This is a genomic window from Micromonospora sp. DT4 (genome assembly GCF_049841675.1).
In the GTDB taxonomy this organism is placed as follows: domain Bacteria; phylum Actinomycetota; class Actinomycetes; order Mycobacteriales; family Micromonosporaceae; genus Micromonospora.
Genome location: NZ_JBNCKT010000046.1, coordinates 1 through 41,460, shown reverse-complemented (window position 1 = coordinate 41,460; position 41,460 = coordinate 1). Strand labels below are relative to the sequence as shown.

General features: G+C 71.7%; 43 protein-coding genes, 1 tRNA gene, 1 pseudogene and 1 riboswitch. Of the genes and pseudogenes, 11 read left to right on the top strand and 34 right to left on the bottom strand.

The genetic code is table 11. The annotated features are described in order from the left end of the window. Positions 1-71: 71 nt before the first annotated feature. Entirely contained in the window at positions 72-305 is a 234-nt protein-coding gene (locus tag ACLQ24_RS15475) for an aldo/keto reductase (RefSeq protein ID WP_425892250.1), read from the bottom strand. 129 nt (positions 306-434) lie between these two features. Between ACLQ24_RS15475 and ACLQ24_RS15470 the strand changes: the two genes are divergently transcribed. Further along, positions 435-1,286, top strand: coding sequence for a helix-turn-helix transcriptional regulator (locus tag ACLQ24_RS15470; RefSeq protein WP_425892248.1), 852 nt, complete (start codon positions 435-437; stop codon positions 1,284-1,286). A gap of 105 nt (positions 1,287-1,391) precedes the next feature. On the opposite strand, the gene ACLQ24_RS15465 is transcribed toward ACLQ24_RS15470, so the two are convergent. Then, complete coding sequence (locus ACLQ24_RS15465; protein WP_425892247.1) at positions 1,392-2,228, bottom strand: hypothetical protein; 837 nt, start codon at positions 2,226-2,228, stop codon at positions 1,392-1,394. Positions 2,229-2,797: 569 nt separating this feature from the next. Here ACLQ24_RS15465 and ACLQ24_RS15460 point away from each other — a divergent pair. Continuing rightward, entirely contained in the window at positions 2,798-3,814 is a 1,017-nt protein-coding gene (locus ACLQ24_RS15460) for a tyrosine-type recombinase/integrase (RefSeq protein ID WP_425892246.1), read from the top strand. A 24-nt stretch (positions 3,815-3,838) separates the two neighbouring features. On the opposite strand, the gene ACLQ24_RS15455 is transcribed toward ACLQ24_RS15460, so the two are convergent. Then, the gene (locus ACLQ24_RS15455) at positions 3,839-4,609 is read right to left on the bottom strand and encodes an endonuclease/exonuclease/phosphatase family protein (RefSeq protein WP_425892244.1); all 771 of its coding nucleotides are present in this window, start codon (positions 4,607-4,609) and stop codon (positions 3,839-3,841) included. A 183-nt stretch (positions 4,610-4,792) separates the two neighbouring features. On the opposite strand from ACLQ24_RS15455, the gene ACLQ24_RS15450 reads away from it, so the two are divergent. After that, positions 4,793-5,566 (top strand): sulfite exporter TauE/SafE family protein, encoded by a 774-nt coding sequence (locus tag ACLQ24_RS15450; protein WP_425892243.1) that lies wholly within the window; start codon positions 4,793-4,795, stop codon positions 5,564-5,566. An 11-nt stretch (positions 5,567-5,577) separates the two neighbouring features. Here the strand turns inward: ACLQ24_RS15450 and def are convergent, their stop codons facing one another. Continuing rightward, a complete protein-coding gene (gene def / locus ACLQ24_RS15445; RefSeq protein WP_425892241.1) occupies positions 5,578-6,087 on the bottom strand; it encodes a peptide deformylase in 510 nt (169 codons plus the stop codon). Positions 6,088-6,117: 30 nt separating this feature from the next. Next, complete coding sequence (locus ACLQ24_RS15440; protein WP_425892255.1) at positions 6,118-7,338, bottom strand: chorismate-binding protein; 1,221 nt, start codon at positions 7,336-7,338, stop codon at positions 6,118-6,120. Positions 7,339-7,434: 96 nt separating this feature from the next. Here ACLQ24_RS15440 and ACLQ24_RS15435 point away from each other — a divergent pair, with 96 nt between their 5' ends. Continuing rightward, positions 7,435-7,635: a DUF5999 family protein gene (locus tag ACLQ24_RS15435; protein ID WP_234586185.1), complete on the top strand. Its 201-nt coding sequence runs from the start codon at positions 7,435-7,437 to the stop codon at positions 7,633-7,635. A 101-nt stretch (positions 7,636-7,736) separates the two neighbouring features. Here the strand turns inward: ACLQ24_RS15435 and gcvP are convergent, their stop codons facing one another. The 17 genes from gcvP to ACLQ24_RS15350 all read right to left on the bottom strand — a co-directional run bounded on the left by gcvP (position 7,737) and on the right by ACLQ24_RS15350 (position 23,510). Next, positions 7,737-10,559, bottom strand: coding sequence for an aminomethyl-transferring glycine dehydrogenase (gcvP, locus tag ACLQ24_RS15430; RefSeq protein WP_425892239.1), 2,823 nt, complete (start codon positions 10,557-10,559; stop codon positions 7,737-7,739). Between the two features lie 73 nt (positions 10,560-10,632). Further along, positions 10,633-10,731, bottom strand: a riboswitch (glycine riboswitch). Positions 10,732-10,793: 62 nt separating this feature from the next. Beyond that, entirely contained in the window at positions 10,794-11,639 is an 846-nt protein-coding gene (locus ACLQ24_RS15425; protein ID WP_425892237.1) for an NAD-dependent protein deacetylase, read from the bottom strand. A 159-nt stretch (positions 11,640-11,798) separates the two neighbouring features. Beyond that, positions 11,799-12,494 carry a DivIVA domain-containing protein gene (locus tag ACLQ24_RS15420; RefSeq protein WP_425892236.1) on the bottom strand — a complete coding sequence of 232 codons (696 nt, stop codon included), beginning with the start codon at positions 12,492-12,494 and terminating at the stop codon, positions 11,799-11,801. Positions 12,495-12,546: 52 nt separating this feature from the next. Further along, complete coding sequence (locus tag ACLQ24_RS15415; RefSeq protein WP_425892234.1) at positions 12,547-13,713, bottom strand: globin domain-containing protein; 1,167 nt, start codon at positions 13,711-13,713, stop codon at positions 12,547-12,549. A gap of 2 nt (positions 13,714-13,715) precedes the next feature. After that, the gene (locus ACLQ24_RS15410) at positions 13,716-14,114 is read right to left on the bottom strand and encodes a group I truncated hemoglobin (protein ID WP_425892233.1); all 399 of its coding nucleotides are present in this window, start codon (positions 14,112-14,114) and stop codon (positions 13,716-13,718) included. Positions 14,115-14,477: 363 nt separating this feature from the next. Further along, positions 14,478-15,074, bottom strand: a complete 597-nt coding sequence (locus tag ACLQ24_RS15405; RefSeq protein WP_425892231.1) for a MerR family transcriptional regulator — start codon at positions 15,072-15,074, stop codon at positions 14,478-14,480. Between the two features lie 190 nt (positions 15,075-15,264). After that, on the bottom strand, positions 15,265-15,729 hold the full coding sequence (locus tag ACLQ24_RS15400) for a bifunctional nuclease family protein (RefSeq protein ID WP_425892229.1): 465 nt from the start codon (positions 15,727-15,729) through the stop codon (positions 15,265-15,267). Positions 15,730-15,912: 183 nt separating this feature from the next. Beyond that, entirely contained in the window at positions 15,913-16,611 is a 699-nt protein-coding gene (locus tag ACLQ24_RS15395) for a MerR family transcriptional regulator (protein WP_425892253.1), read from the bottom strand. Positions 16,612-16,661: 50 nt separating this feature from the next. After that, complete coding sequence (gene odhI / locus ACLQ24_RS15390; protein ID WP_425892228.1) at positions 16,662-17,114, bottom strand: oxoglutarate dehydrogenase inhibitor Odhl; 453 nt, start codon at positions 17,112-17,114, stop codon at positions 16,662-16,664. A gap of 217 nt (positions 17,115-17,331) precedes the next feature. Further along, positions 17,332-17,712: a glycine cleavage system protein GcvH gene (gene gcvH / locus ACLQ24_RS15385; protein WP_425892227.1), complete on the bottom strand. Its 381-nt coding sequence runs from the start codon at positions 17,710-17,712 to the stop codon at positions 17,332-17,334. Positions 17,713-17,794: 82 nt separating this feature from the next. Next, on the bottom strand, positions 17,795-18,799 hold the full coding sequence (locus tag ACLQ24_RS15380) for a DUF881 domain-containing protein (RefSeq protein WP_425892225.1): 1,005 nt from the start codon (positions 18,797-18,799) through the stop codon (positions 17,795-17,797). An 11-nt stretch (positions 18,800-18,810) separates the two neighbouring features. Continuing rightward, complete coding sequence (locus tag ACLQ24_RS15375) at positions 18,811-19,143, bottom strand: small basic family protein (protein WP_007460356.1); 333 nt, start codon at positions 19,141-19,143, stop codon at positions 18,811-18,813. Continuing rightward, complete coding sequence (locus ACLQ24_RS15370) at positions 19,140-20,075, bottom strand: DUF881 domain-containing protein (protein WP_425892223.1); 936 nt, start codon at positions 20,073-20,075, stop codon at positions 19,140-19,142. The genes ACLQ24_RS15375 and ACLQ24_RS15370 overlap by 4 nt, the downstream gene beginning before the upstream one ends. Further along, a complete protein-coding gene (locus ACLQ24_RS15365; RefSeq protein WP_425892222.1) occupies positions 20,072-20,704 on the bottom strand; it encodes a CDP-alcohol phosphatidyltransferase family protein in 633 nt (210 codons plus the stop codon). The genes ACLQ24_RS15370 and ACLQ24_RS15365 overlap by 4 nt, the downstream gene beginning before the upstream one ends. Before the next feature lie 281 nt (positions 20,705-20,985). Then, positions 20,986-21,453: a MarR family winged helix-turn-helix transcriptional regulator gene (locus tag ACLQ24_RS15360; protein ID WP_425892220.1), complete on the bottom strand. Its 468-nt coding sequence runs from the start codon at positions 21,451-21,453 to the stop codon at positions 20,986-20,988. A gap of 56 nt (positions 21,454-21,509) precedes the next feature. Continuing rightward, positions 21,510-22,688 carry a PP2C family protein-serine/threonine phosphatase gene (locus tag ACLQ24_RS15355; RefSeq protein WP_425892218.1) on the bottom strand — a complete coding sequence of 393 codons (1,179 nt, stop codon included), beginning with the start codon at positions 22,686-22,688 and terminating at the stop codon, positions 21,510-21,512. Positions 22,689-22,763: 75 nt separating this feature from the next. Continuing rightward, on the bottom strand, positions 22,764-23,510 hold the full coding sequence (locus ACLQ24_RS15350) for an SAM-dependent methyltransferase (RefSeq protein WP_425892216.1): 747 nt from the start codon (positions 23,508-23,510) through the stop codon (positions 22,764-22,766). A gap of 114 nt (positions 23,511-23,624) precedes the next feature. Here ACLQ24_RS15350 and ACLQ24_RS15345 point away from each other — a divergent pair, with 114 nt between their 5' ends. The 3 genes from ACLQ24_RS15345 to ACLQ24_RS15335 all read left to right on the top strand — a co-directional run bounded on the left by ACLQ24_RS15345 (position 23,625) and on the right by ACLQ24_RS15335 (position 25,265). Further along, entirely contained in the window at positions 23,625-24,506 is an 882-nt protein-coding gene (locus tag ACLQ24_RS15345) for a universal stress protein (RefSeq protein WP_425892214.1), read from the top strand. 73 nt (positions 24,507-24,579) lie between these two features. Continuing rightward, complete coding sequence (locus ACLQ24_RS15340) at positions 24,580-24,792, top strand: phosphatidylethanolamine-binding protein (RefSeq protein ID WP_088948250.1); 213 nt, start codon at positions 24,580-24,582, stop codon at positions 24,790-24,792. Beyond that, a complete protein-coding gene (locus ACLQ24_RS15335; protein WP_425892212.1) occupies positions 24,789-25,265 on the top strand; it encodes a hypothetical protein in 477 nt (158 codons plus the stop codon). Before ACLQ24_RS15340 ends, ACLQ24_RS15335 begins: the two co-directional genes overlap by 4 nt. Here the strand turns inward: ACLQ24_RS15335 and ACLQ24_RS15330 are convergent. Next, positions 25,262-25,468, bottom strand: a complete 207-nt coding sequence (locus tag ACLQ24_RS15330; protein ID WP_425892210.1) for a hypothetical protein — start codon at positions 25,466-25,468, stop codon at positions 25,262-25,264. The genes ACLQ24_RS15335 and ACLQ24_RS15330 overlap by 4 nt on opposite strands. Before the next feature lie 135 nt (positions 25,469-25,603). On the opposite strand from ACLQ24_RS15330, the gene ACLQ24_RS15325 reads away from it, so the two are divergent. Then, positions 25,604-26,254, top strand: coding sequence for a hypothetical protein (locus ACLQ24_RS15325; RefSeq protein ID WP_425892208.1), 651 nt, complete (start codon positions 25,604-25,606; stop codon positions 26,252-26,254). A gap of 5 nt (positions 26,255-26,259) precedes the next feature. On the opposite strand, the gene ACLQ24_RS15320 is transcribed toward ACLQ24_RS15325, so the two are convergent. The 9 genes from ACLQ24_RS15320 to fdh all read right to left on the bottom strand — a co-directional run bounded on the left by ACLQ24_RS15320 (position 26,260) and on the right by fdh (position 36,749). Then, entirely contained in the window at positions 26,260-26,445 is a 186-nt protein-coding gene (locus ACLQ24_RS15320; RefSeq protein ID WP_355244916.1) for a hypothetical protein, read from the bottom strand. Between the two features lie 71 nt (positions 26,446-26,516). After that, on the bottom strand, positions 26,517-27,794 hold the full coding sequence (locus tag ACLQ24_RS15315; RefSeq protein ID WP_425892206.1) for a hemolysin family protein: 1,278 nt from the start codon (positions 27,792-27,794) through the stop codon (positions 26,517-26,519). A gap of 80 nt (positions 27,795-27,874) precedes the next feature. Continuing rightward, positions 27,875-28,072, bottom strand: a complete 198-nt coding sequence (locus ACLQ24_RS15310; protein WP_145781709.1) for a hypothetical protein — start codon at positions 28,070-28,072, stop codon at positions 27,875-27,877. Between the two features lie 48 nt (positions 28,073-28,120). Beyond that, the gene (gene selB, locus ACLQ24_RS15305; RefSeq protein WP_425892205.1) at positions 28,121-29,875 is read right to left on the bottom strand and encodes a selenocysteine-specific translation elongation factor; all 1,755 of its coding nucleotides are present in this window, start codon (positions 29,873-29,875) and stop codon (positions 28,121-28,123) included. 1 nt (position 29,876) lies between these two features. Then, a complete protein-coding gene (gene selA, locus ACLQ24_RS15300; RefSeq protein ID WP_425892203.1) occupies positions 29,877-31,181 on the bottom strand; it encodes an L-seryl-tRNA(Sec) selenium transferase in 1,305 nt (434 codons plus the stop codon). Positions 31,182-31,201: 20 nt separating this feature from the next. Then, positions 31,202-31,297, bottom strand: a tRNA-Sec gene (locus tag ACLQ24_RS15295). Between the two features lie 34 nt (positions 31,298-31,331). After that, complete coding sequence (gene nrfD, locus ACLQ24_RS15290; protein WP_425892201.1) at positions 31,332-32,516, bottom strand: NrfD/PsrC family molybdoenzyme membrane anchor subunit; 1,185 nt, start codon at positions 32,514-32,516, stop codon at positions 31,332-31,334. After that, complete coding sequence (locus ACLQ24_RS15285) at positions 32,513-33,484, bottom strand: 4Fe-4S dicluster domain-containing protein (RefSeq protein WP_425892252.1); 972 nt, start codon at positions 33,482-33,484, stop codon at positions 32,513-32,515. The genes nrfD and ACLQ24_RS15285 overlap by 4 nt, the downstream gene beginning before the upstream one ends. Beyond that, entirely contained in the window at positions 33,477-36,749 is a 3,273-nt protein-coding gene (gene fdh / locus ACLQ24_RS15280) for a formate dehydrogenase (RefSeq protein ID WP_425892200.1), read from the bottom strand. Before fdh ends, ACLQ24_RS15285 begins: the two co-directional genes overlap by 8 nt. A 404-nt stretch (positions 36,750-37,153) precedes the next feature. On the opposite strand from fdh, the gene ACLQ24_RS15275 reads away from it, so the two are divergent. Both ACLQ24_RS15275 and ACLQ24_RS15270 read left to right on the top strand, forming a co-directional pair. Continuing rightward, positions 37,154-37,495, top strand: a complete 342-nt coding sequence (locus ACLQ24_RS15275; protein ID WP_425892199.1) for a hypothetical protein — start codon at positions 37,154-37,156, stop codon at positions 37,493-37,495. After that, on the top strand, positions 37,492-38,151 hold the full coding sequence (locus ACLQ24_RS15270) for a nucleotidyl transferase AbiEii/AbiGii toxin family protein (RefSeq protein WP_425892197.1): 660 nt from the start codon (positions 37,492-37,494) through the stop codon (positions 38,149-38,151). Before ACLQ24_RS15275 ends, ACLQ24_RS15270 begins: the two co-directional genes overlap by 4 nt. 40 nt (positions 38,152-38,191) lie before the next feature. Here ACLQ24_RS15270 and ACLQ24_RS15265 read toward each other — a convergent pair whose 3' ends face one another. Then, positions 38,192-39,094, bottom strand: coding sequence for an SDR family oxidoreductase (locus ACLQ24_RS15265; RefSeq protein WP_425892195.1), 903 nt, complete (start codon positions 39,092-39,094; stop codon positions 38,192-38,194). 174 nt (positions 39,095-39,268) lie between these two features. On the opposite strand from ACLQ24_RS15265, the pseudogene ACLQ24_RS15260 reads away from it, so the two are divergent. Continuing rightward, positions 39,269-41,060: pseudogene (locus ACLQ24_RS15260) on the top strand (bifunctional metallophosphatase/5'-nucleotidase). Positions 41,061-41,115: 55 nt separating this feature from the next. Here ACLQ24_RS15260 and ACLQ24_RS15255 read toward each other — a convergent pair. Beyond that, complete coding sequence (locus ACLQ24_RS15255; RefSeq protein ID WP_425892194.1) at positions 41,116-41,289, bottom strand: hypothetical protein; 174 nt, start codon at positions 41,287-41,289, stop codon at positions 41,116-41,118. Positions 41,290-41,460: the final 171 nt, after the last annotated feature.

Here is a 41,460-nt window from a genome sequence, read left to right as displayed (position 1 = left end):
GAAAGCCGACGCGCGTCCCGCACCGTAACGCCCATACACCCCAAACGATCACAAACCATTTGGGTTACGGGTCAATAGCTGTCCCGCTCGCGTCCCCGCAACGCCTCCGACAGCAGCAGCTCGTTGTGCCCCATCCCATAGAAATCGCCGGTGTCGACAAGCGTGACCCCGGCGTCCAACGCGGCCCGTACGGTGGCGATGCTCTCCTCACGATCGGCCGGGCCGTACGCGCCCGACATGCTCATCGCCCCCAGCCCCACCGCCGAAACCGTGGGACCCATGTTGCCCAGAGTGCGTGTCTGCATCGAAACTCTCCCTCAACGGTCGATCTCGCCTCCACCCTGCGCCGCACCCCAGCCCGCCGGCAGCGGAGCGCTTATCGTGGGACCGCCACTCCCTGGCTCGGCGCCCAGCCCCCGAGGCAGCATGGAGGCATGCAGCGTGAGCAGCTCGCCGACTTCCTGCGGCGCCGGCGCGAGGCCATCCGCCCCGCCGAAGTCGGCATCGCCGGGGGCTCCCGCCGCCGCACCGCCGGCCTGCGCCGCGAGGAGGTCGCCATGCTCGCGGGCATGTCCGTCGACTACGTCGTCCGCATCGAGCAGGGCCGCAGCAGCCAGCCGTCGACCCAGCTGCTCGGCGCCCTGGCCCGCGCCCTGCGCCTGACCGACGACGAGCGAAACCACCTGTTCCACCTGGCCGGCCACCAGCCACCGCCCGCCGACGGCACCGCCCGCCTCGCCCGGACCGGCCTGGTCCGCATGCTCGACCTGGTGGGCGACACCCCCGCCATGGTCCTGTCCGACCTCGGCGAGATCCTGGCCCAGAACCGCATGTCGATCCTGCTCAGCGGCGACCAGACCACCGGGCTGACCGGCGATCGACGCTACGTCGCGTACCGCTACTTCACCGACCCGACCATTCGCGACCTCCACGGCCCCGACGAATGGCAGCGGCACGCCCGCCAGCAGGTCGCCGACCTGCGCGCCGTGGCCGGCCGGCGGGCCGGCGACCCCGTGGTGACAAGCCTGATCGAACGGTTGCGGGCGGCGAGCGACGACTTCCGCCGACTGTGGGCCGAGCACGAGGTGGCGGTGCGCCGGGCCGACCGCAAGACGTTCCGGCACCCGCGCGTCGGCCGCGTCACGATGGACTGTGAAACCCTCGTCACCCCCGACCTGGGCCAGCAACTGCTGGTGCTGACCCCGGCCGACGCAGAGGCCCGGGAGAAGCTTGAGCTGCTGCGCGTGCTGGGGGTCGAGGAGTTCCCAGCCGGCGTGCCGCACTGATACCCGATCAGGTCGACAAGCGGAGCTGGGGGAGAGGGCGGCGGAAACGACAATGCCCGGCCGCCGCGTCTCCGCGCTGGCCGGGCAGAGTCACACCGCCTGGAATCAGTTGTCGGTGCTCAGCCCCTGCAACATCTCGGCGAAGTCAGTGGTCTCCGCCGGCGGAGGCGTCTCGATGGTGACCGCCTTGCCGTAGTCGGTGTAGTCGACGACGATGTCGCCCAGCGCGCCCATGACCGTGGCCGCACGACGCGGCCGGTACTGCTCGTCGACCCAGAGGTCGACCTTGACCTCCTTGACGCCCGCGGCGGCGAACTGCTTCTCGACAGCGTCCCGCAGCTTGGCGTCGACCTGCGCCAGCTGCGTCGCCACCGGAGTGGTGACGGTGTAGTGGACCGTCTTCGCCCCGTTGACCGTCTCCTCGCCGACGACCGTCACGCCCTCGGACGCGAGCAGCGTCTTGACCTGCTTGGTCGGGTCGATGTCCTCGAACTGCTTGCTGAAGTCCATCCCGGCCTGCTGGCCGATGCTGCCCATGTCCATCTTCAGCCAGCGCTTACCGCCCATGGTGGCGCGGTTCTTCGCCGGCACCTCGACGTAGAACGCGGTCCCGATCAGCCGGACGATGGTCGGGCCGTCCTTCGGATCCGCCATCGTCATCTCGGCCTTGACCGGGTCGCCCAGGTCCAGGACACCCTGCATCGAGATCTTCTGGCCACCGGCGGTGCCCGTCATCGTCAGGGTCACCGAGTCGCTCTTGTCGGTGGTGTCCATCGTCTTCTGCAGCGACCCCTTGAGGTCGCTGGCGAGCAGTTCCAGGACGCTGGACTGCTTCGGTGCGTCGGACGAGCCCGACGAGCCGGTCGCCACGCCGCAGGCGGAGGCGGCGAGTGCGGTGAGCGCCGAGACCGCGACGACCGCGGTCTTCTTCCACAAAGACACGTAGTTGCTTCTTTCCCTACAAAGCTGCGGGGAATCTCCCCAGTGGATCGACGACACGCTAGCCCACCGGGTCAATCTCCGGGCCCCGGTCGACATTCGATAATGCACATTATGTAAAGTTGAGAAGGGCCCCCCGACCGGGGGCCGCCCCCGGCCCGTGTCAGGGACAAGAGCGAGATCTTGGTCAGTTTCCGTTAGCAGCTAACGGAAACTGACCAAGATCTCGCTGGCGCAGCGCGCGATGGCGGGCGGACGCGACGTGGGTGGCCAGTCCCGGCGACGCAGCCGCCGTCGTACCGCTGCGGTCGGCGCCGCCCGGCGGGCGTCGTTTCGGCTGCGGTCATCCGGACGCCAGCGTCGCGCTCGCCCCGCTGTCGGCGAGGCCCTGCCCGCCAGCCGGATGCCCGCACTGTCCGACCGGCGTGGTCGGATGTCTGTGGTCGCCCGCCGTGCGGCTGCGCGCGTGGCCCCGTCGGGTCGCCGGGAACCAGCGATGTCCCGGCCAGGCTGTTGCGCCTCCCCCTCCCCGGGCCTTTCCGGCAACGCGAAAATGCTGCATAATATCCCTTATGCATGACAAACGGGACGAATCGCTCAAGGTGCTGATCGAGGAGTTCCTGACCGCTCGGGCCACCCGTAAGCCCTCCCCCCACACCCTGGCGGCCTACCGACGTGATCTGCACGCCGTGGCCGCCCTGGTTGCCGAGGCTGACGCCACTCCCCTCCCCCTCGACGAGCTGAGAATCACCAACCTCTCCCCCCGTGTGCTGCGGGCGGCGTTCGCCCGCTTCGCCGCTCCCCGGGCCCCCGCGTCGGTGCACCGCGCCTGGTCCACCTGGAACAGCTTCTTCACCTTCCTGGTGACCGACGGAGTGGTGGCGGGCAACCCGATGCCGGCGGTCGACCGACCCCGGGCCGTCCTGCCCGAGCCGAAGCCGCTGCGCGGCGCGGACACTCCCGAGGTGCTGCTGGCGTCGGTGGCGCGTGACGACGGGCGGCAGCGAGACCCGTGGCCGGAGCGGGACGTGGCGGTGCTGGCGGTGGCGCTGTGCGCCGGGCTGCGCCTGTCAGAGCTGCTCGGGTTGCGGGTCGGGTCGCTGGGTGGGCGTCCGGGTGAGCGGCGTGTGGAGGTGGCGGGCAAGGGTGGGCGGCCCCGGGTGGTGCCGATCGAGGTGGATCTGGACCGGGTGCTGATGGACTATCTGGACAGTCGGGCGCGGCGTTTCGGGTCGCGGTCGGTACGCACCGACTCGCCGCTTTTGGTGGATCGGCGGGGTGAGCCGCTGCGCCGTGGTGGTCTGCAGTATCTGGTCGAGTCCTGTTACCGGCGGGCGGGTATCGGTGACCGGGTGCCCAAGGGTGCGCGGTTGCACGCGTTGCGGCACACGTTCGCGACCCGGTTGGCGGAGGACGGCGCGGGCGCGGCGGAGATCATGCGGCTGTTGGGGCACGCATCCCTGGCGTCGTCGCAGACGTACATCGAGGTGACGGCCGGGCAGCAGCGTGAGGCGATCCGCGCGAGTCGTACCCATCGGGTGTTGGCTGCTCTGGCGCCGGCCGAGGGTGACGCGGCGCGCCGAGGGTGACGCGGCGGGGTTGGGGTGTGTTGGTCAGCCGAGGTCGACCAGTAGGGGTCGGTGGTCGGAGATGGTGGACGCCGGCGCGGTGACGGCCCGTACGGGTGGGAGCTGCTCGAGGGCGTGCCGGTCGGCGAGGATGTGGTCGAGTTGGACGCGGGGTTGTCCGGCGGGGTAGGTGGGGCGTCGGCCCAGCGGCTGCCAGCGGGACACGAGTCGGGCCGGGCCGGCGGGGAGATTGAGGTCGCCGAGCAGGACGCGGGGGGCGGGTAGCGCGCGCAGGGCCTGGCGGAGTTGGCGGGCGTTCCAGCCGGGCACGAAGGACAGGTGGGTCGCGGCGACGGTGAGAGGGCCGTGGGGGGTGTCCAGGATGGCGGCGAGGACGACGCGGGGTTCGTCGTCCAGGAGGATGAGGCCGCCGCCGGGGCCGGGGACGTAGACCGGTGAGCGTACGGGTGCGGGTTTGAGTCGGGTGATGTGCCAGCTGCGGACGGGGTGGCGGCTGATCAGGCCGATGCCGTAGCAGGGTTCGCCGTGGCCGTCGTCGTCGTGGCGCAGGGGGCGGAACCGTTCGCCGGGGGTGCCAACGACGGCGGCGGCGAAGCGGTGGTGTGGCGCGTCGAGGGCGTGGGCGGCGATGGCGGTGAGGTCGAGGTTGCCGCTGCGGTGCTGGTCGCGGTCGACCTCCTGGAGGGCGAGGACGTCGGCGTCGAGGGCGCGTACGGCGGCGGTGAGTCGGTCGGGGTCGACGAGGCCGTCGGTGAGGGATCGTCCGTGCAGCAGGTTGAAGGTGGCCAGGCGCACTCCTGCACCTTACGTCCCCGTGGCAGGGCTGCCGGGTGGTGAAGGTGTTGCTGTGTTCGATGGTGGTGTTCGTGGCGGTCGGCGCGTTGGGGGTGTGGTTGCGGCGTGCGCGGAGTCGGTGACCGGTGAGTCTTGCCACTTCGGGGGCCGGTCGGGCGCGTCGGGTGGGGAGAATTGCCGGCCGTGGACGCCGTTTCGCTGAGTACTCTGCTGGCCGCCGCGGCGATGGCCGGGTGGGTGGATGCCGTGGTCGGTGGTGGTGGTTTGTTGCTGCTGCCGGCGTTGTTGGTGGCTGCTCCGGGGTTGCCGGTGGCTACCGCGCTGGGCACGAACAAGTTGGCGGCGATCTTCGGTACGACGACGGCGGCGGCGACGTACGGGCGGCGGACGAAGGTCGACTGGCGGGTGGCGGGGCCGGCGGCGGGTGTGGCGGTGCTCAGTGCGGGGGTGGGCGCGGCGTTGGCCGGGGCGGTGCCGGCGTCGGCGTACCGGCCGGTGGTGTTGGTGGTCCTGGTGGCGGTGGCGGTGTTCGTGTTGTTGCGTCCCCGGCTGGGGGTGGTGGCGGTGCCGGCGCGGCGGACGCCGGCGCGGGTCGCGGTGGCGATCGGTGTGGCCGGTGTGGGTATCGCCCTGTACGACGGGTTGATCGGGCCGGGTACGGGGACGTTCCTGGTGGTGGCGTTCACGGTGTTGGTCGGTGCGGACTTCGTGCACGGGTCGGCGATGGCGAAGGTCGTCAACGCGGGCACGAATCTGGGTGCGTTGGTGGTGTTCGGGCTGACCGGGCATGTGTGGTGGTTGCTGGGCGCGGCCATGGCGGTGTGCAACATCGTTGGCGCGGTGGTGGGTGCGCGGATGGCGTTGCGGCGCGGGGCGGGGTTCGTGCGGGTGGTGCTGCTGGTGGTGGTGGCGGCGTTGGTCGCGAAGTTGGGTCACGACCAGTGGGTGGTCGGGTGAGGTCGTGGGGTTCAGCCGCGGCGGCTGGGTGAGTCGAAGCGGCCGGCGCGGATCTCGCGCAGGGCTTTGCGGCGGGTGTCGCCGCGCAGGGTGTCGACGTAGAGGGTGCCGCGTAGGTGGTCGGTCTCGTGTTGCAGGGCGCGGGCGAGGAATCCGCTGCCGGTGATGGTCAACGGTTCGCCGTGCTGGTCGACGCCGTGGGCGGTGGCGTGCAGGGCCCGGACGGTCGGGAAGTACAGCCCGGGGATGGACAGGCAGCCCTCCTCGTCGTCCTGGAGTTCGTCGGACAGCTCGAGGGTGGGGTTGATCAGGTGGCCGCGGTGCCCGTCGGCGTCGTAGACGAAGACCTGGGCGCTGACGCCGATTTGCGGTGCGGCGACGCCGGCGCGGCCGGGCTTGCCGAGCAGGGTGTCCATGAGGTCGGTGACCAGGGCGCGTAGCTCGGCGTCGAAGGTGGTGACCGGCTCGCATTCGGTGCGCAGGACGGGGTCGCCGATGATCCGGATGGGCCGCATGGTCATATGGTCAGGGTATCGCCGACGGTGGTGGTGTCAGCGGCCGGTCAGGGTGGCGCGTACGGGGGCGGTCTTCGCGGCGGCTTCGGCGACCTCGGCGGCGGGGTCGCTGTCCCAGGTGATGCCGCCGCCGGCCCAGGTGTGCAGGGCTTCGCCGTCGGCGGCGGCGGTGCGGATGGTCAGGCCGAGGTCGACGCGGCCGGGCGCGACCCAGCCGAGGGCGCCCATGCTGGCGCCCCGGCCGACGGGTTCCGCGGCGGCGATGTGGGTGAGGGCGGCGAGTTTCGGCGCGCCGGTGACGGAGCCGCCGGGGCAGGTGGCGCGCAGCAGGTCGGCGAGGCCGAGGCTGTCGGCGGCGGTCGCGCGGATGGTGGACTCGGCCTGCCACAGGTTGCACCAGCGGCGTACGGCGAACAGTTCGTCGACGGTAACGGTGCCGGTGCGGGCGACGCGGGCGAGGTCGTTGCGTTCCAGGTCGACGATCATGATGTGTTCGGCGCGTTCCTTGGCGCTGGCGAGTAGTTCGGCGTGGCCGGTGGCGGTGGCGGGGCGGGTGCCTTTGATGGGTCGGGTGATGAGCTGCCCGTCGCGGACCTCGATGAGGGTTTCTGGGGAGGCGCAGCCGATGGCCCAGCCGTCGCCGGTGAGGACTCCGCCGTAGCGGGCGCCGGGTAGCGTGCCGAGGCGGCGCAGGGCGGGCAGGGGGTCGCCGGTGTAGGGGGCGGCGGCGTGGCCGACGAGGTTGGTCTGGTAGATGTCGCCGCGGCCGATGGCGGCGCGGACGGCGTCGATGGCGGCGGCGTGCTGCTCGGGTGTCCAGCTCTCGGTCCACGGGCCGAGCCACCAGGGTGTGGGCGTGTCGACGGGGGCGGTTCGGGTGGGCCCGTGGTCGTAGACGACGACGGCGAGGTCGGGCAGGGTGGGCGCGGGTTCGGGTGCGGTGGTGGGGGTGCCGGCCAGCAGCGCGCCGGCGGCGGCGGAGAGGTAGAGCGCTGCGCCGCAGGCGTCGCCGGGCGGGTGGGTGGGCGCGGGTCGGCTCAGGTCGCGCAGGTCGAGGCCGTGCGCGGTCAGGAACTCCTCGGCGAGTACGGCGGGGTCGCCGCCGTCGGTGCGATGCCACTGGAGGCGGGCGCGTTCGACGAGGGTGTCGCGGCATCGGGGTGGTGCGGCGGGTGCATCGACCGGCACCTGTGGGAGCGTTTCCACGCCGTATGGTCCGATCTTCCTCATCCGTTCAGTGGATTTCCCGTGCGCCAGGCCGGCACCTGCTCGATGTTGGACACTTTCGCTTGGTACTGTGCGTCACTGGTCATGTGAACCATGACACAGTGCCCCCACAGTCCGGAGAACCCGATGTGCCAGCACCAACCGACCTGCCCCTTAGCTGAAGCTACCGACCGGGAAGCCGCCCGGGTCCTCGCCTGCTTCCCTGAGCAGGGCTGGAGCCTGCTCTGCAACGGTGTCATCGTCTTTGAGGACACCGGCGAACTGCTGCCCGACGGCAGCAGCATCGCACCGCACCGCGGCCCCGCCCGCCACGCCCTCGTGGCCTGAACGACCACCCAGCGTCACCACACCGCCGCCGTCGACCAGGCTAGTGCAGGTCGCAGCGGTGGCCGGGGCGGCCCGGACCGCCCGCCCCGGCGCGCCCGTCGTCAGTCTTCGAACGCCTCTGGCGACGGGCACGAGCAGACCAGGTTCCGGTCGCCGTACGCGCCGTCGATGCGCCGCACCGGCGGCCAGTACTTCCCCGCCCGGTCCACCCCGGCCGGGTACGCGCCCACCGACCGCGGGTACGGGTGCGGCCACTCGTCGCCGCTGACCATCGCCGCGGTGTGCGGCGCGTTCGCCAGGGGGTTGTCCCCCGCCGGCCACTGGCCCGTGGCGACCTGCTCGATCTCCGCCCGGATGGCGATCATCGCGTCGCAGAACCGGTCCAGCTCGGCGAGGTCCTCGCTCTCGGTCGGCTCGACCATCAGCGTCCCGGCGACGGGGAACGACATCGTGGGCGCGTGGAAGCCGTAGTCGATGAGCCGCTTCGCCACGTCGTCGACGCTCACCCCGGTCGCCTTCGTCAACGGCCGCAGGTCGAGGATGCACTCGTGCGCCACCAGGCCCTTGTTGCCGGTGTACAGCACGCCGAAGTGCCCGCGCAGGCGCGCCGCCACGTAGTTCGCGGCGAGGACCGCCACGCCGGTGGCCCGGGTCAGCCCCTCGGCGCCCATCATCCGCAGGTACGCCCACGGGATTGGCAGGATGCCCGCGGACCCGTACTTCGCCGCCGAGATCGCCGGGGTGGCGTCGATGTGCGCGCCCAGCGGGTCACCGGGCAGGAACGGTGCCAGGTGCGCGCGCACCGCCACCGGGCCGACACCGGGGCCGCCGCCGCCGTGCGGGATGCAGAACGTCTTGTGCAGGTTCAGGTGCGACACGTCCGCGCCGAACTTGCCGGGCTTGGCGAACCCGACGAGGGCGTTGAGGTTCGCGCCGTCGACGTACACCTGACCGCCGACGTCGTGGACCTTCGCGCACAGCGACGCGATGCCCGTTTCGTACACGCCGTGCGTCGACGGGTACGTCACCATGATCGCGGCGAGGGCGTCCCGATGCTTGTCGATCTTCGCGTCGAGGTCGACGAGGTCGACGTTGCCGTTGTCGTCGCAGGCCACCACGACCACCCGCATGCCGGCCATGACCGCGCTGGCCGCGTTCGTGCCGTGCGCCGACGACGGGATCAGGCACACGTCGCGGTGCGTCTCACCCCGCGACGCGTGGTACGAGCGGATCGCCAGCAGCCCGGCCAGCTCACCCTGGGAGCCGGCGTTGGGTTGCACGCTGACCGCGTCGTAGCCGGTCACCTCGGCCAGCCACGACTCCAGTTGGCCGATCATCTCCCGGTACCCGGCGGTCTGTGAGTCCGGCGCGAACGGGTGGATGTGCGCGAACTCCGCCCAGCTCACCGGCTCCATCTCGGTGGTCGCGTTCAGCTTCATCGTGCACGACCCCAGCGGGATCATGCCCCGGTCCAGGGCGTAGTCGAAGTCCGACAGCCGCCGCAGGTAGCGCAGCATCGCCGTCTCCGAGTGGTGGCTGCGGAACACCGGGTGGGTCAGGAAGTCGGTGCCGCGCGTCAGGTCGGCGGGCATGGCCGCGTCCGCGTCGCCGTCGAACGCGGGCACACCGAACGCCGCCCACACCGCGCGCAGGTGCGCGTCGGTGGTCGTCTCGTCGCAGGACATCCCCACCCGGTCGGCGTCGACCAGCCGCAGGTTCACCCCACGCTCGGCCGCCGCCGCGACGACCCGCGCCGCGCCGCCCGGCACGCGCGCGGTGACGGTGTCGAAGAACGCGACGTCCGCGACGTCCACGCCGCCGGCGCGCAGTCCGGCCGCGAGCCGCACCGCCATGTCATGGGTACGCGCCGCGATGTCCCGCAGCCCGCCCGGGCCGTGGTAGACGGCGTACATGCCGGCCATCACCGCGAGGAGCACCTGCGCGGTGCAGATGTTGCTGGTCGCCTTCTCCCGCCGGATGTGCTGCTCACGGGTCTGCAACGCCAGCCGGTAGGCCGGGTTGCCGTCCGCGTCCCGGGACACCCCGACGAGGCGTCCGGGCAGCATCCGCTCCAGGCCCGCGCGCACCGCCAGGTAGCCGGCGTGCGGCCCACCGAAGCCCATGGGTACGCCGAAACGTTGGGTGGTGCCGGCGGCGATGTCCGCGCCGATCTCCCCCGGCGCCCGCAGCAGCGTCAACGCCAGCAGGTCCGCCGCGACCGTGACCAGGGCCCCCACGGCGTGTGCCGCCTCCACCAGACGCGCGTGGTCGCGCACCGCCCCGGACGCCCCCGGGTACTGCAGGTGCAGACCGAAGAACTCCGCCGGCAACTCGTCGCGTTCGACGTCGAGGACCCGCACGTCGATGCCGAGCGGCACCGCCCGGCTGGTGATCACCGCGATGGTCTGCGGCAGGGCGTCGGCGTCGATGACGTACACCCGGCTCTTGCTCTTGGACGCCCGCCGCGCGAGGGTCATCGCCTCCGCCGCGGCCGTGCCCTCGTCGAGCATCGAGGCGTTCGCGGTCGCCAGGCCGGTCAGGTCGGTGACCATCGTCTGGAAGTTCAGCAGCGCCTCCAGGCGGCCCTGGCTGATCTCCGGCTGGTACGGCGTGTACGCCGTGTACCAGGCCGGGTCCTCCAGGACGTTGCGGCGGATCACCGCCGGGGTGTGGGTGCCGTGGTAGCCCAGACCGATCATCGACACGGCGACGGTGTTGCGGGCCGCCAAAGCCCGCAGCTCGGCGATGGCCTCGGCCTCGGTGGCCGGATCGGGCAGGTCGAGGGTGCCGTGCCAGCGGATCACCTCGGGGATCGCGGCGTCCATCAGCTCGTCGATCGAGTCGTGTCCGACGGCTTCCAGCATGCGGCGCTCGTCGTCCGGTCCGGGACCGATGTGACGGGTGGCGAACTGCTCTACGGACATCAGGGGCGCTCCCGGGCGAGGTCGACGTGTCGGCCTCCCCCTCTGTCACACCCCGCAGGAGCGCTCCACAGTGCCTGCCCACGAGGTCCTTTTGCCTGAGAGGTTCCGGGGAGGATTTGCCCCTTCGGCGCCGCCCCTGCTGCTGTCGGGCGGTCTCTCCCACGTGGGTGCTACCGGCATGGTCAACGCTACCAGCGCCGGTGTTTCCGGCAGATGTCCTACCCCGGGGGGCCGTCACACCGGCACCGCCGACGCGCTGGTGACCCGCTCGGCGAGCGCCGGCAGCACCTCCCCCAGCGGCGCGTCGACGCGCACCGTGGCGTACCCGTCACCCCGGGTCGGCCCCTGGTTGACGATCGCCACCGCGATGCCCCGTTTCGCCGCCCGGATCACGAACCGCCGACCCGACATGACCGTCAACGACGACCCGAGCACCATCACCGCCCGCGCCTGCTCCACCAGCGTGAAACACCGCGCCACCCGCTGCGGCGGCACTGTCTCCCCGAAGAACACCACGTCCGGTTTCAGCATCCCCGTCCCACAGATCCCGCAGTCCACCGGCCGGAATCGCGCCACCTGCTCGTCAGGGAGATCAACATCACCGTCCGGGTGGACCGCGGCGACCCGGGCCACGAAGTCCGGGTTGGCCTCGCGCAGCCGCCGGTCCACTTCCTCGCGGGAGGTCAGGTTGCCGCAGTCCAGGCAGGTCACCTCGTCCAGGCGCCCGTGTAACTCGACCACCCGGTCGCTGCCCGCCGTGCCGTGTAGCCCGTCGACGTTCTGGGTGATCACCGCGTCGACCAGGCCGGCGTCCTGCAACCGCGCGACCGCCCGGTGCCCGTCGTTCGGCGTCGCCCGCGCGATCAACCGCCACCCCAGGTGGCTGCGCGCCCAGTACCGCCGCCGCGCCACCGCGTCCCGCGTGAACGCCTGGAAGGTCATCGGGGCGTGCCGGCGAGCCACCCCGGAGGGCCCCCGATAGTCCGGGATACCTGACTCGGTGGACAGGCCCGCCCCGCTGAGCACCACCACCTGACCACCGGCCACCAGCGAGGCCAGCTCCTCCACACTCTTCGTCACCCCTTCATGCTGCCTCAGCGACGAACCCCGCACCGCCGGGGCGACCCTGGGAGTCGTCGGCGGCCCCACACCCCTCGCCGACGCGGTCCGCGCCCACACCACCTGAGCGCCGGCCTCGGGTGCGGCCCCACACGGACGCGGGGCCGCACCCGAGGCCGGTCACCGCTGGTGGTGACGCGGCAACGCCGTCTGTCCCGCCACGCCACCCACGAAGGGCGCCCCCGGCGTCTCCTTCGCGATGCGGTCCATGGTGCGCGCCAACTGCTCACTGCCGTCGTCGAGATGCCGCGCCGCCGCCTGCATGTGCGACACCATCATCTCGCCGAAGATCCGCAACGCTTCCCGGGTCGCCACCGTGTCGTCGAAGCTCGCCCCGGCCGACTTGCGGTATTCCGCCACCGCCCGCTCGGCCTCCTGCTTCGCCTCCTCCGCCGCCGCCCGCATGTAACTCTCGTACTGCACCCGGGCGTACTCCGCGACCCGCCGCGCGTAGTCGTGTGCCTGCGCGATGATCTGCTCGGCCTCCCGCTGCGCCGCCGAGAGCAGGTTCACCTCCTTGGCCGCCGGCACATTCGCCGCCGCCGCCGTGCTCGGGATCACCCCGTGGCGGTGCAACTCCACCCGGTCGGTCAGCCGCTCGTTCTCCGCCCGCAGATGCGCGATCTGCGTCGCCAACAGATCCAACTCGTCGGCGATCTGCACCCGGAACCGATCCACGTCCGCGTGGTCGTAGCCGCGCCGCGCGAACGGCGCCGTACCGAACTCCCACCGGCGAACCCGGTCGGAGGTCATCCGCACCTGCACACCGCCGGACACCTGAATCCCGTCGTACCGGCTGATCGGGGTCGCGCTCACCGCTCACGCCTCTCGTTCCCGACTGCGGGGCTCGCAAGCTCACTCCTCGCGCTCACCGGTCACCCCCCTCACTCGACTGCTGGGCAGCCGTACGCCACGCCGGGCCGTACCACTGCTTGCCCAGACCCTCGTGATGCACCTGGCCCTCGTGGTAACCCGCCCGCGCCAACGTCTGCGCCGCGTGCGACACCACCTCGTCCGACCCGCACACGTACACGTGCCGAGAACGCCAGTCACCATCGGCCAACGCCCGGTCCACCGCGTGCACGAACTCACCCGGCCGGTTCATGTCCGCGCCCACCACGTACGTCACCGTGAACCACGGAAACGACGACGCCATCTTGTCGATCGCGTCGCTGTCGTAGAACTCGCTGCGTGAACGCGCACCCACATACAGGTCCACCCGACGACGGGAACCCTCCGCGGCGACCTGCTCCACCAACGCCTTCATCGGCGCCCAGCCCGTGCCCGACGTCAACAGCAGCAGGTCACTGGATCCCGCCGACCACAACGCCAACCGCTCTCCCACTGGCGCGGCCAGATTCACACGGTCACCCACCGCCGAGCCGTACACCAGTCGCGATGACACCGCGCCACCCGGAGCGGCCCGCACATGCAACTCCAACGTGCCGTCCGCGCGCGGCGCGTTCGCCGGCGAGTAGTACCGCCACGACCGCACCGACGGATGCGACACCCCGACCGACTGACCCGGAGTGAACGGCAACAGGTACTGCGGACGCACCGTCAACACCGCCACGTCGAACGCCCGCCGCTCATGGGCCACGATCTCCGCCGCCCACCACGGCGGGTTCACCGCCTCGGCGGCCTGCGCGGCCTCCATCATCACCTGCGCGACCAACCCGTACGCGGCTGCCCAGTCCTGGGCCAGCTCGTCGGTCCACTGCTCGGCCAGGAAATGCTGCAACGTCGCCAACAGCGCCTCACCGACCGCCGGGTAGTGCTCCGCGCGCACCGCGAACTTACGGTGATCCGCGCCGAGGTCCTGCAGGAAACCCACCAGCCGATCGACCTGGTCCACATGCGACACGATGTGCCCCAATGCGGTGACGAGACGATCGCGCTGTCCCGCCATGTTCGTCGGGAACATCTGCCGTGTCTCTGGATGCCCCAGGAACAACGTCGAATAGAAGTAGAGCGGAACCTCGTCGCCGTGCGCGGCGACGAGGTTCCAACTCTGCTTGAGTCGGGCCGCGTCCACGCTCAGACGCCCGGACGCTCTCCGGTGGACACCACCTGGTCCTGCACCTGCCCCAGCACTGTCCGCACGTCGTCCAGGATGTCGGCGGGCACGCCCAGCTCGGTCAGCGTCGCGATCAGGTGTGCGCCCACCATCGCGTAGTGCTGAGCCGTGATGCCCAGCGGCTGGTGCGCCTCGGCCAGTCCACGACCTGCGTACTCGTTCGGGCCGCCCAACACCACCGTCAACATCAGCGCCAGGTGCCGCCGCTGAGTCGGCATGTCCACGGTGGCGAAATAGCCCGCCAACTCGGGATCGGCGAGAACCTTGTCGTAGAACAGCTCGACGGCAGCCTTCACCGAACTCGCGCCGCCGATGCGGTCGTAGTGCGAGGCGGCAGCGGTCTCTTCCGTAACCGTCACGGTCGTTCCTTCCGGGGTGAAAGGTCGCGCGCGGTGACGCGCAGGGGCTACGGCCACCGACGCGACGCCCTCGTGCCACAGGCGCCACGGCGGGGACCGTGACGGACCATAGCGTGCCCGCGATCTCCGGTCATGGCCCCCCTATCCGGTTCCCGACAACTGGTGGGCAACTACCGTCATTGCCGTCAACCCGAAAGATCCACCCACAGTCCCCGAAGGGGCACCCAGCGTATCCACTGTGGATCCACCAGCCGGGGACCCGCCACCAGACGTCAACCGCCCTGACCCACAATCACCAAACGGCCGGGCCCAAAAAAGTCGCCCGCGCCAACGGACCGCGCACCGACAGACGCGCAGCGCTACTCAGCCCGCGCGCCGCCGCGCCCGCCGCGCCGCCAACTCGTCACCCACCGGCTCCGACGCGGACCCCACCACCGGCTCCGCCGGGCCGCTCGCCGCCGGCTCCGCCGGCAGATGCGACAACGAGCCCTGGATCTCCTTGAAAGCCCCACCGATAGCGATTCCGAACACGCCCTGCCCACCCTGCAACAGGTCGACCACCTCCTCCGGGGACCGGCACTCGTACACCGTCGTCCCGTCAGAGATCAGCGTGATCCCCGCCAAATCCTCCACACCACGCGACCGCAACGCCTCAATCGCCTTACGGATGTTCTGCAGGGACACCCCCGCATCCAACAACCGCTTCACGACCTTCAACACCACCAGATCGCGGAACGAGTACAACCGCTGCGTCCCCGAACCCGACGCGTCCCGGACGCTCGGCACGACCAACGTCGTCCGCGCCCAGTAATCCAACTGCCGATAGCTGATGCCCACCGCGTGGCACGCCGTCACACCTCGGTAGCCCACCGAGCCGTCACCCTCAGTCGCCACACCCGGCGACGCCGCACCCGGCTCGCGCAACTGTGTACCCGGATCGGGATCCTGCCGCTCGTGCATCCGGACAACCTCCCCGTCAGTGCGGTGACGCATCGTTTCCGGGACGCGCACCCCTCGACACGGCAACCCTAACGCCACCTTCAGGGGTTACCACGGAGGAACCGACGCGACACGCCGCGCAGCCACCGAGAAAGATCACCACCACGCGCCAGCGTCACCCAGCGTGACGCCAACGGGGAACCGGAACCGCTCAGCCCGCGAAGTCCTCCGGACGCACCTGCTCCAGGAACTCGCGGAACTTCTCCACCTCGTCCTCCTGCTCGTCGGGGATAACGATCCCCGCCTCGCTGAGGACCTGCTCCGCACAACGAATGGGCGCACCAACCCGCAACGCCAACGCGATCGAATCGCTCGGCCGCGCCGACACCCGCACGCCGTCACCGATCAACAGATCCGCGTAGAACACGTTCTCCTTGAGCTCGGTGATCTCCACCGCCTGCAACGGCGCCTGCAACGCCGCCAACACATCCCGCAGAAGATCATGCGTCAACGGACGGGCCGGCTTGACCCCCTGCTGCTCATAAGCGATGGCCGTGGCCTCGACCGCACCGATCCAGATCGGCAGATAGCGCTCGCCCTCGACCTCCCTGAGCAGGACGATCGGCTGGTTGCTGGGCAGCTCCACCCGAACTCCGACCACGCTCAGCTCGCGCACCGCCGCCTCCGTGTCGTCGTCAACCTACGCACCGTGCCCTTCCCTGCACGGTACACGGACCGCAACACGGCCGTCCCATGCGCTACAGCACCACGTCCGCGCCAGAAAGGGGTTACCCCGGCAAGCCTACGGCACGCTTCCCCGAAGAGATCTTTCCGCTCCGCCGCCACCTGCCGGGCACTCTCACCGACCCAACGTCGACCGCAGCCCCACCCGCACCAACGCCGCGTGCAACTGCTCCGACAACGCCACCAACTCCCGCGCCGTCTCCGCCGCCCGCGCCCGCGCCGCCGGATCACTCTGCCGCGCCAACGGCGCCACCAACTGCGCGAACAACCCGACCTCACGATCGGCCGCAGTCCGGTAACCCCGCAGATGCCGCGGCTCCAGCCCGTACGCCGCCAAACCCGCCACCGCAGACGCGATGATCAACGCGTCCGCGTCATACCACCCCGGCGGATCCGACACCAGCACACCGAGCCGCTCCAACTCCACCAGCGTCGACTCGTCGATCCCACTGCGGGCCACCAACTCAGCCCGGCCGAGCCGCACCTGCGACGACTCGGCCGGCTCCGACTCACGACCCGGCACCGCACCATCAGGCCCCACCGCCACCAACGCCGGCCGCGACCGCTCCGGCTGCTCACCGGACGAATCCCACTCGGCCAACTGCTCACGGATCACCCGCAACGGCAGGTACCTGTCCCGCTGCGCGGTCAACACAAACCGCAACCGCGCCACATCGTCCCAGCTGTACTTCCGGTAACCCGCCGCCGTCCGCTGCGGCTCAACCAGCCCCTCGGCCTCGAGGAACCGCAGCTTCGAAATGGTGGTGTCCGGGAAATCCACCCGCAACTGACCCAGCACCTCACCGATGCTCATCAGCGGCTGGGACCGGGCCGCCTCGGGTGGCGTGGAGGCCGCAGGCTCGTTCACCCCCGGCTGGCCTCATCCTCCGGGCGCGGACCGGCGATGAACACCACCCGGAACTTACCGATCTGAACCTCGTCACCATTGCTCAACGTGGCCGCCTCAACGCGCTCACGATTCACGTACGTGCCATTCAGGCTGCCCACATCCCGCACCGTGAACGTCCCACCGTCACGATGGAACTCCGCGTGCCGACGCGACACCGTCACGTCATCGAGGAAGATGTCACTGTCCGGATGCCGGCCACTGGTCGTCACATCGTGGTCCAACAGGAACCGGGCACCCGCATTCGGGCCGCGACGAACCACCAGCAGCGCCATACCCGGCGGCAACGAGCCGGACATCCGGCTCGGCACCACATCGGTGTCCGGCCCCTCCAGCACTTCGTCGAGCGAACCGAGATTGAGCGTCGAAGTGACGTCGAGCGGGGGGAACTCGTCGTCTGGGCGCGTCATGGGACCACCTCACGGATCTGTTCGGTCGGCGTCGGGTAATGGCGGGTCTGGCCGCCGGGCACTCCAACACCCGGCGGCTGGCTCCCCGTGCCCGGGAAGGCAATTCCGCAACGCACAACTAATGGGTTCTTCTCGGTCGACTGGGCGAGCCTAGCCAGCGCCGAAATGCAGGGCAACCGGACGCGCGTAGAGATCCCGCACGCCGGATCAAGCACACTCAGCCTTCGGTGATCTTCTGATACGCGCCCGCCGTGAGCAACCCGTCCGTCGCCGTCGGATCATTCGGCGTGATCTCCACCAACCAACCCGCACCGTACGGATCCGTGTTGATCAGCTGCGGAGTGTCACCCAGCGCCTCGTTCCGCGCCGCCACCGTACCCGCGACCGGCGCGTAGATCTCCGACACACTCTTGGTCGACTCGATCTCACCCAACGAGTCACCGGCCGCCACGACCGCACCCGCCTCCGGCAACTGCACGTACACGATGTCACCCAGCGCGTCCTGCGCGAAGTGCGTGATGCCGACCCGGATCGAACCGGTACCGTCACCCGCCACCCACTCATGCTCGGCGGTGTATCGCAGATCCTCGGGAATCACCAGACGCGTCCTCATCCATCGTGCCCCGAACCACCCGGGCCCGGCGCGGCCGCGCCGGTCAGGAGACCGGACGGGCGTGTTCCTACTTGGTCGGCGCGTGCAGTGCCGAAACCTCGGCAACCTCACGCTCCCCAAACGTCACGTTACCGCCGTCACCCCCGACCGACGCCACCACCCCACCAGGAATGTTCAACGCCGTACGCATCGTCGCCGGATCACCGATCACCGTGATCGTGTAAGGGCCCGTCAACCGACGCCCCTCCACCATCAACGACCCGTTCTCCCCATCCAGGAAGTACGTCGACGCGATCACCCGCACCGTCGCCCGGTCACCACCGGAGATCTGCATCGCCTCCGCGCCCGCGCCCCGCAACTCCTGCACCGCGTCCAACACCCGGTTCGCCGTGATCGGCTTGCCCCCACCACTGGAGAACTGCACCGTCAACCCCGGCCCCACCGCCGGCAACGTCCCCGCCAGGATCCCCAACTCATCGGCTCGACGCGTCGCCTCGTCCAACGCCGCCTGCCGGCCCTGCTCACCCGAGGCCAACTGCCGCTGACTGTCCTCCAACGCCCGGATGTCCTGCTGAAGACGACTCTCGCGCGCATCCAGATCCGACAGGATCCGCACCAGGTCCTCCTGGCGCGTCGCACCCAACGTCGGATCCGTCGACGTCGTCTTCAACTGCACGACCAGCGTGAACCCCAGCAACGCCAACAACACGGCGATCATCACCCCGGCCGCGCTCCACCGCGAGCGACCCGCGACCACCGGTGCGGGCGGCGTCACCGTCGCCTCGTCCACCGGCTCCCCCGGCGCCACCGGCTCCCCCGAACGCGACACCGTCCGCAGGTCCACCGTCGCCCCGTCATCGACCGGCGGCACGTCCGGCTCCGCGCCGTCAGGGTCCGGCTCCGCACCCCCGGGCTCCGGCTCCCGCGCCGGATCGTGCGGCGCCAACGGACTCAACTCGTCCGGATCGGGCGCGTCCGGCCGCGGATCCGGCTCACCCGCCGGCCCACCAGGCCGCCCCGGTGCCCCCGGCTGCGGCCAACCCGTCCCCGTCTCCGCCTGCTCGTCGCTCATCGCTGTCAAACCTACGCCCGGAACAGGTGCCGACGGATCGCCGCCACATTTCCGAAGATGCGCACACCCAGGACGACCACCACACCGGTGGACAACTGCCCGCCCACACCCAACTGGTCACCCAGATACACGATCAGACCAGCCACCAGCACGTTCGAGATGAACGACACCACGAACTGCTTGTCGTCGAAGATGCGGTCCAACTTCGCCCGCACCCCACCGAACACCGCGTCCAACGCGGCGACCACCGCGATCGGCAGGTACGGCTGCAACGCCGCCGGCACCGTGGGATCAAGCCACACCCCGAGCACCACACCGGCGAGCAACGCCAGCACCGCGATCATCCGCCACCTCCGGAAGGACTAGCGGCCCCCGGCGAACCCGACGACCCAGGACTGCCAGACCGGCCAACCGCCCCCGAAGGGCTCGGACTGACCGACGGCTTGGCGTAGCGTAGCTGCGGCTCCGGAGCCGCCGGCAGGGTGAGGTCCTCCGCCTCCCGCACACCGAACGACAAACCGGTCTTCTGCGCGACCTCCCGCATCAGCGCCGCGTTCCGGCTGTCCTCGAACTTGCGCCGCATCGACCCCGGACCCGTCGCCGACACCTCGTACGGCCCCGTCACCGGCCGGAAATCCACCAGGATCGCCTCACCCGCCGAACGGATCGTCGACGTCGACGTCAACCGCTGCCCGTTGATCGCGATCGCCTCCGCGCCAGCGCTCCACAACGCGTTCGCCACACCCTGCAGATCGCTGTAGAGCACCCGCGGCGGCCCCGCGCCCGCACCGGTCACCGCGTCCGCTTTCCCCGGAGCGTCCGCCAGGCGCACCACCACACCGTCGCCCCGCACCCGACCCAGCCCGGTGCTCGCCTCCAGGTCCCGCAGACGCGCCGCGGCCGACCCGCTCAACGCCGCATCCCGCTGCCGGCTGACGTCCTCGCGCAGCTGGTCCGCCCGCGCCGACAACCGGTCGGTCTGGCTCTCCCGCTCCTTGATCTGCGCCACCAGCCCCGAGCGGGCCTGGGCGCGCCCCGGCTCGTCCGCCATCGTCTGGCGATACGCCACCGCGAACAGAAAGCCCAGCACCACCACCACGACCAGGCCGACCGACCGCGCCGCCCAGCCCCGGGGCGCGTCCGACGGCGTCGCCCGCTGGCGCGCGGCGGCCGCGTCCGCGTACCCCGGGTCCAGGGGGTTGCGGAACAACTCGGTGAGGAAATCCGGGGCGTACACCCGATCCGGGCGGGGCCGCCGCGGTGGGGCCGCGCTCACGCGCCCGCTCCCCGGCCGCGTGCCGCGCGCACCAGCCGCGATGCCTGCACCACGTACATCGCGCCGGCCACCCAGTAGAGCACCAGCCCCCACCAGGCCAGCCCCCAGCCGATCGCGGCGGTCGCCGTCGCGGCCGCGCTCCACTCGGTGGCCAACAGCAGCACCGGGAACGCCGCGAGCAGCAGGAACGTGGCGGTCTTGCCCACGTAGTGCACCGGCGGCGGCCCATACCCGAAGCGGCGCAACACCGCCAGCGAAGCCAGCAGCAGCAGTTCCCGGGCCAGCAGCGCCGCCGTGAACTGCCACGGCACCACCTCCCGGGCGGTGAAGGCGAGCAGCGTGGCGAGGATGTAGAGCCGGTCGGCGAGGGGATCGAGCAGCTCCCCGAGCCGGCTCACCTGTCGCAGCCGGCGGGCGATCCAACCGTCGACCCAGTCGGTGGTGCCGCCGATGGCCAGCACCACCACCGCCGCCACGTCCGCGCGGGCCACCAGGAACAGATAGAGGAACAGGGGTACGCCCAACAGCCGCCCGAAGCTGATCAGGTTGGGCAGGGTGAGCACCTGGTCCCCGGGCGCCTGGTCACCGATGTCCCGCGGGTGCTCTGCCTGAGCCGGCCGACGCGACACCGAACCTCCTCCACGGCACGCCCCGACGCCTGGCCGAGATCGGGCGCGGCGGAGGTCGTACGCGCTGTCGGGCCGGCAACCACCGGCTCCCCTGCGGCCCCCGGACGGGACCTCTGCCCTGATACGGCCCGCGATCTCGATGATCGCGGGCCGGGTAAGAGCGCTGCCACTATATCGGGCTCTCGTTCGTGTCCCGGTCGCTGTGTGATGTCGGCGCGGTGGTGCCGCCTTGTGGGGTGAGTCACCACCTCTAGAGCGTCCTGGGATATTAGCGGAACGGATCAGGCCGTCTGGACCGCAGCCTGGTCGGTCTGCTGCTCGGGCACCGTCTGCGTCGCCGCCCGCCCGAAGGCCAGCAACGCCGCCAGCAGCTCGTGCTGCGTCCGGGGCGCCATCCTGTCCAGGACTGCCTGCACCGCGCGCTGCCGCCGCTCCGCCAACTCCCGCAGCAGGGTCAACGCGGCGGCGGTGGGCACCAGCCGCACCTCCCGCCGGTCGCGGGGATCGGCGACCCGGCGCAACAGGCCGGTCGCCTCCAGCCGGTCGCACAGTCGGCTGGCCGAGGAGGGCACCACGTCCAGCAACTCCGCCAGCCCGTTGACATTGGTCTCCGGCCGTCCACTGATCAGCATCAGCACCCGCAACTGGGTCGGTGGCACCTGGTGCCGCGACGCCGCCGAGTCGAGCACGGCGATCAGCGTCTCTGCGGCCACGTTGATCGCCGCGGCGAGATCCGCCGGTCGCTCCACCCGATGTCCCCTACCGTCGTCGCGCTGGTGCCTGCCCGGGAGGGTGGCGGCGACTCTCATCCGCCATCCCGCCCACGCGGACCATGCCAGTCGAGGCACACGACGACGGCGTCATCGCGCAAATCGGAATCCGCGTGGTAGGCGTGTAGTTCGCGCATCACCGTACCAACCGCCTCGGTCGCCGGCTGCAACCGTGTGGCCCGCATGGAACGGGCCATCATCCGCTGTCCGTACGGCTCCCGCCCCGCCGGCTCGGCCGCCCACACCCCGTCGCTGACCACGAAGACCCGGTCCCCCGGCACGAGCTGGAACTCCTGTAGCTCGTAGCGGGTCTCGGCGAACATGCCCAGCGGCAACTGCTGGTCCAACGTCATCGGCTCGACGGTCGCGCCGCGCATGCGCAGCAGATGCGGCGAACCGGCGTCGACCGCCCGCACCCGCCCGGTGCAAATGTCCAACTCCAGCAGCAGCGTGGCCACGTACCGACGGCCCCGATGCTGGTAGTAGACCGTGTCCGAGGCCAGTTCCGCCTGCTCCGTGAGCCCGCCGTCCGAGCGGCGGGCGTTGCGCATCGCGTTGACCGTGACCGCCGTCAGGAGCGACGCGGCCAGACCATTGCCCTCTCCGTTGAGCACCGTCAGCGTGAGCCGGTCACCGTCCAACGACCAGTCAAAGTGGTCCCCGCCGACGGTGTATGCCGGCTCCAACTGCCCGGCCAGGTGAAAGGTGCGGTGTGCGACGCTGCGCCCGGGCAGTAGATCCCACTGCATCTCGGCGGCCATGCTGAGCCGCTCGCGGCGTCGGGCCCGCCGGTAGCGGTCGGTCTCCCGGTCCGCGGCCCGCATCGCCACCGCCAGGTCACCGGCGATGTCGGTGGCGCGGCCGGTGACCGCCGGGCCGGGCGCCGTCGGTAACTCGATGAGCAGCACACCGAGGCGCTCCCCCCACACCGTCAGGGGCAGGTAGAGCCGGCAGGCCCCGTCGTCGAGACCGTCGCGCACCGGCTGCTGGCTGGAGAAGCAGCGCTGCGCCACGGTGTGCCGGGCCAGGGCCCCAGCCGCCGGCAGGTCCGGATCCAGCACGGGCCAGAGCCCGCTGATCCGGTAGTCGGCGACGAACACGTCGGTGCGCGACGCGCCCAACGCCGCCCGGATAGCCCGGTCCGCCGCCTCTGCCAACTGGTCGGGCGCGGCTTCGCGCAGCGCGCGCGACACCCCGTCCGGCGCGTCCACCATGCTTGGTCGTCCCTCCAGAAACTTGCTACAGGGCAAGCATCATACGGACGCGTCGGGACAACCCGTCGTCGCGGGTCAGTCGGCGCCACGTGTCGCCAGGACGCCATGAAAGGCGTCCGGCACGTCGACGGGCGCGCCGGCGGGCCGCCACCGGTTGACCGGCACGATCCCGTCCGAGGTCGGCGTCCATCGGCCCAGCAGCTGCCCGAACGCCGCCGGAGGGCGCATCCGGAACGCCGGGCCCATCATCGCCAGCGCCCGCGGGTGGGCGGCCAGCTCCTCGGTGTCGAAGTCCACGGCCAGCAGGCTGCCCGGCGCCGCGGCGGCGTACAGCTCGTCGAGGGTGCGGGTCAGCGTGTCGTCGCCGAGGAACGCGGCGAGGCCGAGGAAGATCACCCCCACCGGTCGCCGCCCCCACCCGGGCACGAAGCGGTGCAGCTGGGCAGGGTCGATGGTGCCGATGTCGGTGGCGTCGCCGTAGCCGTAACCCGCCCGGTCGCTGCCGGCGAGGATCCGCTGGCCCAGCCGGACGGTCACCGGATCGACGTCGGTGTAGAGCACGGTGGCCTCCGTGGCGACCTCGTGCACGTTGCCCATCGTGGGCACCCCCGCGCCGAAGACCAGGAACCCGTCCACGCCCTGCTCGACGATCGCCCGGACCGCCCGGCCGAGGAACGCCCGCAGCTCCGCGAAGACCGGCGCGCACGGCCCGTACGCCTGCTCGAAGGCGGTCGCCGCGGCCACGTCGACGTCGAAGTGGTGCTCCCCGCCGAGCCAGAAGTCGATCATGCGGGCGGTGCTCGGCTCATCCGGCTCACCCATCGACGCCGCTCCTCCCGCTTGGGTCGTCGCCAGCGTACCGACCCGGGCCCGACCGGCGGTATCGCTCCGCCGCGCCGCCACGCCCGCGATACTGGCCCGGCGGGAGGTGAGACGGTGAACTCGGCGCACAGCGCGGCCGTGGTGGTCGGCGTGGACGGCTCGGAGCCGTCCCTGCGCGCCGTGCGCCTGGCCGCCGTCGAGGCGGTCCGCCGGCATCGACCGCTGCGGGTGGTGCACGGTTTCATCTGGCCGTTGCTGAACGTGCCCGTCTCCCCCGCACCCGACGCGCCGCCGGGCGCCGGCCTGCGCCAGCGGGCCACCGAGCTGGTCGCGGCCGCGGTGGCCGAGGCCGAGGCGACCATCCCCGGACTGACGATCTCCGGGGAGATCATCGACGGCGAGGCCGCCGCGGTGCTGGTGGGCGAGTCCCCCACCGCCGCGCTCGTCGTGCTCGGCGACCGTGGGCTGGGCGGCTTCTCCGCGCTCGTCGTCGGCTCGGTGGCGGTGCAGGTCAGCGCGTACGCCGACTGCCCGGTGCTGGTGGCCCGCGGCACGCACCGGCCCGACGGGCCGGTGGTGGTCGGTATCGACGGCTCGCCGGCGTCGCTGCTCGCCGCCGACTTCGCCGCCGAGACCGCGGTGACGCGCGGCGTGCCGCTGCGCGCGGTGCACGCCTACCGACACCCCGGCAGCAGCGGTCCCGGCGACATGCAACCCCTGGTGTACGACGAGGCGCAACTGCACGGCGAGCAGGAGAAGCTGCTCACCGGCTGGCTGGACGGGCTGGCCGCACACCATCCGGGGTTACGCCTGACGTGCCGGGCGACGCGCGGGCGCGCCGGCGCGGCGCTCGCCGAGGCGTCCCGCGACGCCCAACTGCTGGTCGTCGGGGGGCAGGGGCGCGGCGAGGTGACCGGGTTGCTGCTGGGGTCGGTGAGCCAGTCGGCGCTGCACCACGCGCGGTGCCCGGTCGCCGTGGTCCGCGGCCCCCACTGACAGCCCCGGGGTTGGGCCGCCGCCCAACGGGTAGACGGCCGCGGTACGCCAACGGCGACGAAGGAGGCAGCAGATGCCAGGACCACGGCCGGGCAGCAACGCGTACGACAAGCAGCGGGCGCGGTTGCGCAACGCGATCGACGACTCCGGACGTCGGGTACCCGACGGCAAGGCCAACCAGGTCGCCAACCGGATCCTCCAGGAGGATCGCGGCCAACGGGGCGTCGTACGCGGTGAGCGCACCTACGGGCCCAAGAGCGAACGCGAACCGGGCGACCCGAAGTGAGGGGCGTCGACCTGGCCGACGGCGCCGTCGCGGGCGCGGTCGGCAGCACCGCGCTGAACGTGGTCGGCTACCTGGACATCGCCCTTCGGGCGCGACCGGCGAGCAGCACGCCGGAGCAGACCGTCGACCGGCTGGCGCACATCGCGCACGTGGATCTGGGGTCGGGGCCCCGGGCGGCAACCCGCCGCTCGGGGCTCGGGCCCCTCATCGGCTACGGGCTGGGCATCGCCGCCGGCATGGCGTTCGCGCTCTACGCGGGCGGCCGCCGGCAACCGCTTCCGATGGCCACCGGTGTGCTCGGCGCCGGCGTCATGGCGATGACCGACGGGTCCATCACGGCGCTCGGCATCAGTGATCCCCGTACCTGGCGGCGCTCGGACTGGATCTCCGACATCATCCCCCACCTGGCGTACGGACTGACGGCCGCCGCCACCTGGAACAGGTTGCGGCGGCCGTCAGGTCGCGATCGTTAGGCGCGGGTGTCGCTGTCGTCCTCGGCGACCGGCTCACCCGCCGGGCCGTACGGCGACACCTGCCCCTTGGGCACCGGTCGACCGGCGTCCCCGCGCGACGAGCCACTGTTGAGCGGGTGCCCGGTCGGTTGGGGCCCCTTGCTGTCCTGGCTGGTCGCTCCCTTGGCGTTACGCCGGAACTCCTCCTGCTGCGGGTTGACCACGAGTGTCTCCCTCCCGGTACGGCAGGCGGCATCGACCGCCTCCACCGGCCGCATACCCGCCGGACCCGACCGCATTCTCCTTCGCGGCGGGCGTCCGGGAGGGCTAGCTGGGCGCGGGGCGGGTACCCCTGTGGTGTGGGTGACGATCGAGCCGTCGTGCGGGTCCTGCTGGACCGGCGCAGCCACACGTACGCCGAGGAGGCCGGCATCCGGCTCTCCGACCGCCCCGGTCCGCTGTACCAACTGCTGGTGCTGGCCACCCTGCTGAGCACCCGCATCCGCGCCTGCGTGGCGGTCGACGCCGCACGCGAGCTGTTCGCGGCCGGCTACCGCACACCGCAGGCGATGGAGGCGGCGAGCTGGCAGCAGCGGGTCGACGCGCTGGGCCGTGGTCACTACCGCCGCTACGACGAACGCACCGCCACCATGCTCGGCACCGGCGCCCGGCTATGTCTGGACCGCTGGCACGGCGACCTGCGGCGGCTGCACCGCGAGGCCCAGGGCGACCCCGCCGGGCTACGCCGACGGCTCACCGAGTTTCCCGGCATCGGGTCCACCGGCGCGGACATCTACCTGCGCGAGGCGCAGACGGCCTGGTCCGATCTGCGCCCGTACGCCGACCGTCGGGCCCTCGCCGGCGCGAAGCGGCTCGGTCTGCCGGGCTCACCGGACCGGCTGGCCGGCCTGGTCGACGAACCGGACTTCGGCCGCCTCGCCTCGGCGCTGGTCCGGGTGGCGCTCGGCGAGGAGTCAGCCGGCGAGGTCACCCGCGTCGCCGCCGGGTGAGCCGCTCACTTGACGGTCTTGTCTCCCGGCCGGGTGAGGTGCCACACCAGCAGCGCGGCGAGCAGCGCCAGGACGATGACCCCGCCGGAGATGCCACGGCCCTCCTCGGGGCTGCGGCCGGTGCTGCCGAAATAGATCACCGCGAGGCCGGCGAGGACGGTGACGAACGTACGCAACCCTCGGTCCTTCACGTACCGCACGGTAGGTGCGCGGCAGCCGCGTAAGGGTGTTTCGCGCGTATTGTCCCTCTTTTGGGCGATGCTCAGCGCTCGGTGACGAAGCCGCGCAGCCGGACGCGCCGCACCGCCCGGTCGGCGACCTCCACCACCTCCATGGTCAACCCGGGCAACCGCACCGTCTCGCCCGGCGCCCCCGGCAGGTGCCCCAACCGGGCCAGCACCAGCCCGGCCACCGTCGTGTACTCCCGGGACAGGGGGAAGCTCAGCCGCACCCCCACATCGGGCAGATCGTGCAGGGGGAAGTCACCGGGCACCAGCAGCGACCCGCCCGACTCCCGGACCACGCCGTGCACGTCGCGGTCGGTCTCGTCGTACAACTCCCCGACGACCTCGGCCAACAGATCCTCCAACGTGACGATGCCGTCGACGCCGCCGTGCTCGTCCACGACGAGGGCCAACTGCTGGTGCTCCTGGCGCAGCTGGCGCAGCGCGTCGGCGACCGGCAGGGTGACCGGCAGCAGCAGCGGCGGTCGAGCCCGCTCCCCCACCGTGCCGCCCTCGGCCCGCACCAGGTCGCGGATGTGCACCACGCCAATCACCTCGTCCAGGCCACCCGGGCCGACCACCGGCGCGCGGGACCGGCCGGCCGCGCCGAGCAGGCGTACGCCCTGGCCGGCGAACAGATCGGTCGGCAGCGTGGTCACCTCCCGGCGGGCCACCAGGATCTCCCGCAGCGTCCGACCGGCGATGTCGAACGCGCCGGTCAGGATCTCCCGCTGCTGCGTCGACAGACCCCGCTGACTGGCCAGCATCTCCCGCAGCTCCTCCTCCGTCGTCTCCTCACGGCTGGCCCGTGGGTTCCCGCCGGCCAGGCGGACCACCGCGTCGGTCGCCAAGCTGAGCAGCCACACCGCCGGGCGGGACACCCGGGCCAGCAGGTCCAGCGGCCCGGCGCTGAGCAGCGCCCACCGCTCGGCGCGCTGCATGGCCAGGCGCTTCGGCGCCAACTCGCCCACCACCAGTGTGACGAAGGTCAGGGCCACCGTCACCAGCAGCACCGCGGCCGGGCGGGCCGCCGCGCCGAGGAAACTCAGCGGGCCGACCAACGGCTGAGCGAGCGACACGGCGGCCGCCGCCGAGGCGAGGAACCCGGCCAGGGTGATACCGAGCTGGATGGTGCCCAGATAGCGGTTCGGGTCCCGGGAGAGCCGTACCAGCCGCTCCCCGGCCCGACTGCGCCGACCCAACCGCCGCAACCGCCCCTCGCGCAGCGTCACCAGGGCCATCTCGCTGCCCGAGAGCGCGGCGTTGACCAGCACCAGGACGGCCACCAGCGCCAACTGCCCAAGCTGACCGCCCACCGTGCACCCCCGTTGACCGCCTCAGGTCACTCAACCGCAGCGGGCACGGTTCCGGGCCCGGTTTCCGGCCGACAAGGCGCTCAGTCGACCTCCAGGTCGTCCAGGGAGATGGAGTGCGTCATCAACCACCGGGCCAGCGCCGTCATGCCGAACAGCCACAGCGGCACCGACTCGGTGGGGCCGTTCGTCGCGTAGATGGCAAACCGCAGGTCCGGGGCGCGGTACGCCTCGATCCGCCACTGGTGCTGCCGGTCCCGCCAGACCGCCGAAGGGTCCATGGCGTCACCGTAGGTGAACGAGAGCGGTCCGAGGGCCGGGTTCGGCGCTCAGGTGACGACGACCCGGGCATCGTCGGGCAGCCGGCGGGTGACGCCACGCCGGTCCAGCAACTCCAGCAGCGGCACCGCCACCCGACGGGTGGTGTCCAGCGCCTGCCGGGCCGCCGACAGGGTGAACGGCTGGGGAAGCCCGGCCAGCACGGTGACCGCCGCGTCGAGCGCGTCGGGCAGCAGCACCACGCTGTCGGCCAGCCGCAGCAACGCGCCGGCGCGCACCGCCGCCCCGATCTCCCGGGGGCCCAGGCCCAGATCGACGAGGTGGTGCGCCTCCGGGGCGCGAAACGGCCGGTCCGCGTACTCCGCGCGGACCCGCTGCACGGCCCGCGCCACCGGCTCCGGCAGGGTGTCCACGGCGGCCGCGCCGATCCGGCCGGCGTGCACCCGCAGCGGCGGGCGCACCAGCGCCTCGACCAGCGCCCGGTCGGGCAGGGCGAGACGCTGCCGCAGCGCGTCCACCGGCATGCCCGCCTCCAACGGGTGCTCCCGCGCGTAGCGGGTGACCTCCTCGGTCACCTGGTCGCCGAGCCGCCGCCAGTGCACCGGGTCGGCCAGCCAGTCACCGGCCACCGGAGTGGCCTGCACCGGCACGCCCATGCGGCGCAGCGCGCCGACCCGGACCAGCCGACGGCGACGCAGCTCACCGGCCAGGTCGGGACGACCGTCCAACTCGTCGAGCACCGCCGCGCGGGCAGCCGCCGCGCCCCGGCGGGACAACGGCGGCGGCGCGACGTCGAGGACCCGTACGCCGCCGGCCACGTGATGACGGCCGGGATCGCGCAGCAGCGCCCGGTCGCCGACCAGCAACGGCAGCGGGCGGGCCAGTCGAAGACGGACGGTGTCCACGCCGAGCGGCCGGACCCGCACCGGCACGGCCGCCGATCCGACGTGCAGAGTGAGGGTGGCCGGCAGGTCGGCGGCAGGGTCACCGGCGAGCCGTACGTCGACGAGGCCGGTGCGGTGGAACCGCCCCGGCGTGAGCAGCGCATCACCACGGCCGAGCCGGTCCCGGGGCGTACCCCGGAGGTTGACCGCCACCCGGGCCACGGCCGACGCCTCCGGTCGGGCCTCGCCCAGACAGTGCAGGCCGCGGACCCGGACCGGTTCGTCGGCCCCCGCCAACTCCAGGACGTCGCCGACGCGCAACCGACCGGCGCCCAGGGTTCCGGTGACGACGGTGCCGCTGCCCCGCACGGTGAAGCTGCGGTCCACCCAGAGGCGCACCGGGGCGTCCACGACGGGGGCGGGCAGCCGCGCGACGAGCCGGTCCAGCGCAGCCCGCAACTGCGGCAGCCCGGCACCGGTCAACCCGCTGACCGCCACCGTCTCCACCGCGCCGAGGCTGCTCGCCGCGATCTCGGCCCGGGCACGCTCCGCCGCGGGCGTCGGGTCGGCCAGGTCCGTGCGGGTCACCACCAGCAGGCCGTACCCGACGCCGAGCGCGTCGAGCGCGGCCACATGCTCGGCGGACTGCGGCATCCACCCCTCGTCGGCGGCGACCACGATCAGCGCGGCCGGCACCGGGCCGACTCCCGCGAGCATGTTCGGCACGAACCGCTCGTGCCCGGGCACGTCGACGAGCGCGATCGTCGCCCCGGACGGCAGCGTCGTCCAGGCGAACCCCAGGTCGATGGTCATGCCCCGGCGGCGTTCCTCAACCCACCGGTCGGGTTCCATCCCGGTCAACGCCCGGACCAGTGTCGACTTGCCGTGGTCGACGTGCCCGGCGGTGGCGACGACGAACACCTCAATCGTCCCCGGGTACGCGCAGCACGGCCGCCAAGACCGCGTCGTCGGCGTCGACGGGCACGCAGCGCAGGTCGAGCAGCAGCCGCCCCCGCACCACCCGGCCGAGCACCGGCTGCTCGCCCGTGCGCAGTGGCTCGGCGTACCGCTCGGGCAGGCTCAGCGCCCACGAGTCCAACTCGACGCCGGGGGCGCCGCCGCCGCCGACCACGGCGACCGCCGGCACCACCTCCGCCTTACGTCCGTCCGCGCCGAGCCGGTCGCGCAGCAACTCCACCCGGCGGCGCAGGGCCGCCGGGTCGGCGTGCAGCGCGCTCCGCGTCGGCGTGTCCGGTCGGTGCAGGGTGGCGGCCAGCGCGGCCAGGGTGAGCTTGTCCACGCGCAGCGCCCGGGCCAGCGGGTGGCGGCGCAGCCGTTCGACGAGCGCGGCGTCGCCGAGCAGCAGGCCGGCCTGGGGGCCACCGAGCAGCTTGTCGCCGCTCGCGGTGACCAACGCCGCGCCGGCGCGCAGGGTGCCGGCGGCGTCCGGCTCGTCGGGCAGCAACGGATCTGGCGCGAGGAGCCCGGAGCCGATGTCGGCGACCACCGGCACGTCGAGGGTGGCCAGGCGTCGCACCGGCACCGCCGACGTGAAGCCGGTGATCTGGAAGTTCGACGGGTGCACCTTCAGCACGAAGCCGGTCTGCGGGCCGACGGCCGCGGCGTAGTCGTCGAGCGTGGTGCGGTTGGTGGTGCCCACCTCGCGCAGGCGCCCGCCGGTGCTCTCCAACAGATCGGGCAGGCGGAACCCGTCGCCGATCTCGACCAGTTCGCCGCGGCTGACCACGATCTCCCGGCCGACGGCCAGCGCCGTAGCCGCCAGCACCAGCGCGGCGGCGCCGTTGTTGACCACGTGCACGGCGGCGGCGTCCGGCACGGCGGCGGCGAGCGCGTCGAGCGCGTCCCGGCCCCGGCGCGCGCGTCGCCCGGTGCTCAGATCCAGCTCGACGTCGGTGTGCCCGGCGGCCGCCACGACCGCGGCCACGGCGTCCGGTGACAGCGCTGCCCGGCCCAGATTGGTGTGCAGCACGACACCGGTGGCGTTGAGCACCGCCCGGGGACCTGACGCGGGCAACCCGGCGACGGCGGCGTCCCGCACCTCGTCGGGCGCGATCTCACCGCGGCGGGCCCGCTCCTGCGCCCGCACCACGGCGGCCTTGACCCGGTCCCGGCCGAGGGCCGCGATGGCCGCCGCCAGCCGCGGATCGGCGAGCAGCGTGTCGGTGCGGGGCAACCGACGCCTCGGGTCCTCGCTGCCGTCACGCATCACGTCACTCCTGCCGCCGTTGGCGGAGACGGACGGGAATCGAACCCGCCTGGCCCGGGTCCCGGACCACACCGGTTTTGAAGACCGGGAGGGGCACCAGCCGCCTGAACGCCTCCGTCGCACATTCGATCACAACGCCGGTGCGACCGCTCAGTCAGTCGCCGGATCCACCGTGCTCCGCCGGGCGTTCACCCGCTCGCGTTGCGGTACGACGGTGTAGCGGGGGTCGCGCGCCGACGCGACGCCCCCGTAGAAGATGCCGAACCGCGTGGCGACCGACGCGCCCAGCAACGCGGCCCCGGACAACGCCCCGACCGCGCGACTGCGCCGGCCGAGCAGCACCCCGGCCACCCCGGCGGCGGTCAGCAGCCGACCGGCGCGCAGCAGCCAACCGGGTCGCCCCGACCGGTAGGGCTCACTGAGCAACCCGAGGCGGGTCTCCACCCGATGCGCGCCGTACAGCTCCAGAGCCGCACCGGCCACCGCCATCCGGCGGGCCGGGCCGACCTGCGCCAGCGGCGCGGCGAGCAGACCCACGCCAGCGCCGCTGGCCAGCGCGCTGCCCGCGAAGATCACCGGCAACTCGGGGTACGCCTCATGCCACGACGGCACCGCCGTGTCGGCGAGCAGGACCCCGGTGTACGTCGCCAGGGCCGGCGCGGTGACGGCGGCGACCAGCCCGGCGGCGTGCCCGGCCGGCGGCAGGGCGCGGCCGACCAACCCGAGCAGCCCGCGCCGGGGCAGCCAGCCGGCGGTCTCGGCGATCGCGGCCACGCCGGCGGCCGGTCCGAACGCGGTGAGGATCCAGGTGCCCACCGACATCGGTGAGGTCAACTTGGCGACCCGCAGCATGTGGTGGAACCGCTCCGGCCGGCCCAGGTCCCTGACCAGGAAGACCGCGCTGACGCTGACTGCGCCCAGCGCGGTGACCCGGCCGGCGCGACGCAACACCGGCCGACGGGTGAGCTGGCCCCCCGCGGCCAGCAACGACGAGCCGGCAGCCAGCCCGCCGGTGAACAGGTACGCGGCGATGTCCCACTTCCAGACCGGGGCCTTGAGGACGGGCCGACCGTAGTACGAGGTGAACTCGGCCTCCGGCACCCGCAGCTCTTCACCGCCGCCGCGTCGCCTGCCCCGCCGGCCGGGGGCTTCGGGGCTCCGCCGCACCGAGAGATCGCCCCGGCGGCTGTCGGCGGTGTTTCCGTCGCGCGCGTGACTGTCACCGCTCGCGGCGTCGGTCCGCTGGTCGCTCGACTGTGGCCGGTCACCGCCCTCGGCGGCGAGCCGCTCCCGGAAGCGACGAAACCTGTCGCCCACAGGGCCTGGTGGGGTCATGAGGATCCTCCGACGAACGCGGCGACGGTCGCCGCCGCCATGGCGAGCGCGGCGAGCCCCGCACGTTTCCACATCTTCGGCAGGTCACGGGTGGTCACCACCGGATCGGGCGGCAGCCCGTACACCTCGGGCTCGTCGAGCAGCAGGAAGAACGCGCCGTCACCACCTACACCGTCGTTCGGGTCGTGCCCGTACAGCCGCGCCTCGGGGACCCCCCGCTCGTGCAGCGTCTCGACCCGGGCGGCCGCGCGTTCACGCAACTCGTCCAGGGGCCCGTACTGGATCGACTCGGTCGGGCACGCCTGGGCGCACGCCGGGGTCATCCCCGCACCCAACCGGTCGTAGCAGAGCGTGCACTTCCACGCCCGACCATCGCCCTTACGCTGATCGATCACCCCGTACGGACACGCCGAAATGCAGTACCCACACCCGTTGCAGATGTCCTCCTGCACCACCACCGTCCCGAACTCCGTCCGGAACAACGAACCCGTCGGACACACATCCAGACACGCCGCATGCGTGCAGTGCTTGCACACATCCGACATCATCAACCACCGAAAATCGGTGCGCTCACCGACGCCCGTGCCCCGGCCCGGCGGCTGCGCCCCCGGCATACCCAGGAACTGCGGTCCCGCCCCCGACTCGGCCGGCCGGTCACGGCCGGCGTCGACCGGCGCGCCGAGGACGTCCGACGACGCGGCGCCATGCCCGGCCGGGCGCGGCTGCTCGACGAACGCCACGTGCCGCCACGAGTTCGCGGTCAACGCGCCCGTGTTGTCGTACGACATGCCCAGCAGGTCCAGGCCGCCCTCCGGGACACCGTTCCACTCTTTGCACGCGACCTCGCAGGCCTTGCAGCCGATGCAGACACTGGTGTCGGTGAAGAACCCCATCCGGGGCGGCGCGTTCTCATACCCGGCCTCGGGCGCCGGGTCCAGCGGTCCGTAAAGGCTGTTCGGATCAGGAATCACCGCTGCCCTCCGCGTCCTGGTCGGTGGTGACGGCCGGCGCGGGCCCACCCGGGGTGATCCCGGCACGGCGCTGGTAGTCGGCCACCAGGTCGAGCAGCGCCCGCCCGGTGGGACGGCGGCCGGGCCGCACGTCGCAGGTGCCCACCTTGCTCTCCTGGATCAGGACGTTGGGGTCGAGGGTGATGCCGAACAGGTCGTTGGCCGAGTCGCCGGTGACCAGGCCCTCGAAACCGAAGTGGTACGGCAGCCACACCTGATGGATGGCCCGACCCTCCACCCGCAGCGGCGTGAGCCGGTCGGTCACCAGCACCTTCGCCTCGATCACCGCCCGACCGCTGACCAGATGCGCCCACCCCAGGTGGACCAACCCGGTCTCGGCGGCCAGCGCGGGTGACACCTCGACGAACATCTCCGGCTGCAACTCGGCCAGCGGGCGCACCGTCCGGCTCATGCCGCCGGCGGTGTGGTGCTCGGTGAGCCGGCTGACCGTGAACACGTACGGGAAGACCTGGCTGTGCTCCTGGGGCGGGCTCGGATTGACCGAGTTCACCGGGTGCGCGTACGACTTGCGCGTCGGGTTGGCCTGCTGGCGGTAGAGCGGGTTGCGCACCGGCGACTCGACCGGCTCGTAGTGGGTGGGCAGCGGCCCGTCCAGGACGCCGCTCGGCGCATACAGCCAACCCTTGCCGTCGCCCTGCATGACGAACGGGTCGTCACCGGCGATCCCCTCCGGCCCGGACGCGCCGGCCGGCGGGCGGTACGACGGCGGTTTGGTCTTCTCGAAGTCCGGCACGTCGTAGCCGGTCCACTCGGCCTTGTCCGGATCCCACCAGACGTACTTCTTGCGCTCGCTCCACGGGTTGCCGTCCGGGTCGGCCGAGGCGCGGTTGTAGAGGATCCGGCGGTTCGCCGGCCACGCCCAACCCCACTCGGCGGCCACCCAGTCCTGCTCGTGTCGGGACTTGCGCCGGGCGGCCTGGTTCACGCCGTCGGCGTACACGCCGGTGTAGATCCAGCAGCCGATGGCCGTGGAGCCGTCGGCCTGGGCCTCGGCGAAGCTGGACAGTGGCCGGCCGGTCGTCACGTCGTACCCGTTGATCTCGCGCAGCACGGACTCGGCGCTGGGCTCCGCGTTCGGACCGTGCGTGGGGTAATCCCAGGTGAGATCGAGCAGCGCCCGGTCGCGCGGCAGCGGCGAGCCGGCCAGCTTCTCCCGCAGCCGGCGGCCCAGGTGGTAGAAGAACCACAGCTCGGAGCGGGCGTCGCCGGGCGGCTCGACGGCCTTCTCCCGCCACTGCAACAACCGCTGCGTCTGGGTGAACGTGCCCTCCTTCTCCACGTGCGAGGCGGCGGGCAGGAAGAACACCTCGGTCCGGCACTCCTCGGGCACGATCTCGCCGGTGGCCACCTCGGGGCCGTTCTTCCAGAAGGTGGCGCTCTCGATCATGAACAGGTCTCGGACGACCAGCCAGTCGAGGTTGGCCATGCCGAGGCGTTGCGCACGGCCGTGCGCGGAACCGACGGCCGGGTTCTGCCCGAGCAGGAAGTACCCCTTGATCTTCCCGTCGATCATGTCCAGGACCTGCTGGTAGGTGCCGTGGTCGCCGGTCATCCGCGGCAGGTAGCCGTAGCCGAAGTCGTTCTCCGGAGTCGCGGCATCCCCCCAGTACGCCTTGAGCAGGCTAGCCGCGAACGACCCGGCGTTGCCCCAGAACCCCTTCTGCCCCGGATGGCGGATGCTGTCCACCCACTCGTCGAAGGTGGGGTGGTCGGCGTGGTGGGGCATGGGCAGGTAGCCGGGTAGCAGGTTGAACAGGGTGGGGATGTCGGTGGAACCCTGGATGCTGGCGTGCCCGCGCAGCGCCATCACCCCGCCACCGGGGCGACCCATGTTGCCCAGCAGGAGTTGAATGATCGCTCCGGCGCGGATGTACTGCACGCCGACACTGTGCTGCGTCCAGCCCACGGAGTAGACCAACATGCCGGTGCGTTCCCGGCCCGAGTTCGCCGTCCACGCCTGGGCCAGTTCCAGGAACTTGTCCTGCGGGATACCGCAAACCCGCTCCACCATCTCCGGGGTGTAGCGCGCGTAGTGCCGCTTGAGGATCTGGTACACGCAGCGGGGATGCTGCAACGTCTCGTCCCGCTGGGTCTGCCCACCCACCTGCGCACCGTGCGACTCGTGCCGCAGGCCGGCGGCGGTGTCCCGCTCCTTCGCGGTGTGTCCACTGCCCGAAGAATCCTCGTGCCCCTCGTACTGCCAACTGTCCTGCACGTAGCTGCCGGTCTCGGGATCGAAGCCGGAAAAGAACCCGTCGCCGTCCTCGGTGTCCTTGAACTGGTCGCTGACGATCGTCGCCGCGTTGGTGTACGCCAGGACGTACTCGCGGAAGTCCAGCTCGTTGTCGAGGATGTACCGGATCACCCCACCCAGCAGCGCGATATCCGTCCCCGCCCGGATCGGCAGGTACGCGTCAGCGACCGCGCTCGTCCGCGTGAACCGCGGGTCGACGTGGAAGACCTTCGCGCCACGACGCTTGGCCTCCATCACCCACTGGAACCCCACCGGGTGGGCTTCCGCCATGTTCGAACCCTGAATGACGATGACGTCAGCGTTGGCGATGTCCTGCTGGAAGTCCGTCGCACCGCCACGACCGAAGCTGGCCCCCAGACCGGGGACGGTGGCGGAGTGTCAAATACGGGCCTGGTTCTCGATCTGCAACGCCCCCATCGCGGTGAACAACTTCTTGATGAGGTAATTCTCCTCGTTGTCCAGCGTCGCCCCACCCAGACTGGAGATCCCCAACGTCCGGTTCAGCGGCCGACCCTCGTCGTCGCGGTCCTCCCAGGTCTCCTCGCGTGCCGCGAGAATCCGGTCGGCGATCATGTCGAGTGCCGTGTCGAGGTCGAGGTCCTCCCACTGCGTCGAGTAGGGCCGGCGGTAGCGGACCGTGGTCTGGCGCAGCGGACTCGTCACCAGGCTCTTACTCGCCGCCCCCTTCGGACACAGCCGGCCCCGCGAGATCGGACTGTCCGGATCACCCTCGATCTGCGTGACCTGCCCGTCGGCGACGTACACCCGCTGGCCACACCCCACCGCGCAGTACGGGCAGACGGACCGGGCCACGCTCTCGGCGTCCCCGGTGCGGGCGGTCAGGGCAGCCGAGCGCGCCGACTTGGCCGCCGCCCCCCGCCCCAACGGGTCCGTGCCGGTGAGCTGGCGGTACACCGGCCAACCCTCGACGAACGTCCGCAGACCCATCCCCGACACCCCCTTCCACGCGAGCGACCTCACGAACATAGGTCAGACGGTGAGTCTTCGCTAATCGAGGGGTCGCTGCCTCTCGCGGGGACGGTCCCACCGGCCCAGGCGCCACGTCAGGGCCGCAATCATCACCGCCGCGGCGGCGAGGTGCAGCACGACGAGGGCGGCTAGCAGTACACGTGCAACTCCCGCCGGGGCCGCTGCGCCAACCCCGCGAAGACCACCTCGTCGACCTCGGCCAGAGGGCCCCGTTCCCCGCCCCGCGTCTCCGTACCCATCACGTCATGCTCCCGTCCCGTCGTATCCCGTCCCACCTATGACGGGCGCGAGCACGAAAACTCATCACCCACGTCGCACGCTCCTGAGCGACACCCGGCCCGGCGGGCGGTTACCCTGACACCATGCAGGCCGTCTCGCCCCCCGCGACCGGCGTGGTCTTCCTGACCCGCCCGGGTCGTCCGGCCGTCGTGGCGCGAACGCTCACCGAGCTGGCCGGCCCCACCCGCGGCCTGGTGGAGTTGCCGGTGCGGTTGATGTGGAACGCCGAGCGCACCTTCGACCTCGGCGACCCCGACCAACTGCTCTGGATGTACGAGAACGTGCTGCGTGAGACGGCCAGCGCCGACGACCTGCGCGCCCTGATCAACGGGCGCACACTGCGGCGGGTGTGGCGGCTGCTCAACCTCCCCCGGGGCGTCCGCCTCGCCTGGGAGAGCCGGCACCGCGGCCTGCGCGCGGCGTGATCGCACCACACCTGCACGACTTCTACCGGGAGGTCGCCCGGGTGGCGTTGACCGCCGCCGGGCCGTACCGGTTCGTGCTCGGCGGCGGGGTGGCCTGGGCCGCGCACGGCCTGGTGGCCCGGCCGACCGAGGACGTGGACCTCTTCGCCGACGTGGAGGGTGCCGCCGCCGCGGCCTCCGCCGGGGTGCGGGCCGCGCTGGAGCGCGCCGGTTTCACCGTCACCGACGCCGACCCGGACAGCGAACTCGCCGACCTGTTCGACGGGTACGGCCGCGACATGAAGGACTTCGTGGTCAGCCGCGACGGGCGGCAGATCCGGCTGAGCCTGGCCCGGCTCGACCGGCAGCAGAGCCCGGTCGTGATGGACCTCGGCCCGGTGATGGACGTACGCGACCTGGTCGCCAACAAGATCGCGGCGCTGGTCAACCGGCGGGAGGTCCGGGACTTCATCGACGTGGCGGCGGCGCTGGAGCACTACGACGTGACGCAACTGCTGATGCTGGCCCGGCAGGTCGACCCCGCGCTCGACCCGGACGACGTCCGCGCCGCCGGACGGTACCTCGACCGGCTGTCCGACACGCGTTTCGGCCGCTACGGCCTCGGCATCGACGACGTCGCGCGGGTGCGCCGACGCTTCGCCACCTGGCCCCGCTGAGGCCGAGTGATCACCAACGGTGACCACCCGGCCGTCGGGATCACTTGGTCGGTCGACCGCCGGTGACCCCCAAGATCTCGCCCGTGACGTAGCTGGACTCCTGGGAGGCGAAGAAGACGTACGCCGGGGCCAGCTCCGCCGGCTGCCCGGGCCGGCCCTCCGGGGTGTCGGTGCCGAACTTCTCGACCTTCTCCTTCGGCATGGTGGCCGGGATCAGCGGAGTCCAGACCGGGCCGGGCGCGACCGCGTTGACCCGGATGCCCTGCTGCGCCAGGTCGGCGGCGAGGGCCTTGGTGAAGTTGGCGATCCCCGCCTTGGTGGTGGCGTAGTCCAGCAACTGCGGCGACGGGTCGAACGCCTGGATCGACGCCGTGTTGATGATCGCCGACCCCTCGGCCAGGCGCGGGATGGCGAACTTGCAGAGCCAGAACATCGCGTACAGGTTGGTCTTGAGCACCCGGTCGAACTGCTCGGTGCTGATCCCGAGGATGCCCTTGTCCTGGGACATCTGGTATGCCGCGTTGTTCACCAGGATGTCGATGCCACCCAGGTCGCGCACCGTCCGGTCGACCAACTCCTGGCAGTGCGCCTCATCGCGGATGTCACCGCGTACCGCGATGCCGCGCCGACCGGCCTCCTCGACGAGTCGGACGGTCTCGCGGGCGTCGGCGTCCTCCTCCTCGCCGAGGTACGAGATCAGCACATCGGCGCCCTCCCGGGCGAATGCGATCGCCACGGCCCGGCCGATCCCCGAGTCACCGCCGGTGATCAGCGCCCGCTTGCCGTCCAGCCTCCCGCTACCCCGGTACGACTCCTCACCGTGGTCCGGCTTCGGCGTCATCTCCCCGGTCGAGCCGGGCGGCGACTGCTGCTGGCCCGGCGAACCGGACTGCTGGCCGTACTGGCTGGTCGGGTCCTGCTGGGTGTGCTGGTCCTCACTCACCGAATCTCCTCGCGCCGGGCGGGTTGCTCCCCCATGAACTCCGTCCCGATCGCCCTACCCCGCGTCGTCCTGCGGAAACCGGGGCTGACGGGGCTGACGTAGCGGGAGTGACAGGCGCTGGTTATGGTGCGCGAGGCGCTCACGAGGCGCGTCAACCCCATGGAAAGGCACGTCATGACCTCTGGATCCGGTCCGTCGCGTCGCCAGGTGCTCGCGGTCGCCGCCGCAGCGGCGACCGCCCCGCTGATCGCCGCCGCCCCCGCCCAGGCGGCGGGCCCGGCCCGGTCGCGCACCTGGGACCTCACGCTGCTCGGCACATCGGACACGCACGGCAACGTCTACAACTGGGACTACTACCGCGACGCCGAGTACGACGACAGCAAGCACAACGACGTCGGCGTCGCGAAGCTGGCGACCCTGATCAACCAGATCCGACGCGAGCGACGTGGCAAGGCGACGCTGGTGCTCGACGCCGGCGACACCATCCAGGGCACCCCCCCTCGCGACGTACTACGCCAAGCAGGAGCCAATCACCGCCACCGGCGAGAAGCACCCGATGGCGCGGGCGATGAACGTCATCGACTACGACGCCGTGACGCTGGGCAACCACGAGTTCAACTACGGTCTGCCGCTGCTGGACCTGTGGATCCGCCAGCTCGGCTTCCCGGCCCTCGCCGCCAACGCGGTCAACGCGAAGACGGGTAAGCCGGCCTTCCAGCCGTACGTCATCAAGAAGATCTCCCTCGGCTTCGCCGCGCCGACCCTGCGGGTCGGCATCCTCGGCCTGACCAACCCCGGCGTGGCCATCTGGGACCGGGGCAACGTCGAGGGCAAGCTGCGCTTCGACGACATGGTCGAGACCGCGGCGAAGTGGGTGCCGATCATGCGGGCCCGCGGCGCGGACATCGTGCTGATCTCCGCGCACGGCGGCGACAGCGGCACCTCCAGCTACGGCCCGGAGCTGCCCAACGAGAACCCGGTGGCGCTGATCGCCCAGCAGGTGCCGGGGATCGACGCGATCCTCTTCGGGCACGCCCACAACGAGGTGGTCGAGCGGTTCGTCACCAACGAGCGGACCGGCGCGCAGGTGCTGCTCTCCGAGCCCTCGAAGTGGGGCCAGCGGCTCACCCGGATGGACTTCACCCTCACCCGTGAACGTGGCCGGTGGACGATCACCAAACGGGCCGCCACCATGCTGAACACCAACATGGTCGTCGAGGACCCGAAGGTACTCGCGGCCGTCCGGGCCCAGCACGCCAAGACCGTGGCGTACGTCAACCAGGTGGTCGCCACGTCCACGGTGGAGTTGTCCGCGGCGGAGTCCCGCTACAAGGACACCCCGATCCTCGACTTCATCAACCACGTGCAGACCGAGGTGGTCGGCGCGGCGCTGGCCGGCACCGCGTACGCGGACCTGCCGGTGCTGTCGATCGCGGCGCCGTTCAGTCGTACCGCCGTCTTCCCCGCCGGCGACGTCAAGATCCGCGACGTGGCCGGCCTGTACGTGTACGACAACACCCTCGAAGCCGTCGTGCTCAGCGGCGCCGAGGTACGCGCGTACCTGGAGTACTCGGCGAAGTACTTCCGCACCCTCGCGCCGGGCGCGACCGTCGACCCGGAGCAGATCAACGATCCGGCGGTGCCGGACTACAACTACGACGTGATCTCCGGCCTAGACTACGACATCGACATCGCCAAGCCGGTCGGCCAGCGCATCACCCGGCTGGTGCTGCCCGGCACCGACACCGCGGTCGCGGACGACGCGCAGTTCGTGGTGGCGGTGAACAACTACCGGCGCAGCGGCGGCGGCAACTTCCCCGGCATCGTAAAGACCCAGGTCTACAACGCGCAGCAGGAGATCCGCCAGCTGCTCATCGACTGGGCGCAGGCCGAGGGGACCATCAACCCGGACGACTTCTTCCAGCTCAACTGGCGTCTCGTCCGCGAGGGCGTGCCGGTCTTCTGACCGGGGTCCCGAGGCGGGCCGTGGGTGGCGACACCCGCGGCCCGCCTGCGCTTTCTCAGCCCTGGACGTTCCAGCGGATCGGGTCCTCGGCCTTCTCCGGTCGGTCCCGTCCGGGATCGGTCTCGGTCAGGGCGACCTGATCCTCCGGGCGGACGGTGGGCGGTAGCTCCCCGAACCGGATGTGGCGCAGGAACGCGTACTCGTCGTCGGTGAACGGTTGCTCGGTCATCGGCACCCCCTCCCCTGCCATTTTCCGACGGCGGGCAGTCCCCGCATCGGTCTGTCGGCTGAGGGCCCGCCCGTAGTTTCCAGACCAAAAACAACGCTAAGAGCGACCGGCAATAGGCGTCACTTGAGTCGGCGGGTTGTCGGTCGGGTGTCCCAGCGATAGAGCGTGCGG

Bases quoted from the DNA above. Each gene is read 5' to 3' on its own strand.
- ACLQ24_RS15475 (WP_425892250.1), bottom strand. From the start codon at position 305: ATGCAGACACGCACTCTGGGCAACATGGGTCCCACGGTTTCGGCGGTG.
- ACLQ24_RS15470 (WP_425892248.1), top strand. From the start codon at position 435: ATGCAGCGTGAGCAGCTCGCCGACTTCCTGCGGCGCCGGCGCGAGGCC.
- ACLQ24_RS15460 (WP_425892246.1), top strand. From the start codon at position 2,798: ATGCATGACAAACGGGACGAATCGCTCAAGGTGCTGATCGAGGAGTTC.
- def (WP_425892241.1), bottom strand. From the start codon at position 6,087: ATGACCATGCGGCCCATCCGGATCATCGGCGACCCCGTCCTGCGCACC.
- ACLQ24_RS15435 (WP_234586185.1), top strand. From the start codon at position 7,435: ATGTGCCAGCACCAACCGACCTGCCCCTTAGCTGAAGCTACCGACCGG.
- gcvP (WP_425892239.1), bottom strand. From the start codon at position 10,559: ATGTCCGTAGAGCAGTTCGCCACCCGTCACATCGGTCCCGGACCGGAC.
- ACLQ24_RS15405 (WP_425892231.1), bottom strand. From the start codon at position 15,074: ATGCACGAGCGGCAGGATCCCGATCCGGGTACACAGTTGCGCGAGCCG.
- ACLQ24_RS15395 (WP_425892253.1), bottom strand. From the start codon at position 16,611: ATGAGCATCGGTGAGGTGCTGGGTCAGTTGCGGGTGGATTTCCCGGAC.
- odhI (WP_425892228.1), bottom strand. From the start codon at position 17,114: ATGACGCGCCCAGACGACGAGTTCCCCCCGCTCGACGTCACTTCGACG.
- ACLQ24_RS15380 (WP_425892225.1), bottom strand. From the start codon at position 18,799: ATGAGCGACGAGCAGGCGGAGACGGGGACGGGTTGGCCGCAGCCGGGG.
- ACLQ24_RS15375 (WP_007460356.1), bottom strand. From the start codon at position 19,143: ATGATCGCGGTGCTGGCGTTGCTCGCCGGTGTGGTGCTCGGGGTGTGG.
- ACLQ24_RS15355 (WP_425892218.1), bottom strand. From the start codon at position 22,688: ATGGTGGACGCGCCGGACGGGGTGTCGCGCGCGCTGCGCGAAGCCGCG.
- ACLQ24_RS15350 (WP_425892216.1), bottom strand. From the start codon at position 23,510: ATGGGTGAGCCGGATGAGCCGAGCACCGCCCGCATGATCGACTTCTGG.
- ACLQ24_RS15340 (WP_088948250.1), top strand. From the start codon at position 24,580: ATGCCAGGACCACGGCCGGGCAGCAACGCGTACGACAAGCAGCGGGCG.
- ACLQ24_RS15310 (WP_145781709.1), bottom strand. From the start codon at position 28,072: ATGGACCCTTCGGCGGTCTGGCGGGACCGGCAGCACCAGTGGCGGATC.
- selA (WP_425892203.1), bottom strand. From the start codon at position 31,181: ATGCGTGACGGCAGCGAGGACCCGAGGCGTCGGTTGCCCCGCACCGAC.
- nrfD (WP_425892201.1), bottom strand. From the start codon at position 32,516: ATGACCCCACCAGGCCCTGTGGGCGACAGGTTTCGTCGCTTCCGGGAG.
- ACLQ24_RS15275 (WP_425892199.1), top strand. From the start codon at position 37,154: ATGCAGGCCGTCTCGCCCCCCGCGACCGGCGTGGTCTTCCTGACCCGC.
- ACLQ24_RS15255 (WP_425892194.1), bottom strand. From the start codon at position 41,289: ATGACCGAGCAACCGTTCACCGACGACGAGTACGCGTTCCTGCGCCAC.